This window comes from Streptomyces sp. NPDC059917, from assembly GCF_042730635.1.
GTDB lineage: Bacteria > Actinomycetota > Actinomycetes > Streptomycetales > Streptomycetaceae > Streptomyces.
In genome coordinates, this window is record NZ_JBHWLC010000059.1 from 1 (window position 1) to 54,853 (window position 54,853).

Genomic DNA, 54,853 nt, shown 5'->3' on the forward strand with positions numbered 1-54,853 from the left:
GCCCCCCTGGGGGGGCCGGGCCCTTCGCCGTGCTCCGCGTCGGCTACCCCTTGTCGGGGTCGTTGCGGTCCTTCCCGTCCTGCTTGCCCTGGCCGTCCTGTCGCTCCTGCTCCTCGCGCAGCGACTTCAAGAACTCCGGGTTGTCGTCCGGCGCGACCCACTGGGTCCGGCGCGCCCGACCGCCGCCGAAGCCGCCGCCGACCGCGGAGCGCTTCTTCCCGGCGAACAGCCACACGACGGGGCCGACGATCGAGAAGAGCAGGATGATGATCACCCAGACCACCTTCGGGAGGTGCTTGACCTCTTCCTCGGGCGTGTTCAGGCAGTCGATGAAGGCGTAGATGGTCAGCGCGATGATCAGCAGGAACGGCAGATAGCGCAGCACGGTGAGAGCCAGACCCCCAAGACGGTGGCGGGGCCGCGTCGGGCCCCGGTGACTCCCCCAGGGTAGTCCGTGGCCGATACTGGGTCGCATGGCTTACGACGATCTCCGCTCGCTGCTCCGGGCTCTGGAGCGGGAGGGCGACCTCAAGCGCATCAAGGCCGAAGTGGACCCGTACCTGGAGGTCGGGGAGATCGTCGACAGAGTGAACAAGGCGGGCGGGCCCGCGCTGCTCTTCGAGAACGTCAAGGGTTCGGCGATGCCGCTGGCCATGAACGTCTTCGGCACCGACCGCCGCCTCCTCAAGGCGCTGGGCCTGAAGTCCTACGCCGAGATCAGCGAGAAGATCGGCGGCCTGCTCAAGCCCGAGCTGCCGCAGGGCTTCATCGGGGTCCGCGAGGCCTTCGGCAAGCTCGGCTCGATGGTGCACGTACCGCCGAAGAAGGTGAAGGGCGATTCCGCGCCCGTCCAGGAGGTCGTCCTGACCGGGGACGACGTGGACCTGGACCAGCTGCCGGCCCTCTTCACCTGGCCCAAGGACGGCGGCTCCTTCTTCAACCTGGGGCTGACCCACACCAAGCACCCCGAGACGGGCGTGCGCAACCTCGGGCTCTACCGCCTCCAGCGCCACGACAAGCGCGCCATCGGCATGCACTGGCAGATCCACAAGGACAGCCGCAACCACTACGCCGTCGCCGCCAAGCGGGGCGAGCGGCTCCCGGTCGCGATCGCCTTCGGCTGCCCGCCGGCCGTCACGTACGCGTCCACCGCGCCGCTGCCGGGCGACATCGACGAGTACCTCTTCGCCGGGTTCGTCGCGGGCAAGCGGATCGAGATGGTGGACTGCAAGACCGTCCCGCTCCAGGTCCCGGCCAACGCCGAGGTCGTCATCGAGGGCTGGCTGGAGCCGGGCGAGACGCTCCCCGAGGGCCCCTTCGGCGACCACACCGGTTTCTACACCCCGCAGGAGCCCTTCCCGGCCCTGACGATCGACTGCGTGACGATGCGCAAGCGTCCGCTGATCCAGTCGATCGTCGTCGGCCGCCCGCCGACCGAGGACGGGCCGCTGGGCCGCGCGACGGAGCGGTTCTTCCTGCCGCTGCTCAAGATCATCGTGCCGGACATCGTGGACTACCACCTGCCGGAGTCGGGCGGCTTCCACAACTGCGCGATCGTCTCGATCGACAAGAAGTACCCGAAGCACGCGCAGAAGGTCATGCACGCCATCTGGGGCGCGCACATGATGTCGCTGACCAAGCTGATCATCGTGGTGGACTCCGACTGCGACGTGCACGACCTGCACGAGGTCTCCTGGCGGGCGCTGGGCAACACGGACTACGCCCGCGACCTCACCGTCGTCGAAGGCCCGGTGGACCACCTGGACCACGCCTCCTACCAGCAGTTCTGGGGCGGCAAGGCGGGCATCGACGCCACGAAGAAACTGCCCGAAGAGGGCTACACGCGGGACGGCGGCTGGCCCGACATGGTCGAGTCCGACCCCGCGACCGCCGCCCTCGTCGACCGCCGCTGGAAGGAATACGGACTGTGAGCCCGATCGGAGTGAGCGGACCGGAACTGTTCATCGGCACCGACGCCGCCTACGTGGCCCTGGCCCGGCCGCAGATCGACCCGACGCTGCCGGAGGTCGTGCTCGCGGCCGAGGAGGCCGGGGTGACGCCCGAGGAGTTCGCGGGCCCCGGCACCATCTGGGCGCTGATGCTCGACGTGGACGGCGAGGGCGACGGCTTCGAGCTGCCCGGCGCGCGCGACGCGGAGGCGGACGACTTCGCGGAGCAGCTCCAGCGGTACCTGGCGGCCGCCGAACCCTTCGTCGTCGAGGCGGGCGGCTTCCTGTCCCTCGACGCCCGCCCGGCCGACGGCGCCGCCTGGCGGCTGACCGCCCGGGTCACCCCGCCCGAGGGCCACGACCAGGGTCCCCGGACCCTGGAACTCGGCCCGCTCCCCACCGCGGAGCTCCTGGCCGACCTCGAAGACTTCCGGAGAAGCCTCGCATGATGACGACCGCCGACGGAGTGGTCGGCCCCGGCCCCGCGCCGCAGCCCACCGGCAAGGTGAAGGCGTTCCTGCGGCTGGTGATGATCGAGCACTCGGTCTTCGCGCTGCCCTTCGCCTACATCGCGGCCCTCACCGCCATGTTCCAGCTGGACCGCGAGGTCCACTGGATCAAGCTGCTGCTGGTCACCGTCGCCATGGTGGGCCTGCGCACCTTCGCGATGGCCGCCAACCGGATCATCGACCGCGAGATCGACGCCCGTAACCCGCGCACCGCGGGCCGCGAGCTGGTGACCGGCGCGGTCTCGGTGCGCTCCGCCTGGACCGGTGCGGGCATCGCGCTCGTGGTGTTCCTGGGGGCCGCGGCGCTGCTGAACCCGCTGTGCCTGGCGCTCGCGCCCATCGCGGTGATCCCGATGGTGGTGTACCCGTACGGCAAGCGCTTCACGAACTTCCCGCACGCGATCCTGGGCCTCGCGCAGGCGATGGGTCCGGTCGGGGCCTGGCTGGCGATCACCGGCGAGTGGTCCTGGGACGCGGTCGTCCTCGGGCTCGCGGTCGGCGTGTGGATCGGCGGCTTCGACCTGATCTTCGGCTGCCAGGACGTGATGGCCGACCGTGCGGAGGGGGTCAAGTCCGTCCCCGCCCGCTTCGGTGTCCCGGCGGCCCTTTGGGGCGCGCGAGTCTGTCATGTCGTGACCACCGGACTGCTGGTCTGGTACGCGCTCGCCACCGACGCGGGGGCCTTCTTCTGGGCCGGGATGATCGTCGTGGTGGCTGCCTTCGGCTACGAGCACTCGATCGTGACGCCCAAGGACCTGTCCCGGCTGAACCGGGCCTTCTTCACCGTCAACGGCTTCATCGGCATCGCGCTCTTCGTCTGCGCCCTGGGGGACCTGATGGTCCGGGGGCTGACGCCGTAAGTCCCGGATAGGCTCGGACGCATGAGTGAGGGCAAGCGCACCCCCTGGGTGGTCGGGGTTTCGGGGGCGTCCGGGACGCCGTACGCGGCGTCCGTGCTGCGGGGGCTGCTCGCGGCGGGGGAGAGCGTCGACCTGGTGGTCAGCCGGTCCGCGCGGCTCACGCTGCTCGACGAGACGGGGATCGCCTTCCGGGACGCGCACTGGCGCGCGGACCTGGAGCAGTGGCTGGAGCGGGGGGCCGACGGGAAACCGGGCACCTTCGCGGGCTTCGACCTGGACGCGGTGCGCTACTGGAACGCCGGGGACCTGGCGGCCGGGCCGTCGTCGGGCTCGTACCCGGTCAAGGGGATGCTGATCGTGCCCGCGTCCACGGCGTGCGTGGCGGGGGTGGCGCTGGGGCTGTCGAAGGACCTGCTCCAGCGGGTGGCGAGCGTCACGCTCAAGGAGCGGCGCCGGCTGGTGGTCGTGGTGCGCGAGACGCCGCTGAGCGGTCAGACGCTCAAGGCGCTGGTGACGCTGGACGAGGCGGGCGCAGTGGTGCTGCCCGCCTCTCCGGCGTTCTACGCGGGTGCGACGCACATCCAGGATCTGGCTGACTTCGTCGCGGGGCGGGTGCTGGACGCGGCAGAGGTGCCGCACCGGCTGTACCGCCGTTGGGACGGGGAGCTGGGCGCTGCCCGTGCTCCCCGTGCTGGTGAGGACCAGCCCGGATGAACCGGTACTAGCGCTTCTTGGCGCCGAACGACTTGCGGGCCTTGTCGACACGCAGGGCTGCGGCGGGCTGGTGGGCACGGGATCGGTTGGCCAGCTCCTGGAGCTGTCGCATCTGCGCGTAGGCCATCTCGATCGTGTACACGGTGAACCACTCCTGAAGATCGTCAGATCATCGTTGATCTGTTGAAAGATTCACAGGGCGTCGACCCTGTGTGCCTTAGATTCTATACGTAAACTTGCGGGAACGCCGAATAATGGAAGGCTCCAGGTATATGGACACCGTGGACAGGCAGCTCATCCAGGCCCTCCGGGAGAACGGCCGTGCTTCCTACGCGGAGCTGGGCCGGCTCGTGGGCCTCTCCGGCCCCAGCGTCACCGACCGGATCAACCGGCTGGAGACGGCCGGTGTGATCACCGGCTACCGCGCGACCGTGGACGCGGCCTCGCTCGGCCTCGGCGTCACCGCGCTGATCGGCATCTCCCTCTCCGACGCCGCGGACCACGAGGACGTGGCCCGGCGACTGCGCGACCTCGCGGAGATCGAGGACTGCTGGTTCATCGCGGGCGACGACTCCTTCATGCTCAAGGTGCGCGCGAACGACGTGGACGGCCTGGAGAAGATCATCCGCAGGCTGTCCGGCACCAAGGGCGTCTCCCGGACCCGCACCACCATCGTGCTCTCCACCAAGTGGGAGAACCGGGTCGGGGAACTTCCGGAAGAGCACTGAGAGTACGGTGGGTCGGGGTTCCGCAGGACAGGTACGCACGTACGCAGGACAGACACAGGAGGCGACCGGCACATGGACGCTGGGCTCAAGCGCGAGCTGGAGGAGAAGGTCCGCTCCGGCGAGCGGCTGACGCGTGAGGACGGCATCGCCCTCTACGAGTCGGACGATCTGGCCTGGCTCGGTGGCCTCGCCCACGAGGTGCGCACCCGCAAGAACGGTGACGTGGTCCACTTCAACGTCAACCGCCACCTCAACATGACCAACGTGTGCACCGCCTCCTGCGCGTACTGCTCGTTCCAGCGCAAGCCGGGCGAGAAGGACGCGTACACGATGCGCATCGAGGAAGCCGTTCGCCTGGCCAAGACCATGGAGAACGAGAACCTCACCGAGCTGCACATCGTCAACGGCCTGCACCCCAACCTGCCGTGGCGCTACTACCCGCGCTCGCTGAGCGAGCTGAAGAAGGCGCTGCCGAACGTCTCGCTGAAGGCGTTCACGGCGACGGAGATCCACCACTTCGAGACGATCTCCGGTCTCTCGGCGTCCGAGATCCTGGACGAGCTGATCGAGGCCGGCCTGGAGTCGCTCACCGGCGGCGGCGCGGAGATCTTCGACTGGGAGGTCCGCCAGCACATCGTCGACCACCGCACCCACTGGGAGGACTGGTCGCGCATCCACCGCCTCGCGCACGAGAAGGGTCTCAAGACCCCGTGCACGATGCTGTACGGGCACATCGAGGAGCCGCGCCACCGCGTGGACCACGTGCTCCGGCTGCGCGAGCTGCAGGACGAGACCGGCGGCTTCCAGGTCTTCATCCCGCTGCGCTACCAGCACGACTTCGTGGACATGCAGGACGGCAAGGTCCGCAACAAGCTCCAGGCGCGGACCACGATGGCGACCGGCGCCGAGGCGCTGAAGACCTTCGCGGTCTCGCGACTGCTCTTCGACAACGTCCCGCACGTGAAGGTCTTCTGGGTGATGCACGGCGTGCAGACCGCCCAGCTGGCGCTCCAGCACGGTGCGGACGACATGGACGGCTCGGTCGTCGAGTACAAGATCACGCACGACGCGGACAACTACGGCACGCCGAACAAGCTGGGCCGTGACGACCTGCTGGAGCTGATCCGGGACGCGGGCTTCCGTCCGGTCGAGCGCAACACGCGCTACGAGATCATCCGGGAGTACCCGGGTCCGGACGCGGGTCTGCGCGACGAGCCGCAGGCGATGCGCCTCTGACGTTCCCTCCGGGGTCCTCGGCCCCGGTGGTCCACCGTCGACGAGGAAGCCCCGACTCCCGGGATGTGCCCCGGGGGTCGGGGCTTCGTCGTTGCCGAATGTCAGTGGTAATGGTTAGTCTGCGAGTATGACCATTACGGCCCCCCTTCCGCTTCCGCTCACCTTCAGCGTCGACCCGGTCGTCGACCCGGCCCTGCACGCGCAGGTCCTCGACCTGTGGGTCGAGGTCAGCAACGCCGGTGGCGCCGTCGGCTTCGTGCCGCCCGTCAGTCACGAGGTCGTCCGCCCCGAGCTGCTCAAACACCTCGTCGCGATGGCCGAGGGGCGGACCCGGCTGGTCGTCGGGCGCGACGGGGACGGCCGGGTCGTGGCGACCGCCTTCCTCGCCGCCAACGCGCACGGGCTCATGAAGCACTGGCTCTGGGCGTACACGGTGATGGTCGCGCCCGGCCTCCAGGGGCGGGGCGTCGGACGCGACCTGATGGCGGCCGTCGCCGACGCGGCCCGCGCCATCGAGGGCATCGACGCGATCCGGCTGGGCTGCCGCGGCGGGCTCGGCCTGGAGCGCTTCTACGCCTCCTGCGGATACCATGAGGTGGGGCGCGTGCCGGGTGCGATCCGGGTCGCCCCGGGCGACGACCGCGACGACGTCACCATGCTGCTGCGACTGCGCTGAGTCGGGGACGGGCCCCGGGCGGCGCCCGTCGGGTGGGGCCCCGGCGGGCGGCGCGGGGGGCCCGGCATGCTTCACTGGTCGGGCACTTCCGGGCGTACCCGACGCCCCCAGCCGACGCAGACAGAGAGAAGGGGTCACCGTGTCCCTCAAGCCGAGCGCAACGATCCGCTACACCGCGATGCGGCTGGCCATCTTCGTGGGCTGCTTCGTCGTCGTCCTGGGCCTGGTCAAGGCCGGTCTCGTGCCGTCCTCCCTCGGCGACGCCAACCTCGCCTGGGTCGTGCTGCTCGCGCTGGTGCTCTCCGCGCCGCTCTCCTTCGTGCTGCTGCGCAAGCAGCGCGACGTGATGTCCGAGCAGATCTCCGGACGCATCGCGGGTGCGAAGGGTCGGCTCGCCGACAACCAGGCGCAGGAGGACGCGGCGGACGACGCCGCCCGCGCCCACTGACCTCGACGTATTGCCCAAGCGCCCCTGCGGCGGGATCCCTCCCGCGGCAGGGGCGCTTCGGCGTTCGCGGGGTCGGCCGAGCCTGTCCGGAGAATGGATGCTCAAAGCAGTTCTTTGAGATTCTCAAAGGATAAGTGTTAGCGTGTTCAACATGTTGACGTCAGCTGCGCCCTTCGAAGCCATGAGCACCCTGCTCGTGGCGCGCCTGCACGTCGACCTCTGCCGCCGCGCGTCCGCGGCCTGTTGCTGCTGTCGCTGATCCAGCCCACGCAACGCATGCAGCAGCGGTCCCGGCCGGCCACCTCCGGCTGCCGTACCGCATCACCACCACCTTCCGGAGAGTGTTCGTGTCCGCGACCCCCGAGGCCCCCGCCAAGGCCTCTTTCAAGTTCCCCTTCTGGGCCCAGATCGTCACCGGTCTCGTGCTCGGCGTGCTGTTCGGCTGGCTCTCGCGCAGCCAGGACATCAGCTGGCTGGCCACCACCCTGGAGAAGGTCGGCGACATATTCGTCCAGCTCCTCAAGCTGGCCGTCGCCCCGCTCGTCTTCTTCGCGATCCTGGTGTCCGTCACCAACCTGCGGAAGGTGAACAACGCCGCCCGCCTCGCCTCGCGCACGCTGCTCTGGTTCATGATCACGTCGCTGATCGCGGTCGGCATCGGCCTCGCGATCGGCCTGCTGACCAACCCGGGCTCGGGCACCGGCCTCACCGCCGCCGACGGCAAGGAGCCCAAGCGGCACGGCTCGTGGATCGACTTCCTGACCGGCATCGTGCCGAACGACATCGTCACGCCGTTCACCGAGCTGAACGTCCTCCAGATCGTCTTCCTGGCCGCCGTCGCCGGTATCGCCGCCCTCCAGCTCGGCTCGAAGGCGCAGCCCGTGCTGACGCTCGCCGAGTCCGTCCTGGAACTCCTGCAGAAGGCCCTGTGGTGGGTCATCCGGCTCGCCCCGATCGGTACGGTCGGCCTCATCGGCACCGCCATCGCCAGCTACGGCTGGGACCTGATCGGCAAGTACGCCGTCTTCACCGCTGACGTGTACATCGGTTGCGCGCTCGTGCTCTTCGGTGTCTACCCGCTGCTGCTGGCGACCGTCGCCAAGGTCAACCCGATCCAGTTCTTCAAGGGCGCCTGGCCCGCGATCCAGCTGGCCTTCGTCTCGCGCTCCTCGGTCGGCACCATGCCGGTCACCCAGAAGGTCACCGAGCGCCTCGGCGTCCCGAAGAACTACGCGAGCTTCGCCGTTCCCTTCGGTGCCACCACGAAGATGGACGGCTGCGCCGCCATCTACCCGGCGCTCGCCGCGATCTTCATCGCGCAGATCTTCGACGTGCAGCTCGGCGTCGGTGACTACCTGCTCATCGCCTTCGTCTCCGTGGTCGGCTCCGCCGCCACCGCCGGTCTGACCGGCGCGACCGTGATGCTGACCCTGACCCTGTCCACGCTGGGCCTGCCGCTGGCCGGTGTCGGTCTGCTGATGGCGATCGACCCGATCCTCGACATGATGCGCACCGCCACCAACGTGGCCGGTCAGGCCCTGGTCCCGGTCATCGTCGCCGCCCGCGAGGGCATCTTGGACCGCACGGCCTACGCCGCCGCCTCGTCCTCCCCGCTGGACGAGCTCCCGGCCGAGACCGAGTCGGCCGAGGCCGCCGAGGTCGCCGCCGAGGAGAAGGTCCCGGTCGCCGTCTGACCGCACCACCGCACGGCCCCGAGCCGGCACGCACGCTCATCGCAGCCTCCGCCCCCGTCCGGGCGGGGGCTGTGGTGCGTTCGGCGGCGGCAGGCGCGTGCCGGTACTCCGGGCGCGGGGTGACCGGGTCCCGTGTCTCCGCGACCCGGTGCGCTCGGACGTCTAAAGACAAAGGACCGGAGAAACCAACCAACCAACCAAACCCCTCCGGCTCCCCGGGGCGCGGGGCGTAGGGCGCTGGGCGCAGGCGGCTGAGCAGGCGGCTGGGCGCTGGGCGCGCGGCCGTCACGGGGTCGGGGGCGTCCAGTCGGCGGGGAGGCCGGACTGGGCGAGGACGGCGTTGAGGCTGTAGAAGTCCTGGTCGTGGGCGATCCGCGGGCCGTCGAGGTCGAGCAGGGTCGCCAGCGGCACGGCGAAGGGCTTGGGCGCGCCCTTGAGGTGCCCGGAGTAAACGGCCTCGATGGTGATGTGGTCGCCGTCCCGGTGCGCGGCGCGCACGCTGACGCGGACGTTCTCGATGAGCGCGTCGGTGCGGGCCTTCCAGCCGGATATCTCCTGACGGCCCGTGAACGTGACGCCTATGGCCTGGTCGGTGTAGGTCCCGCCGCGGGTGAACAGGGCGCCGAGCGCGCCGGGGTCCGTGCCGTTCCAGGCGGTCTGCCATGCGGCGACGACCTTCGGCAGGTGCCGGTCGGCGGGCGGCGAGGCGTAGGAGGCGGTGCCGAGGGCGACCGTGGCGGCCGCGGCGCAGGCGAAGGCGGTCAGGGTGCGTGCGGGGCGGAGCTTCATGGCGTGCGTCCTTTGTCGAGGTCTTCGGGTGGGTGGATGCGTGGGTGGGTGCTTGGGTGCTTGGGTGCTTGGGTGCTTGGGTGCTTGGGTGCGCGGGTGGGTGGCCGGGTGGCTGGGTGGCTGGGCAGGGCTCGGTGTCAGGGAGGTAGGGGGCAGGGGGGTCAGGGGGTGAGGACGACCTTGCCGGTGACGGTGCCGGACTCCGCCAGGGCGAGGGCCTCGGCGGCCTTGGCGAGCGGCAGTTGGGCGGCGATGCGGGCGGTGATCTCGCCGCGCTGGAGGGCGGCGAAGACCTCGGTGAGGTCGCTCCGCAGCCGGGCGCGGAAGCGGTCCTGGTTCAGCGCGCGACCGGCCCAGATGTTGTAGAAGTGCGCGCGGCGCCCGTTGGGCAGGGCGTTCCAGAGCCAGGTGCGGGCGAGGATCTTCAGCACCGGCAGCTGCTTGGAGCCGCTGTCGTCGCGGGTGGAGGCGCTGCCGTAGGAGACGAGGGTGCCGCCGGGGGCGAGCAGGTGCCAGGAGTCGATGACGCTGCGGCCACCGACGTGGTCGAAGACCGCGTCCACTCCGCCGGGGGCCAGCTCCCGGGTCCTGGCGGCGACATTCCCCACGCGGTAGTCGATCGGGGTGACGCCCAGCTCGCGCAGTGCTTCGTGGTGGCGGGCGGAGGCCGTGCCGATCACCTTCACGCCGGCCGCGCGGGCCAGCTGGACCAGGACGGAGCCCACTCCGCCGCTGGCGCCGTGCACCAGGACGGTCTGCCCGGCGCGCACGCGGGCCGTGCGGTGGAGCATCTGCCAGGCGGTGATGCCGTTGACCACGACCGTCTCGGCCTGCGCCGCGCTCAGGCCCTCCGGCACCTCGACGGCGTCCTTCGCGTCGACGAGCACGTGGCTGGCCCAGCCGCCGACCTTGACCAGCGCGGCCACCCTCCGCCCGGCCAGGTCCGGGGCGACTCCGGGGCCGGTCGACACCACGCGGCCCACCAGGTCGTATCCGGGCACGAAGGGGAACGGCGGCTGGTCGTAGTACCGCCCGCGGCGCATCTGCTGCTCGGCGAAGGAGACGCCGGTCGCCTCCATGGCGATCACCAGCTGGCCCGGGCCGGGCTCCGGCACGGCGGTCCGCATGACCTGCAGGCCCTCCGGGGCGACGACGCCCGGCAGGACGACCTGGGTGGCCTGGAGGGTCTGGCTGGCCTGGAAGGTCTGGGTGGTCTGGGTGGTCTGGGTGAGGTGGTCGGTGTTCATGTCGCTCACTCTTTTCGTCGGGGTTTTCGGAGTGGGTTTCTCGTTCGTTAGAAGTTGTAACCCGTTTGGGTCGCGATAGTCAAGAGCTTTCGTGATACCTTCTAACCAACAGGCTGGCGAGAGACGAGAGAGAGTGGAGGCAGGCCATGAGCGAGTCGGACGCGAGGACCCCTCGGGAGCGGTACCGCACCCAGGTGCGGGAGGAGGTCAAGCAGCACGCGTGGGAGCAGATCGCCACGGCCGGGGCCTCCGCCCTGTCCCTCAATGCCATCGCCAAGCAGATCGGCATGAGCGGACCGGCCCTCTACCGGTACTTCGCCAACCGTGACGAGCTGATCAGCGAGCTCATCCGCGACGCCTACCGCAGCCTTGCCGACGCCTTCCGCGCCCGCGCCGAGGCCGGCACCGACCTCGGCGACCTGGCGGACACCCTGCGCGCGTGGGCCCTGGCCGACCCCCAGCGGTACCTGCTCGTCTACGGCACCCCCGTGCCCGGCTACGAGGCGCCCGAGGACACCACCCGGATCACCGGCGAGATCATGGCCGTCCTCCTCGACGCCAGCGCCGCCGAGGAGCCCGCCGCCAGACCCCCGTCACCGGTGGAGGCGCATCTGGAGGCGCACCTGGCGGAGCACCGGATATGGGCCGCCGAGCATCCGGGTCCGCCGTCGACCCTGCACCGCGCGCTCACCTTCTGGACCCGGCTGCACGGCACGCTCTCGCTCGAACTCTCCGGCCACTTCACGGGCATGGGATTCGATCCGGCGCTGCTCTACACCGCGGAGGCGGAGGCCCTCACCGGCCGCTGACGGCGGCCGCGCGCCGCCGCGTCACATCGGAAGGGGCTTGGTAACTCGCATGGGTGAACTGTTCCAACTCGGCTGGATTTACGGGGGGTTGCCGGGCATATGCTCGCCGCACACCATCCGGACATGAGACGGCCCCCGCCGGGACTGGCATCCCGCACGAGGGCCTGACCAACTAGGAAGTAGACGCTTCCCAATGGCTCCTGTGCACCCTAGCGCGGCCCTGCGCGCACCGTCCCGCCTTCCCGCCGGGACCCCCCGATCCGGTGTCTTCCACGTCAACGTGCGGCACACCTCCCGGTTCGTGGTCGTGGGCAACCACCTCGCCCAGCACTGCGCCCTGTCGCTGGTCGCGATCGGCCTCGCCACCCACATCCAGTCGCTGCCCGCCGGTACGCGCGTCGGCATCAAGCGGCTCGCCGAGCGGTTCCCCGAGGGGGAGGTGCGGATCGCCTCGGCCATGCGGGAGTTGGAGACGTACGGGTACCTGAAGCGGGTGCGCGTGCGGTTGGCGACGGGGCAGGTCATCACCCGTACGGTGTCCTACAACCATCCGGGTGCGGCGTACTCCGAAGGGGTGGCGGAGCACGTACCGCCCCCGGCCGAGGGCGCCGAGCCGGAGCCGCGGGGGGCCGTGCCGGGGCCGCGGGGGGCCGTGCCGGAGCTGGAGCCGGGGTCGGAGTTGGAGCCCGAGCCCGAGCCGGGGCCGGAGCCCGCGTTGGAGTCCGAGTTGGAGTTGGCGTCCGTGCCGGACGCCGGGTCCGAGCCGGATTCCGAGCCGGATCCCGATTCCGACCCCGATTTCGACCCCGACCCCGATTTCGACCCCGATCCCGAGCCGCAGGGGCCCGCGCCGGAGCCAGGGGGGCGGTCGGCGTCCAGGCCTGCGTCCCGGTCGGCGTCCAGGTCGGCGTCCCGGGGGTCGTCGCTGGGGCCGTTGCCCGGGGCGGGGGTCGGGGTGGGGTCCGGGCCCGTGGGCCGGTCCGGGGGCGGGTGTGGCGTGGTCGGTCCGGTGGGCGCGGGCGGGGATCCCGTCCGGCGGGTCCGGCAGGAGGCTTTCGACCTGCTCGCGGAGTTGCGGCTGCGCGATCCCCGGCTGTTGCTTCCGGAGCGGGCGGTGCGGCAGTTGGCGCCGGAGGTGTCGGGGTGGCTCGACCTCGGCGTCGAGCCCGAGGCCGTGGCGCACCTGCTCGCCGGGAACCTGCCCGCGGAGCTCGGCAATCCGGCAGCCCTGATCGGGTACCGCCTGAGGGCCCAGGTCCCGCCCCGACTCCCGGCGCCCCGGGCTGCCCCGCCGACCGCGCGGCCGGATCCCTTCCAGACGTGCGACGGCTGTGAACGGGCCTTCCGGGCCCCGGTGCCGGGCCGGTGCAGGGACTGCCCTCCCGAGTGGTCGTCCGTGGCCGTGGCCGGGGTGGCCTGAGCGCCACCCCCGGCGCTAGACGAAGCCGGGTCGGCCCGACTCGTTGAAGCGGTGGACCGAGCGGCGCAGGAGGTCGAGGAATTCCGCGAGGCCGTCCGTGATGCGGTCGAACTCGCCCTCCTCGGAAGCGGTCCGGGAGCGCCAGACGCCGCCGTCCGGGCCGACGGCGTACAGGATTCCACCGCCGTCGGAGCCGATGAGTACGGCGGGAACGGTCGCGTCCGTGCCGGGGTCGGGGAGGTCGACGCGTTCGAGGAGGGCTCGGGCTCCGGAGTGCAGGAAGTAGCCGTTGCCGACGTCGCTCATGCCCACGGCGCCGATCTCGCCGTAGAAGACGGCCAGATCCGCGAAGGCCGGGGATTCGGCGGCGAGGCGCCGCGCGGCGGCCCGGTCGTCCGGTTCCGGCGGGCGGACCGCGTTCTCGCCCGGGGTGTAGCCGTACTTCTCCTCGAAGCCGTGGGTCACGGCGGACAGGGCCGCCGAGACCTCCGCGCGCCACACGGCGAGGGAGGCGGCGGTGAGGGGCGCGGGGGAGCGGGGATCGGACACGTCCCCATCCTCACATTCCGGGCCCCGGCCCCGCCGCAGCGCGCGGAGGGGTCCGCGGCCGCCGGTCAGGCGGCGGTGGATCCGTCGTCGCGGTGCCGTGCGCGCCGGACGCCCACGAAGAGGACGCCGCCCAGGGTGAGGGCGACCCCGGCGCCGCTGAGGGCCCAGGCGGTGGCCGCGTCCGTACCGGTGCTGGCGAGGGGGCCGGTGCCGCCGGGCGGGGCCTGGTCGTTCGGGCCCACCGGTCCTCCCACCCCGGGGCCGCTGCTGGTACCCGGTTCGGGCGCGGGCCGGGGGGTCTGCCCGGGGTCCGGGGTCGGCTTCGGCTTCGGATCCGGCTCGGGGGTCGGGTCCGAGGTCGGCTTCGGGTCAGGTGACGGGTCAGGGTCCGGGTCCGGAGAGGGCGTGGGGTCGCCGCCGCCGGTGGGCGGGGCCACGACCCGGGTGACGACGGGTTCGGCCGGCCCCACGGGGTCGGGGGTGTGGCTCAAGGCCGGGGAGAGGACGAACTCCTGCAGTTCTGCCTCCGCGCGGAACCGCATGCGGACGGTCACCTCGGACCGACCCGTGGGGTGGATCCGTTCCGGGGGGAGCAGGGCGTAGTCCGTGCCCCATTCGTTCGAGTAGCCGACTTCGGCTTTCCGCCAGGTGCCCCCGTCGAGCACCTCGATCACGTAGTCGTCGCTCTTGAGGTTGCCGGGGCCATGGGCCGTCACGTCCAAGTCGAGGGCCCGGCCCTCGACCGGCTCGTCCCCCTTGACGTCGATGACCACGGTGAACGTCCCCCAGTCGCCGCCCGCGACGAACTCCGGGGGTACGGAGGCCAGGCCGAGCGCGATGTCCTTGCCCGCCGCCGCGCGCGTTCTGATCGGGGTGACCGTGGCGGCTGTGGCGGTGGCCGTGGGCTCAGGGGGGTCGGTCGGGGTCGCCTGGGCCGGGACGGCGACGAGGAGGGTCGGGCCGAAGAGGGCTATGACGAGTGAGGTGCGGGGGAGTTGCACGAGGGGTTCCGTTCTGTGCCGGGGGTCTCCCTTTTGATCTTGGTTCTGTAGGAGTGGCGTGAGTACCCGTGTCGGCTCGATGCACCCATAAGCCTCCTTTTGGGGTCACTGGGCCGCTCCCGCGGCCGGAAAAAGGGGGCCGGGGGGTGGTCGGGGTCTGTTACTGCTGGGTAAATTACCGGCGGTAACACCCGAGCCGGGCCGAGGAGCGTGCACCGTGGAAGCCGAGCAGCAGCAGCCCCCGCAGCTGGTGGAGCCCGTCAAGACCGTGATCGACGGCGTGGTCCGGGAGGTCGTCGTCCCCGCCCTCGTCGGGGTCTCCCCGCACACCACCCTCGGGGACATCCCCTTCGACAACGCCCTCCAGGCGCCGCACGAGCCCGTGCTCGCCCGCAAGGACCGCGACGGGGTCTGGCACGACGTGAGCGCCGCGACCTTCGCCGCCGAGGTGCTCGCCGTCGCCAAGGGACTGATCGCCGAGGGCCTGCGGCCCGGCGACCGGCTCGCCATCATGGCCCGCACCACCTACGAGTGGACCCTGCTCGACTTCGCCGGTTGGGCCGCCGGGCTGGTCACCGTGCCCATCTACCCGACCTCCTCCGCCCACCAGGCCCGCTGGATCATCGAGGACTCCGGCGCCGTCGCCTGCGCCGTCGAGGACACCGCGCAGGCCCGCGTGATCAGCGGCGAGCGCGTCGCGCTGCCCGGCCTCGCGCACTTGTGGGAGTTCGACACCGGCGCCCTCGCCCGGCTGGTCAAGGCGGGGGAGCGGATCCCGGACGCGCTCGTGCACGAGCGGCGCGAGCGCTGCGCGCCCGACTCCGTCGCCACCCTCATCTACACCTCGGGCACCACCGGTCGCCCCAAGGGGTGCGTGCTCACGCACGGCAACTTCCTCGCCGAGGCGGACAATTCGGTCGCCCTGCTGCATCCCGTCTTCAAGTCGGTCAGCCAGGAACCGGCCTCGACGCTGCTCTTCCTCCCGCTCTCCCACGTCTTCGGGCGGACCGTGGCCATCGGCTGCCTGCGCGCCCGCGTCAAGCTCGGCCACGCCCCGAGCATCCAGACCGACGACCTCCTCGCCGACCTGGCCGGATTCCGCCCGACCTTCCTCCTCGCCATCCCCTACGTGCTGGAGAAGGTCTACAACACGGCCCGCGCCACCGCCGAGAAGATGGGCCGCGCCTCCTCCTTCGACCGGGCCGCGCGGATCGCCCGCAGCTACGGCGAGCTGGTCGAGGGCAAGTCGCCGGGACTCGGCCTGCGCGCCGCCCGGGCGCTCTACGACCCGCTGGTCTACCGGCGGATCCGGGCGGCCCTCGGCGGGCGGGTGCGCTACGTGCTGAGCGGCGGCTCCCCGCTCGGCCGCCGCCTCGCCGCCTTCTACACGGGGGCCGGCATCGAGGTCTTCGAGGGGTACGGGCTGACGGAGACGACCGGGGCCAGCACGGTCACGCCCCCGCTGCGACCCCGCCTCGGCACGGTCGGCTGGCCGCTGCCCGGCACCGCCGTGCGGATCGCGGACGACGGCGAGGTGCTGCTGCGCGGCCGGCACGTCTTCGCCGGGTACTGGAACAGCGGCGCGGGCCTGCCCCAGGGCAGCTGGTTCGCCACCGGGGACATCGGCGAGCTCGACGCCGACGGGTACCTGAGCATCACCGGCCGCAAGAAGGACATCATCATCACCTCGGGCGGCAAGAACGTGGCCCCCGCGCCGCTGGAGGACTGGCTCCGCGCCCACCCGCTCGTCGGCCAGTGCATGGTCGTCGGCGACAACCGTCCGTACGTCACGGCGCTGATCACCCTGGAGCCCGACGGGTTGGTGCACTGGCGGCAGATGCACAAGAAGCAGCGGATGCCGCTCGCGGAGCTGGTGCACGACGAGGAGCTGCGCGCGGAGTTGCAGAAGGCGGTGGACGAGGCGAACAAGCTGGTCTCGCGCGCCGAATCGATCCGTCGCTTCGCGGTGCTGCCCGCCGACTTCACGGAGGAGCGCGGCCACCTCACCCCCTCGATGAAGCTCAAGCGCTCCGCGGTCGCCCGCGACCACGAGCGGGAGATCGAGGAGCTCTACCGCCGCTGAGCCGTGGCCGCACCGGGGCGGTACGAACACTGCTCCGGGGCGGTACCAGGGCCGTACCGAGGCCGTACGGGGGCCGTTCCGCGTGGGCGGGCGGGAGGCGGGCGGCCCGCTTATGGTGGTCCGGGGGCAGCCGCCGAGGAGGGCGCCGTGCACCGGTTCCGTTCCCGCCGTACCGCCGTCGTGTGCGCCGCCGCCGTGGTGGCGCTGACCTCGCTCGGCGCGAGTCCGGCCCCCGACCCCGCCGCCCCCGATGCCGCCGCCCCCGATCCCGCCCCCCTCGCCCGGTTCTACGAGCAGCACGTGCGCTGGGGCGGCTGTCCGGACCAGCCCGGCGCTCCCGCCGCCATGCGCTGCGGCACCCTCACCGTGCCCCTCGACCACGCCGACCCCGCCAAGGGCACGATCGAGCTGGCCCTGGCCAAGATCCCGGCGGGCGGCCGCAAGCGGCTCGGCTCGCTGCTGCTGAACTTCGGCGGGCCCGGCGCCCCCGGCGTCGAGGGGCTGGCCGCCGACCCCAAGGGCTTCGCCGACCTCGGCGAGTCCTACGACCTGGTCGCCTTCGACCCGCGCGGGGTCGGCCACAGCGCACCGGTCAGCTGCGGCGGCGCCCTCGACGCGGACCACGGGTCCGGCGGCGCGGACCGGGGGACCGGCGACGACGACCCCGCCGCGCAGCTCGCCGCCCTGCGCGCGGTGGCCGAGCGCTGCGCCGAGCGCTCCGGGCCCGTGCTGCCGTACATAGGCACCGTCCACGCGGCGCGGGACCTGGACGTGATGCGCCAGGTGCTCGGCGACCGGAAGCTGAACTACCTCGGCTTCTCCTACGGCACCCGGCTGGGCGCCGCCTACGCCGCGCTCTTCCCGCACCGCGTCGGGCGGATGGTCCTGGACGGGGTGGACACGCTGACCGAACCGCTGGTCGAGCAGGCGCTCGTATCGGCCCAGGGGCAGCAGCAGGCGCTGGAGAACTTCCTGCGCTGGTGCACCCGGCAGAGCGGCTGCGCCCTCGGGACCAACACCCGCAGCGCCAAGGAGAACCTGACCGATCTCGTCGCCCACCTCGACCGGCACCCGCTGGTCGGCGAGGACGGCTCGCACTTCACCGGGCAGGACGTCGTCCAGGCCATCGGCGGCGCGCTCTACTCCGAGAAGAGCTGGCCCGGGCTCGCCGAGGGCCTGGCGATGGCCGACCGCGAGGGCGACGCCACCGGGCTGCTGCAACTGGGCGGACCGACCGGGCCGCCGCCCCCGCAGGAGAGCCCGGCGCCCGGCGCGACACCGGTGCCCGCGGACAACATGCAGGCCGCGCTGATCGCGGTGAACTGCGCCGACGACCCCGACCGGGGCGACGCGAAGGCCGCACCGGCCGTGATCGAGAAGGAGATCGACGCCCGGGCGGCCGAGTTCCGCGCCGCCTCACCGCTCTTCGGGCCGCACCAGCTGATGACGGTCCTGTCCTGCTACGGGCGCCCCGCCGGCAGCGACTTCCTGCGCCGGATCGACCGGCCGGGCGCCCCGCCGCTGCTGCTGGTCGGCACGCGCGGCGACCCGGCGACCCCGTACCGCTGGACCGAGGAGACCGCGGCGCGGCTCGGCTCGGCGGTGGTGCTGGACTACAAGGGCGACGGGCACGCCGCCTACATCCACTCCGGATGCGTGCGCGAGCGGGTCAACGCCTTCCTCGTCGAGGGGGAGCTGGCCCGGGGTACGCGCGCGTGCCCCGCCGGGGAGTGACCGGCGGGGCCGCCCGGCAGGGCTCGCGGCGCGCTCAGCAGTTGCCGGCCGCCGGACGTCCGGCGAAGCGGTCCGCGAGCCAGTTGCCGGCCCCGAGGAACTGGCTGATCGCGCCGGTGACGTGGCCGCCGACCCAGATCGTGTTCCAGTCGACGTCCGCGCCCTTCGCGCACCAGTCGGCGCGCAGCTGCTTGCCGACGGCGTACGGGATGAGCTCGTCGCCGAGCGCGTGGTACTGGTACACCGGCGCGGCCGGTGCGCTCCCGCCGAGCTTGGACTGGTTCAGGCGGGCCTGCCAGTCGGGTCGGGACAGCGGGTTCGTCGTCGTCATGTCGGCGATCCGCTTGAAGGAGCCGGTGACCGCCCCGGCGGCGACGCAGGTGGTCTTGAGTTGGTCGACCAGGGTCCTGCCCGCCGGGTTGAGGTAGGAGTCCAGCTCCAGCTCCGGGAAGGCCGCGTCCTGGCCCGCCGCGGCCATGAAGACGAGACCGGAGCCGTAGGAACCGTCGTTGGCGGCCGCGACCTTGAGCAGGTCCGCCGGCACCCCGCCCGTCGCGGTGCCCTTCACCTGGAGTTCGGGTGCGTAGGAGCCCTGCAGCTCGGCCGCCCAGCTGGAGGCCTGGCCGCCCTGCGAGTAGCCCATGATGCCGACCGGGCCCGAGGCCGACAGACCGGCCTCCGGCAGCCGTTGGGCGGCGCGCGCCGCGTCGAGGACGGCGTGTCCGGCCGAGCGACCGACGGTGTAGGTGTGCAGGCCGGGGGTGCCGAGGCCCTCGTAGTCGGTGACGACCACCGCCCAGCCGCGCTGGGTGAGTTGCTGGATGAGGTTGGCCTCCGCGCTGGTGCCCTTGGGGAGGTTGTTGCTGGGGGCGCAGGAGTCGTCGAGGCCGACCGTGCCGACGGCGTAGGTGATCAGGGGGCGGGGGCCGCTGCGGCCGTCCTGCGGGACGATCACGGTGCCGGAGACGACGTTGGGGGTGCCGTCGGCGGTGCTCGAGCGGTAATGCACCTTCCAGGCCCGGGTGTTGGTCGGCTGGTCCGGCAGCGGGTGGAAGGCCGAGGGGGCGACGGCGACCACGTCGCCGGGCCGACCGGTGGGCTCAGCGGTCGGCTGGGCGGTGGCGGTGGCGGTGGCGGGGATCGCGCCGGCCAGGGCCAGGGCGGCGACGGCGGCGAGCGCGGTGCTTCGGATGCGCATGGGGCGGCTCTCCCGAGGGGTCCGGTGGGGGGTGTGGTGAGGAGACCGTAGTGACCGACCGGTAGGAAGGTCGCTGACCGGGCAGCTCACCTTTGCTGACCCGAGCCCTCACGTCCGCCACCGCCACCGCCACCGCCGCTGACGGCGCCGGGCCCGGCGGTCGCGCAGTTGCCGTCCGAGGGGCGTCCGGCGAAGCGGTCGGCGAGCCAGTCGGTCGCCGGAGGCGCGCCGTTGGCCCCTCCGGTGATGTGGCCGCGGTTCGAGATCGCGCGCCAGTGGACGTCCGCGCCCTTGGCGCACCAGTCGGCGCGCAGCTGCTGGGCGACGGCGTACGGGATGAACTCGTCGCTGATCGCGTGGTACTGGTACACCGGCGCGGCGGGCGCGCTCCCGCCGAGCCTTGACTGGTTCAGGCGAGCCTGCCAGTCGGGCAGGGTCAGCGGGTCGGTCGTGGTCAGGTCGGCCATCCGCTTGAAGGCGCCGACGGTGGTGTCGATCGCGGCGCAGTGGGTCCTGACGTAGTCGACCAGGTCCTTGCCCGCGGGCTTGAGGGAGGAGTCCAGCTTCAGCTCCGGGAAGGCCGCGTCCTGGCCCGCGGCGAGCATGAGGACGAGGCCGGACCCGGCCCGGCCGTCGTTGGCGGCCGCGACCTTGCGCAGGTCGGCGGGGACGCCGCCGGTCGCCACCCCCTTGACCTGGAGTTCGGGGGCGTACGCGCGCTGCTGCTCGGCCGCCCAGCCGGTGGCCTGGCCGCCCTGCGAGTACCCGAGGAGGCCGACCGGGCCGGAGGTCGACAGACCGGCCTCGGGCAGCTGTTGGGCGGCGCGCGCCGCGTCGAGGACGGCGTGACCGGCCGAGGGGCCGACGCTGTAGGTGTGCGGGCCCGGCGTCCCGAGGCCCTCGTAGTCGGTGACGGCCACCGCCCAACCGCGCTGGAGCAGCCGCTGGATGATGCCGCCCTCCGCGGAGGTGCCCTTGGGCAGGTGGGCGCTGGGGGCGCAGGAGTCGTCGAGGCCGACCGTGCCGACGGCGTAGCCGACCAGGGGGCGGGGGCCGCTGCGGCCGTCCTGCGGGACGATCACGGTGCCGGAGACGACGTTCGGGGCGCCGTCGGCGCTGGTCGAGCGGTAACTGATCTTCCAGGCGCGGGTGTTGGTGGACTGGGTCGGTGTGGGGCGGAAGGCCGAGGGGGCGGCGGAGAGCAGGTCGCCGGGCCGGGCGGCGCGGTCGCCCGCCCCGACCGGGGCGCGGGCGGCGCTCGCGGGGGTCGGGGCGAGGGCGGGCAGGGCCAGGGCCAGGGTCAGGGTCAGGGCGGTCGCGGTCGCGAGGGCGGGTGCGGTGCTGCGGATGCGCATGGGCGGTACTCCCGAGGGGCCGGGTGGGGCGTGCGGGTGCGGTGTGCGGGGGACCGTCGCGACCGACCGGTAGGAAGGTCACTGACCGGGTGCCCCACCCTTGCCCACCCGACCCCCCGATCCCGGCCCACCCGGTGGCGGGCACGCCGGTGACTTCACCCGAAAGAGGGACCGGGCGGCTCGCCCATCGGGACCTCGAGGGGCGTCGGGCGCGCGCGGTAGGCGCCCGGGGTGGTGCCCGTCCAACGGCGGAACGCCCGGTGGAAGGCGGTGTCCTCGGAGAACCCCAGCCGCGCCGCCAACTCCGCGATCGGCTCCCCGCCCTCGGCCAGCCCGGCGATCGCCGCGTCCCGTCGTACGTGGTCCTTGAGCTGCTGGAACGAGGTCCCCTCCGCGTGCAGCCGTCGCCGCAGCGTCGCCGGTGACACCGCGAGCCGCCCCGCCACCTCCGCGACCTCCGGCAGGCGCGGGGACGTGCGCAGCTGCCGGGCCAGCGCCCGGCGCACCTGCTCGGCGACCGTGGTCCCGTACTCCGGGCGCGACAGCAGGTCGAAGGGGGCGCGGCGCAGCATCGCGTCCAGCGCGGCCTCGTCCCGTACGAGCGGTGCGCCGAGCCAGCGCGCGTCGAAGGCGGCCCCGGTGCGGGCCTGCCCGAAGCGCACCGGGCAGTCGAACAGCAGGGCGTACTCGTCCTCGTGGGGCGGCGCGGGATAGCCGAAGGAGGCGTGGGCGAGCGGGATGCGCCGCCCGATCAGCCAGCTGCACAGCCGGTGGAAGATCGCGAGCAGGCACTCGGTGAGGAAGCGGTCCTCGTCCCGCCCGAAGTCGTTGTGGACCCCGAACCAGGCCAGCCCGTCCGCGGCTTCGAGGGTCAGTTCCGGGCCGCCGGGGAAGAGCCGGTAGAAGGCGGCCCCGCGCTCGATCGCCGCGCCCAGGTCCCGGCAGCCCAGCGAGGCGCGGCACATCATGGCGAAGGTGCCGGGGCGGCTCGGGGCCGTGCCGAGAGCGAGGAACTCGTCCTGCGTGACCCGGTACAGGGCGCGGAAGAGCCGGGCGAACTGCGCGGGCGTGACGCGCGCGCGGTCGTCCCCCAGCAGCAGCGGTGGAATCTGCGCCTCCTGGAGCAGCGGCACGACGTCGACTCCGGTGGTGCGCGCGCCCGCGAGCACGGCGCGCACCTGGTGCACGGTGACCGTCCGCCTCCCCATGCCCGCGACGGTAGCCGCAATGAGCGCTGGGGTCAGCCGGGGTGACGTTTCCGGTCATGTCCCCGGGGGCGATCGGCTGCCTAGCGTCGTCCGTACGTACCCCCGTACCCGCTGGTAGCCCTGGAGGCGATACCGATGGATGCTGTGCGACCGGACACGCTGGCGGTGTTCACCCGCTGGACGGCACGGCGGTACGGGCCGGAGCCGGCCCAGCGCTTCCGGCGCGCGGGCGGCTGGCGGACCCGGACGTACGCCGAACTGGACGCCCTGGTCGGGGAGGCGGGGCGGGCGCTGCTGGCCCTCGGGGTGGCGCCGGGCGAGCGGGTCGCCGTGCTCGCCGAGACCCGGCCGGAGTGGACCTGCACCCACTTCGGGGTGCTCGCGACGGGGGCGGTCATCGTGCCGGTGTACCCGACGGCGGGCGCGGAGGAACTGGCCTGGGTGCTCTCCGACTCGGGGTCGGTGGTCGTCGTCTGCGACGACGAGGCGCAGGCGGCGCGGGTGACGGCCCTGCGGGAGCGGCTGCCGGCCCTGCGCGAGGTGGTCCTGATGGACCGGGCGGACGCGGCGGACGTGGCGGATGCGGCGGACGCGGTGGACGCGGTGGATCCGTCGCGGGTCCGCACCCCGTTCCTGTCCTCCTTCGCACCCGCGGGCGCGACCGCGGAGGAGCTCGACGCCCGCGCGGCGGCGGTCGGCGCGGACGACGACGCCTCCATCGTCTACACCTCGGGCACCACCGGCCTCCCCAAGGGCTGTCGCCTCACGCACGGCAACCTCGGCGCCATCCAGGACGCCACCCTCCCGCTGATCAAGGGCGGCCCGGGCGACTCGACGTACCTCTACCTGCCGCTCGCCCACCTGCTGGCGCAGCTGATCCAGTTCACCACCCTGCTGGAGGGCGGGGAGCTGGCGTACTTCGGGGGCCGGATCGAGGACGTCATCTCGGAGCTGGCCGAGGCCCGGCCGACGCACCTCCCGTCCGTGCCGCGGCTGTTCGAGAAGCTGCACTCGGTGGTGCTCTCGCTCGCCGAAGCGCAGGAGGGTGGCCGGGAGCGCTTCGAGGAGGCGGTCCGCCTCGGGGTGGCGGCGGCGGACGGCGCGCTGCCGGCCGCCTCGCGGGACGCGTACGAGGCGGCCGAGAAGTCCCTCTACTCCCTGGTGCGGGGAGCGCTCGGCGGGCGGTTGCAGTGGGCGCTGACGGGCGGCGCGCCCATCGCGCCCGCGACCCTGGACTTCCTGCGGGCCTGCGGGATCGCGGTCTTCGAGGGGTACGGGATGACCGAGTCCGCCGGGGTGATCAGCCTCAACCACCCGGCGGCCGTGCGGTACGGGACGGTCGGGCGGCCCATAGCGGGCTGCGAGGTGCGGATCGCGGACGACGGGGAGGTGCTGGCCCGGGGCCCCATGGTCTTCCCGGGCTACCACGCGAACGCCGGGGCCACGGCCGAGACGGTGGACGGCGAGGGCTGGCTGCACACGGGGGACCTGGGGGCGCTGGACGAGGACGGGTTCCTGCGCATCACCGGCCGCAAGAAGGAACTGATCATCACCTCATCGGGCAAGAACATCACCCCGACGGAAGTGGAGTTCGCCATCCAGCGCTCCCGCTTCGTCTCGCGCGCGGTGATGGTCGGCGACCACCGACCCCACCCGGTCGCCCTGATCGCCCTGGACACGGAGGAGGTCGCGGCCTGGGCGGCCCGCGAGGGCCTCGACCTGGCGGGTGCGCCGTCCGCGCACCCGGCGGTCCGCGCGCTGGTGGAGGCCGCGGTGAGCGAGGCCAACGCCTCGGTCTCGCGACCCGCCCGGATCCGCGCCTTCCACGTCCTGGACGGGGAGTTCACCGTGGAGTCGGGCGCCCTGACCCCGACGCTGAAGCTGCGCCGCAAGGCGGTGACCGAGCGCTACGCGGCCGAGATAGACGCCCTGTACGGAGGGTGAACTGGCCGGGTGGGAGCCCGCCTCCATAGGGTGTGTACATGACGAACCGACTCCCTGAAGTGCAGTCTCCCGAGATGCGTGTCTCCGACGCCGAGCGCGAGGAGGTGGCGGAGGCGCTGCGCGAGGCCGTCGCGGAGGGCCGCCTGGACATGGAGGAGTTCGACGAGCGCCTCGGCGCGGCCCTGAAGGCGCGCACCCGCGGCGACCTGGCGACCCTGACCCGGGACCTGCCCTCGGTCGCCGGCTCCGCCGCCGTCCCGGCCCGGGCCGCGAACGCCTGGGTCGAACGCACGGGCGGCCGGGCGACGTCCTCCGGCGCCTTCGCCGTCTGGGGCGGCTTCGCGCGGCGCGGCCACTGGACGGTGGGTCGGACCTTCACCGCCTTCACCCTCTGGGGCGGCGGGGTCATCGACCTGCGCGAGGCGCACTTCGAGGGGGCCGAGGCGAACATCCGCTGCTTCGCGCTCTTCGGCGGCATGTCCGTGGTCGTCCCCCCGGACCTGGAGTGCGAGGTCAAGGGCATCGGCATCCTGGGCGGCTTCGGCGACCGCGCGAGCGGCCCCGGCACCCCCGGCTCCCCCCGCGTCACCGTCACGGGCCTGGCCCTCTTCGGCGGCATCGGCGCCGAACGCAAGGAACGCAAGGCGGTCAAGGCAGCCGCGAAGGCCGCCCGCAAGTCCCTGGCGTAGCAACCGGGGCGGGCGGTAGCGATGGGGCCCATGCAGACACTGCGCTTCGAAAGCCCGCACACCGAGACGACCCTCGAGCACTGGCGGTACGTCCACAACGCGATCATCCCCACGGCCCCGCTCTCCCTGGAGGAGCTGCGGGAGCGGCGCGAGCGGTACCGCCTGGAGGTGGCGTACCTCGACGACGTCCCGGTCGGCTGCTCGACGGTGCGCCCGCCGGACGAGGAGACGCCGAATACGACCGTGATCGCCCGCATCCTCCCGGCCCACCGGGGCCAGGGCCTCGGCCGCAAGCTGTACGACCGCTGCCTCGAAGTGGCGGCCACCCTGGGCGGAGCCGGCACGGAAACGGTCGTTTTGGCGAGCAACACGGAGGGCCTGGCCTTCGCCCGCAGCCTGGGCTTCGAGGAGATCGAGACCTACCTCCTACCGGGCGACACGATCCCGTTCATATCGCTGGCCCTACCTGCGCCGCACTGAGCCGGGTGGCTGGGCGGGGGTGGGCGCGGCTTCGCCGCGTTTGCCTGCGGCTTCGCGGGGGCAGCCCCCGGACCCTCCCCGACCCCGGATACGCGAAGCCGCCGGCCAATCGCGGCGAAGCCGCGCCCGCCGCCCGCCGCTCTCCTCAGGCCGTCAGGTCTGCTGCTACCAGGCTCAGCCAGGCGCCGTAGGAGAAGGGTTCCGGGACGCCTACTTCCATGCCCAGTTCGGCCACGGCCACGGCGTAGTCGCTCTCCTCCAGGGGGAGTGCGACCAGTTCGTTCAGTTCGCCGACCAGGCGGGCCACCAGGTGGGGGTGGGTGGTCGCGGCGTAGTCCGCGATGGCCGCGTCGTGGTCGTCGAACTGGTCCACGATGTCCTGGGAGAACCAGCCGCCCAGCAGCTGGCCCGTCTCCGGGAAGCGGGCGTGCCACTCCCAGTGGGTCCGCGGCGTCGCGGGCTCGGGCACCTCGCCGTTCTCGACGCTCGCCTTGAGGTGGTCGGCGAGGACGAGCAGCCACGCGCCGACGGCGGACTCCGGCATGCCGGTGTCGGGGACCGCGTAGTACTCCCCGAGGCTCAGGCGCAGCCGGCCCGGGGGCGTACGGGCGTACTCGCGCAGCTGGCGTTCCGCCTCGGCGATCGCCCAGGGGCGGGTGTGCCAGGTGTGGCGGAGGTAGGCGTCGAGGGCGGTGCTGCGCCGTTCGGGCGTGTCATCCGCGGGCTGGCCGAGGTAGGCGCGCATGACCTGGTCCAGCTCGCCGTAGCGCCGGTCGTGTTCGAGGGGCTTCATGGACACGGGGACGGGCCTCTACAGGTAGATCGGGACGGTGGTCAGTACGACGAACCCGTGCGGGCCGGCCGGCTCGCGTCGCAGCACGATGCGGGCCGCGCGGACGTCGACCGGGTCGCGCCCGGCGAGCAGCATCGCTTCGAGCAGCACCCGCCCGACGGGCTCCTCCCGCGAGGGCCAGGCGGCCTCGAGGGTGAGCCGCTGGCGGGTGCCCTGGGCCAGCCAGCGGTGGATGGCCTGCTCGTTGGCGGTCACGACGCGCTGGGTGGCCCACTGGGCGGTTTCCCGGTCGGGGTAGCTGGCGGATCTGGTGAGCATGGGGTCATTGTCTCCCGATGGCGGATTCCGGCCGGTTCACTGCGCGTTGAAGGACCAGAAGACGCCCACCTCGGCCGCGGTCACCACGACCAGGCCCAGCTCTTCGAGGTAGTCGGTCCAGCGGGCCCCGCCACCGGTCAGGCGCTCCCGCAGGAAGTCGGGGTGGGCGCTCGTACGGGCGGACGGCGAGGTGGTCCAGTAGGCGGGGGATCCCGCCCCGCCCCCGTCGAAGCGCCGCAGCAGGGTGCGGGCGTCCTCCCGCACCGCCTCCAGCGCCGCGGCCGTGCGTCCGTACAGGGGGGCCGTCTCGAAGGTCCACTCCTGGGTGAACGAGGCGAGCAGGTCCGTCGCGGCGGCGCGCTCCAGCGGGTACAGCGTCGCGGGCAGGGCGGCGGCGGCGAGGTCCGCGCGGAAGGGGAAGGAGGGGCCGGCCGCGGCCCGCTCCTCGCCGTCCCGGTCCCAGTCGAGGCCGATCCAGCCCCGCGGGTCGGCCTGCTCGCGGCGCAGCACGGCGAGGACGTCCTCGGCCCAGTCGGGGCGCAGTCGCGGCCCGACCGAGGCGAAGACGTACGGGTCGTCGAGCAGCCGCAGCGCGGCGCCCTCCCAGGCGGCGGCGGGCCCACCGGGGGCATCGGGCGTATGGGGCGTGTCGGGCGTGGTCATCGCGGGTCCAGGCGGCTGGTCGGGTCCGGTCACGGCGCGGGCATCGAGGTGTAGATGATGTACGGCGGATCGAGGCGGGAGTCGTATTTGAGCACCGTTTTGACGTTCTTCACGTCGACGGCCTTGGCGTTCAGGCCGTTGTCCTTGTAGCCGGACCCGGGGTGGGCGGGGTCGGGCTGCTTGGAGACGTAGCGTCCGCTGTTCTCGCCGTTCGGCGCGGCACTGGTGAAGTCCTTGTTGGTGCCCTCGGCGGGCGGCGGCGGTCCGGTGAGCCAGGCCTGGATCTCGGAGCGGCGGTTCTTGAGGTTGTACTCCGTCAGCGACTGGGCGTGCGCGTAGTCGGTGAAGGTCGAGGAGCCGCCGATCTTCGGCTTGTTGTGCGGCCAGGCGGCGGTCGGCGGGTCGGACTGGTCGCGCAGGCGCTGGGCGAGCTGCTCGTCGGTCTTGCCGACGTGCTTGTCGAGGGTGTGGCCGCCCCCCAGGTACTCGTTGCCGGCCAGGTCGAAGGCCTGGTTGCCGTCCTTGTCCTGGACCGTCCACTTCTGCTCGTGCTTGAACTCGTTGAGCGCGCGCGCACCGAAGCCGTGCGCGCGGGCGACGCCCGCTTCGAACTTGGGCGCGCTGAGGAAGGCCTCGTCCAGGGCGGGCAGCTTGTTGTCCACGCGGGTGGTGAGCCCGTTCAGGGTGTGCGTGTAGGTGTCGACGATCCGGTTGATGGCGGCCGTGTCCAGCTTGAGGACGAGCTGGACGTCGAAGTCCAGCAGCATCTTGCCGGCCTTGCCGAGGCCCTTGGCCAGGCCCTTGATGTCCTTCATGCCGAAGCCGTCCTTGAGGTCCACGTCCTCCAGGACCTCCTTGGCCGCCTGCTTGGCGGCCTTCACGAACTCTTCCCAGATCTCGTGGTTCAGCTTGACGGCCGCCTCCGCGTACTCGCGCAGGATGTTGCTGATCTCCATGGCGGTGTCGAAGAGGACGGTCATCACGGGCTGGCTGCCGGTCGGCGCGGCGCTCGGGCCGTGGCCGGAGCTGTGGGCCCACTGGTAGCCGGCGGTGGTCTTCCCCCAGGCTGAGGTGCCCCACACCGCGCTGCAGAACGTCTTCATGGCGTTCTCCCAGTCCGCCTGCTGCGGATTGGTGATGGTGGAGACCTCGGCCGTCAGCGTGCCGGAGACCTGGCCCAGGCACATCGTGGTGTTCGACCAGGTCTGGGAGAGCGAGTTGAGGTAGTGCTGCTGCGGCTCGGGGAAGACGTCGGCGAGGCGGCCGATGCGCAGGGCCTTCTTCAGCACCGGCTGGAGGATGCCGCGTACGGTTTCGGGGATCATCTCCAGCACGCTGCGGATGAAGTCGTCGCCGCCGTCGTGGTCCCCCCACTTGAGGTCGGGGACCTTGCCGTAGTCCGGGGTCCTGTCCGTGACGGCGGGCACCGGTCGCGTCTCGGCGGCCTGGCCGGGCTTGGGGTGGGCGGCGGCGTCGGCCCGGGAGTAGGCGTTGGCGGTCTCGGTGAAGCCGACGGCGGCGCCGCCTATGCTCAGGACGCCCTTGCCCCAGACCTCCAGCCAGCGGTTGCCGGTCTTCATGTAGGCCTGGGAGAAACGGGCCGCGTCCGTGCCCGCGCCGCCCGCGTCCGGGTACTTCTGCAGGCCCGTGATCAGGTTCTTGGCCCCGGTGTGCATCACGCCCTGCTGCTGCGCGATGTGGCCCGACACCCGCCACAGGTCACTGGGCTTGACGTCGATGGAGCCCGGGCCGCCGGGCGGCTGCGCGGGACCGGCGGGAGCGCCGGCGGCGTTCGGTCCGGCCATCAGGCGCCACCGCCCCAGCCGCGGAGCACGGAGCGGTTGGCCGCGTCGTAGTTGAGGTGCCCCTTGACGACCACCTCGTGCAGCCACGCCTGGGCCGCGACGAGGTCCTGGGCGGAGCGGTCCCACTTGTCCAGCTCGTCGACGAAGGCGTCGCGGGCCTCGCCGTCCCAGCTCAGCACCACCTTGGTGGTGCGCTCGTACAGGCCGTCGAGCTTCTCGTTGAGCGTCTTGAGGATGCTTTCGAGCTCGCCCGACAGCCTGCGCAGCGTCGCGAAGTCGACGGTGATGCGGTCGTCGTCCGTCATGGTGTTGCTGATCCCCCGTGGTTCACATGTCCAGGATCCGGCTCTGGGGACGCGCGGGCGGCGCGGCCGGGGCCGGGTCGGGCGACTCCAGGGCGCGGGCCGCCGCGGGGACGTCCTCGCCGTCCTGCATCTTCTTGAGCCGTGACAGGGTCTCCAGCTCCTGCTCGGTGAAACCGTCCCGGCTGGCCCGGGTGGCCGCTTCGAGCAGGACGAGGACCTGGCGGATGCGGACGGCGTCCTCGGCCACGCCCCGGTGGAGACTGCGGTAGGCGGTGGCGGTGGGGCCCTGCCAGCCCGCCGCGACGGCGTCGACGACCCCGTCCATGCGGCGCGTCTGCTCCTCCAGGTACGACTGCATCGCGTCGAGGTCGTCGGCGAGTCGGCCGAGGTCGTCCTGAGACACGTCGAGATCGGAGTTCTGCATCCCGGCCCGGCCCCCGTCCGTCGCGTGTGCGGGCCGTTTCCCGCCCGTGGCTGATTTCCGACGGGAAGTCTAGGTGCGCGGGTCAAGAGGGCCGGGGCCGGGGGTCGTTCGGGGTGTGACCGACGCGCATCAGAGGTACTGGGCGTACTCGTCCAGTGTCCGCATGACCTCGGACTCGTCCGCGGACGGCAGTTGCAGGACGACCTCGTCGAGGCCGAGGGCGGCGTAGTGGGCCAGCTTCCCGGGGGTGGGCCGGACGGCGTACGGAACCACCTGGAGGGACTTCGGGTCCCGCCCCGCCGCCTCCCACACCGCGCGCAGCGCGGGCAGGGACTCGGTCAGCCCGCCGCCGCCGATGGGCATCCACCCGTCGGCGTGGTCGGCGATCGCGGCGAAGAGCTTGGGCCCGGCCTGGCCGCCGATCAGGGTGCGGGGGCCGTGCAGCGGGACGCCGGGGGCGAGTTCGCGGGCGGCCTGGACCGGCTTGGGGAAGGCCGAGCTGGCCCGGACCCCGGAGAACCGGCCCGCGTACGCCGTCGGTTCCGGCGCCCACAGCGCGCGCATCAGGGCCATCCGGTCCCGCACCAGCTCGCGCCGCTCCCGCCACCGCACCCCGTGGTCGGCGGCCTCCTCGACGTTCCAGCCGTAGCCGAGGCCGAGGGTGAAGCGGCCGCCGGAGAGGTGGTCGAGGGTGGCGATCTGCTTGGCCAGCCCGATCGGATCGTGCTGGGCGACCAGGGTGATCCCGGTGCCCAGGTGCAGCCGTTCGGTGACGGCGGAGGCCTGCCCGAGGGCCACGAACGGGTCGACGGTGCGCCCGTACTCCTCGGGCAGCGCGCCGCCCATCGGGGCCGGGGTGTCGCGGCTGACGGGGATGTGGGTGTGCTCGGGCAGGTAGAGCCCGGAGAACCCCCGCTCCTCCAGGGCGCGGGCGAGCGGCACGGGCGCGACGGTCCGGTCGGTGAGGAAGATGGTGGTGGCGATCCGCGGGTTCGGTGTGCTCGGCATGTGTACAGAGACCTCCGTGACGTGGGTGGGGTCACGGTACGGGCTCACGCGCGAGGTGGGCAGGGCGCGGCGACGTCCAACTCGGAGAGGTAGCGGTCGTGTTCGGTCTTGCTCAGCGGGTCGGACACGACCCCGCAGAGGATCCGCCGCCAGGACGCGACGTCGATGTCGCGGCGGACGAGGGAGCCGTCGCCGCCGAAGGTCAGGATCCGGCCGGAGGGGTCGTTGAAGACGGAGCGGTCGGCGTCCGCCGCCAGGGTCTGGCCGTCGAGCGCCCAGGTGCCGCGGGCCTCGCCGGTCTCGGAGTCCCAGAACTGGAGGGAGGAGTCGTTGCCCTTCGGGACCACCTGGACGAGCAGCCGGCCGTCGGGGCTGAAGGCGAGGGCTCCGGCGTCCCCCGGGACGACGGTGGTGCTCTCGGCGGCACGGCCCGAAGCGATGTCGAGGAGGTGGACGCGTCCGTCCGCGTCCGTGGCGGCGGCCCTGGCGCCGTCCTGGCTGAGCGCCACGGAGCCCATCCGGGAGGCGACCAACTCGTGCGGCTGCTTGACCAGCTTCCCCTTCGACCAGCGCCAGATGGTCGCGGCGTCGGCGTCGGGCACGCCGATGGTGGTGCGGTCGCCGCTGATGCCGATGCGAGCGTTCGGATCCGCGACGTGCGGGACGCGTTGGACGCTCTCCCAGCTCCGGGTGTCGACCAGGGACACGTCCCTCTCCCACTGGACCAGGGCGTGGACGTCGTCCGGGAGGAAGGTCAGGAACCGGGGGTTGCCGTCCTCGACCGCCATCTCGGCGCCGATCCGCTTGCCGGTGCGCAGGTCCCACAGGGACATCTTGGCCGCCTGGGAGACCGCGGCCTCGGCGCCGTCGGCGGTGACGACCACGGAATCCGTGGAGCCGGGCTTCCGACTGATGGCGACGGGCAGGTGCCCCAGCCGCTGGAGGGCGTCCGTGCCCGCGGCGCCGACCCGCCAGACGTCCGTGCCCCCGTCGGCGTCGTGCAGCACGAGCCCGCGGTCGTCGGTGAACTCCTCGCGCTTCAACCGCTGCGGGTTCGCGAGGGGGGTGCCCGTCCGGGCTCGCCCGATGACCGGGCCGTTCACGGTCACCGCCCGCCCCAGGGCCTGTGCGGCTTCGCCCGTGGGCTCGACCTCGTCGGCGTAGAGGGCGAACCGGGCCGCCTTGCGGGGATCGGAGCCCGCCATCTCCAGGGAGCGGGCGGCCAGGGCCAGCGAGGCGGAGGTGCGGGCGCGGGCCAGGGCGGTCTCGCGCTGCTGCCAGGCGAAGGCGCCGGCGACCAGTGCGGCCACCAGGAGCAGGGCGAGGGTGACGACGGCGGTGCGCAGGACGCGGGTCGCGAGGCGGTGACGGAAGTCTTCGCCGTCGAGCGCGTCCTTGGTGCGCCCGTGGAGCGGGGCGGCCAGGGTGGCGACGGCATCGCGGAACTCGGGTCGTCGCAGGGAGAATTCACCGCTCTCCCGGATGCCCGCGAGGTTCACCCACAGGGGCTCGGTGGTGAAGCGGCCGCGCAGGACGTCCGGAAAGACGTCCGTCCTCTCCCAGTCGAAGTCGCGGGCACCGGGGTCCCAGGTGATGGTTCCGTGGCTGACCGCGATGAGGAAGCGTTCCATGGAGCGGTGGGTGATCCAGAACTCGACCTCTTCGCGGACCCAGCGGGACTCGGCGGCCGCCGGAGACGCCAGGTAGATGAAGTAGCGGGAGTTCGCCAGCTCCCTCTTGATGGATCCGCCGAGGTCGCTGGTGGCGGCGAGGCTGGTCGTGTCGCGGAAGACGCTGATGGTTCGGCGGCGCGTCCAGGGCCGGGCGAGGTGGTGCAGTCCCCGCTGGAGCCCCTGTGCGAGCGCGGCGTCCTGCTTGTGGCTGTACGAGATGAACGCGTCGCGCTGCACGACCGGTCGCCGGTGGGGGTGGTCAGGCTCGGGGGTAGCGGGTCAGCCAGCTCGGGGAGGGGGTCGTGGGGCCGTGGAGGGCGGGGCCCTGGGTCATCTCCAGGGCGAAGTCGTCGGCGAGTTCCAGCAGGGTGGGACGGCCCTCCAGGTCGGCCAGCCAGGCGGCCGGGAGGGCGGTCTCGCCGTGCAGGGCGCCCAGCAGGGCTCCGCAGAGGGCGCCGGTCGCGGTGGAGTCCCCGCCGTGGTTGACCGCGAGGCGCAGGCCGTGGCGGACGTCCTCGGCGACGAGGGCGCAGTACACGGCCACGGCGAGGGCGTCCTCGGCGCCGCGGCCGTCGCCGGGCGAGAGCGACGCGATGATCTCGGGTGACGGAACGCCGCGGGTCACGGCGGCCGTGGCCCGCTGGAGGGCGTCGGTCACGGGCTGCTGTCCGGCCCGGGAGCCGAGCAGGCCCAGGGCCCGCTGGACGGCCGCGTCGAGGCTCTCGCCGCGGGTGAGGCCGTGGACGATCACCGCGAGCGCGCCCGCCGACAGGTAGGCGGTGGGGTGGCCGTGGCTCTGCGTGGCGCACTCGACGGCCAGTTGGAGGACCAGGGCCGGTTCCCAGCCGACGAGCAGCCCGAAGGGGGCGGAGCGGGCCAGCGCGCCGGCGTCCCGGGCGGTGGGGTTCTTGGGCTGCTCCAGGGTGCCGAGGATCTCGTCGCCGAAACCGGTCATGCAGGCGCGGTCGGGGTCGCGGCGGGCGTAGAGCCACTCCTCGTGGGCGAGCCAGCCGTTCTCCTTGCGCCGCTCGTCCGGGCCCCAGTCGTGCTGGGTGGCGGCCCACCGCAGGTAGGCGCGGTGGACGTCGGTGGGCGGGTGCCAGGCGCCGGTGTCCCGGCGCACGTGGGCCCGTATCAGGCCGTCGACGGTGAAGAGGGTGAGCTGGGTGGCGGCGGTGACGGCGCCGCGCCGGCCGTGGGCGGGGGCGGGTTCGGTCAGGCCTTGCGGGCCGTGGGCCTCGCGGATCCCGTCGAGGGAGAGCCCGGCGATCGGCGCGCCGAGGGCGTCGCCGATGGCGGAGCCGAGCAGGGCGCCGCGCACCCGGCTGCGGAAGTCCTGCTGTTCGACCCGGCCCCACAGGGCCGTGGTCACGCTCCCGGTGGTCACGCTTCCCGTCGTCACGTCTGGCGCCGCCATGTCCATCGACACATCCCCCCGCTGGCTCTGGCGGGCACTGTAGTGGACCGGCCCGTTCGATTTCGGAGAGATGCTTTCAAGCGGCCCGTAAGTGTGCGGAGAAAGGCCGGAATAGGGGTACTTCCGGCTCCGCATGCCATCTGATCGGCCAAGTGGCACGTTTTGCCACTTGCCTTCGGAGTGGCTGTTTCCGGCCATGCTTCGTTCACGCGACGTTCGCGCCGGGCCCACAGATTCGACGGCATGAAGAAGGCACTCCTCGCCGCGACCGCCGTCGCCGCCGCGCTCACCCTCACCGCCCTCGTCGCCCCGGCCGCCAGCGCCCACGGGAGCCACGGGGACCACGACGGGCGCGGCCGCTCGGCCGTTCCGTTCACCGCCGCCACCGTCACGGCCGGCGCCGACGGCTCGTTCACCGTGAAGTGGGACGCGGGCCGGGCCAAGGGCTTCCAGGGCGTCAAGCGGGTCGAGATCAAGGCGGGCGGCAAGGTCGTCGCGAAGGGCGGCGCCGCCGGCCAGGTCGTGGTCAAGGGCCTGCCCGCCGCCGACCGCCAGTGGTTCGACCTCGTACCGGACCGCGGCCAGGGCCTGCGCCTCGCCGACCGCCTGATCAAGCTGGACGGCACGACCAACTTCCGTGACGCGGGCGGTTACCGCACCACCACCGGCCAGTGGGTCAAGATGGGCGAGATCTACCGCTCGGACGCCCTCGACAAGCTCACCGAGGGCGACCGGGCCAAGCTCGCGCGGCTGCACGTCAAGACCGTCTTCGACCTGCGCATGGAGGACGAGCGCGGCAAGGCCCCCGACAAGGTCCCGGCGGGCGCCGGCTACGTCGTCGCCGACGTCTTCGCGGGCTCCGGCTCCTTCCAGACCCTGCCCAAGACCCCCGACGAGGCCGTCAAGGCGATGACCGAGGCCGAGAAGGCGATGGTCAGCGGCGCCGGCGGCAAGAAGGCGTACGCGCAGGTCTTCGAAGGCATCGGCAACGACCGCTCCCGCGCCGTCCTCTTCCACTGCACCGCGGGCAAGGACCGCACGGGCTGGGCGAACGCCTCCCTGCTGACCGCGCTCGGCGTGCCGGCCGACACCGTCATGGCCGACTACCTCGCCAGCAACGACTACCGCAAGGCCGCCAACGACGCGGTCCTCGCGCACCTGCCGGCCCAGCAGGCCGCCGTCTACAAGCCGATGCTCGACGTCCGCCCCGAGTACCTGAACGCCGGCTACGCCGAGGTCGAGGCGCAGTACGGCTCCTTCGACCGCTACCTCGACAAGGGCCTCGGCATCGACGCGCGCGAACTGAGGGAGCTGAGGCGCGACCTGCTCGTCGGCTGACCCGGCCCGCGGCCGAGCGGCCCCTCGGGCCGCTCGGCGAACCCCGCCTACTCCAGGACCGGCAGCAGCTCGGGCAGGTGCCCGTCCGAGGCGTGCGCCGCGCGCAGGCGCTCCTCGGGCACCTCGCCGTACAGGGTCGTACGGGCCCGGGCCGGCCGCCCGGCGGCCTCCGCGATCGCGACCAGGTCCCGGATCGACTTGTACGAGCCGTAGCCCGAGCCCGCCATCCGGGAGATGGTCTCCTCCATCAGGGTCCCGCCCAGGTCGTTCGCCCCCGAGCGCAGCATCTCGGCGGCGCCCGCCGCACCGAGCTTGACCCAGCTGGTCTGGATGTTGGTGATGTGCGGGTGGAGCAGCAGCCGGGCCATCGCGATCACCGCCCGGTTGTCGCGGTCCGTCGGCCCGGGCCGGGCGATGCCCGCCAGGTAGACGGGCGCGTTGGTGTGGATGAAGGGCAGCGTCACGAACTCCGTGAAACCGCCGGTTTGCTGCTGGATCCGGGCCAGGGTGCGCAGGTGGCCGAGCCAGTGCCGCGGCTGGTCCACGTGCCCGTACATCATGGTCGACGAGGAGCGGATGCCCAGCTCGTGCGCGGTGGTGACGACGTCGATCCAGTCGGCGGTGGGCAGCTTGCCCTTGGTGAGCACCCAGCGGACCTCGTCGTCCAGGATCTCCGCCGCCGTCCCCGGGATCGAGTCCAGCCCGGCCTCCTTGGCCGCCGTCAGCCAGTCGCGGACCGACATCCCGGTGCGGGTCGCGCCGTTGACGACCTCCATCGGGGAGAAGGCGTGCACGTGCATGCCGGGGACGCGCGCCTTCACCGCGCGCGCGATGTCGAAGTACGCGGTCCCGGGCAGGTCCGGGTGGATGCCGCCCTGCATGCACACCTCGACCGCGCCCACGTCCCACGCCTGCGCGGCCCGGTCGGCGACCTGGTCGAGGGAGAGGGTGTAGGCGTCGGCGTCGGTGCGGCGCTGGGCGAAGGCGCAGAAGCGGCAGCCGGTGTAACAGACGTTGGTGAAGTTGATGTTGCGCGTGACGATGTACGTCACCTCGTCGCCCACCACGGATTTGCGCAGGTCGTCGGCGATCCGGCAGAGCGCGTCCAGGGCCGGGCCGTCCGCGTGCAGCAGGGCGAGGGCCTGGTCGTCGCTGAGCCGCGTCGGGTCGTCGGCGGCCTGCGCGAGGGCCGCGCGGACCTCGGTGTCCAGCCGCTCGGGGTCGCCGCTGCCCGGGTCCGCGGCCATGCCGGGGGCCGCGGCCTCGCGCAGCGCCTCCCAGTCGCCGTAGACGTGGTCGAAGTCGTCCCGCCGGTCGGAGGTGCGGCCCTCGGTGTCGATGGTGGCGTGCAGATCGGTGCGGCCGGTGCCGGTGAACCCCTCGTCGGGCTCCTGCCACGGCCGCCCCTCGACCCGCGCGTGCTCGTCCGCGAGCCCGGTCTCCCCGTCGGCCAGCGCGCGCACGTGCGGCAGCAGCCGGGGGTCCAGCCAGGGCTCGCCGCGCCGGAGGAACTCCGGGTAGATGGTCAGGCGTTCGCGCAGCTCGAAGCCGGCGGCGGCGGTCCGCGCGGCCAGCTCCTCGACGTGCGGCCAGGGCCGTTCCGGGTTCACGTGGTCGGGGGTGAGCGGGGAGACCCCGCCCCAGTCGTCGATGCCGGCGCCGATGATCAGGGCGTACTCGGCGTCCACCAGGTTCGGCGGGGCCTGGATCCGGGCGGCCGGGCCCAGGACGTGCCGGGCCACCGCGACGGCGGCGGCCAGCTCCTCCAGCTCCGCGTCGGGCATCGCGCGCATCGCGGTGTCCGGCTTGGCGCGGAAGTTCTGGACGATGACCTCCTGGATGCCGTGGTAGGCCCGCTGGATCCGGCGCAGCTCGAAGAACGCGTCCGCGCGCTCCTCGTACGACTCGCCGATGCCGATCAGCACCCCGGTGGTGAAGGGGACGTTGGAGCGGCCCGCGTCCTCCAGGACGCGCAGCCGCACGGCCGGCTCCTTGTCGGGGGAGCCGTGGTGCGGGCCGCCCGGCTCCGACCACAGCCGGATCGCGGTGGTCTCCAGCATCATGCCCATCGAGGGCGCGACGGGCTTGAGGCGCTGGAGGTCGGACCAGGTCAGCACGCCGGGGTTGAGGTGCGGGAGCAGGCCCGTCTCCTCCAGCACCCGGATCGCCATCGCCCGGACGTAGGCGAGCGTGTCGTCGTAGCCGTGCGCGTCGAGCCACTCGCGGGCCTCCGGCCAGCGGTCCTCGGGTCGGTCGCCGAGCGTGAAGAGCGCCTCCTTGCACCCCATCGCGGCGCCCTCGCGGGCGATGTCGAGCACCTCGTCGGGGGAGAGGTACAGGCCGTGGCCCGCGCGGCGCAGCTTGCCGGGGACCGTGACGAAGGTGCAGTAGTGGCACTTGTCGCGGCAGAGCCGGGTGAGGGGGATGAAGACCTTGCGGGAGTACGTGATGACCCCGGGGCGGCCCGCGGCGGCGAGCCCGGCGTCCCGGACCCGGGCGGCGGAGGCGGCGAGGTCCCTCAGGGCCTCGCCGCGGGCCTGGAGCAGAACGGCCGCCTCGGCCGCGTCCAGCGCGACGCCGTCGCGCGCCCGCTTGAGGGCGCGGCGCATGGAGTTGTCGGTCGGAGCGGTGCTCGGAGTGCTCATGGCGTGAGCATACGATCCGAGGAACCGGGTGCGAGGGCTGCTGTGACGGGCCTCATCGCATCAGCTCACCGGCGTTGACCAGCAGCGACTGGCCGGTTATCGCCCGGGCGCGGTCGGAGGCGAGGAAGGCCACGGCGTCCGCGACGTCGCCGTCGGTGGCCAGTTCGGGCAGCGCCATCCGCTGGGTGAGGCGCGCCAGCACCTCCTCCTCCGGAACGTTCTCGGAATGCGCGCTGAAGGTCACGAAGGCCTGCACGGGCGGGCCCCACATCCAGCCCGGCAGGACGGTGTTGACCCGGATCCGGTCCGGGCCGAGCTCGCGGGCCATCGAGTACATGGCGGAGGTCAGCGCGCCCTTGGAGGCGGCGTACGCGGCCTGCTGGACCTCGGAGGGGGCGGCCACGGCGGACTGCGTGCCGATGATGACGACGGCCCCGCCGTTGGCCTTGAGCGCGGGCAGGCAGGCGCGGGTCATCCGCAGGGTGCCGAGGAGGTTGACGTCGAGGATCTGCTGCCAGGTGCCGAAGTCGGCGTCCTGGAGGCCGCCGAAGTAGGAGTCCCAGGCGGCGACGTGCACGACCGCGTCGATCCGGCCGAAACGGTCCTGTGCGAGGGCGGCGAGGGCGGCGCACTGCGCCTCGTCGGTGATGTCGGTGGGGAGGTGGGCGGTGTGCGTGCCGTCGGGGTCGATCTCGGCGGCGGACTTGGCCAGGTTGGCCTCGGTACGGGCGCCGAGGACGGCGTTGCCGCCGTCGCGCACGACGGTGGCGGCGACCTGGTGGCCCAGTCCGGCGCCGACGCCGGAGACGATGACGGTCTTGCCTTGCAGCAGCATGCGGGCTCCTGGCGGGGCGAGGGCTCGTGGATCTGACGGGGCGTCAGGCTACGGGGGTGGGGGCGGAGTGTGAAGCCCTTGGGTCCGGCCGGGTCGTCCGCCCTCCGGGGGCGCCTCGAACGCCGACGGGGTTCGAGGTGGGGCCGCGAGGGGGTCCGGTCAGGACAGGGCGGTCGACAAGCGGGTCAGGCCTTCGGCTATCTCGGCGGGGGTGTGGGTCGTGAACGACAGGCGCAGGGTGCGCGGGTCCGCAGGGCCGGTGAAGAAGGCGGCCCCCGGCACGTACGCCACGTCGTGCTCCACCGCGACCTTCAGCAGCGCCCCCGCGTCGTACCCCTGCGGCAGCCGCGCCCAGACGAACATGCCGCCCTCCGGCCGGTTCCATCGCGACCCCGCGGGCAGCGCGCCCGGCAGCCCCGCGAGCAGTGCGTCCCGCCGCTCGCGGTAGGCCCGCCGGACCGCGCCCACGTGCGCGTCCAGGTCGTTGGCGGCGAGGTAGTGCGCCGCCGCCAGCTGGTCCACCGTCGAGGTGTGCAGGTCGCTGGCCTGCTTCGCCACCACCGCGGCCCGCCGCAGCGCGGCCGGGGCCCGGAGCCAGCCGAGCCGCAGCCCGGGCGCCATGACCTTGGAGAAGCTGCCGAGCAGCGCCGTACGGTCCCGCGCCCGCGGATGCGCGGCCAGCCAGGGGATCTCCGCCCCCTCGTAGCGGAGTTCGCCGTACGGGTCGTCCTCGACCAGCCACGTCCCGAGCCGCTCGGCGATCTCGGCCACGGCGGCCCGGCGGGCGGCGGGCAGGGTGCGGCCGGTCGGGTTCTGGAAGGTGGGCACGGTGTACAGCAGCTTCGGCCGCTCCCGCCGCACGGCCTCCTCCAGCGCCTCCGGCACGATCCCGTCCGCGTCGCAGGTCACGGCCACCACGCGGGCCCCGGCCAGCTGGAAGCACTGGAGGGCCGCCAGGTAGGTCGGGTTCTCGACCAGGACCGTGTCCCCCGGCTCCACCAGCGCGGCCGTGACGAGCGCGAGGGCCTGCTGGGAGCCGGTGGTGACCAGCACGTCGTCCGGCCCGGTCGGGAGCCCGCGCGCGCTCGCCCGGGCGGCGACGGCGGCGCGCAGTTCGGGGGCGCCCTCGGTGGTCGAGTACTGCAGGGCCCGGGCGGCCGAGGTGGTGAAGGCGGCGTCGTAGGCGGCCCGCAGGCCCTCGGTGTCGAAGAGCTCCGGCGCCGGCAGCCCGCCCGCGAAGTTGATCACGCCGGGCCGCTCGGTGAGGGCGAGGATCTCGCGCACGGGCGAGCCCGCGGTCGAGACGGCCCGTGCGGCGAAGGGGGGCGGGGATGCGGGCACGGAGGACTCCTTCGGGAGGCGGATGGGCGCAGCGTAGCGGCGGAAGATGCATATGACACCCACCTGTCCACGGGCTGAACTCCCTCCCACCACTCCACATCTGATGAATCATCAGCTAGACCGGTGCCATGACGACAGAAGACACCCGCCCCGACGACTACGCCGCGCTCGCGTCGGTCGGCCCCTACGGCGTCCACCCGGGCCACGCGCTCATCACCATGGTCGAGCCGCACCCGGGCCACGAGTTCGCGTACAACCGCTGGTACGAGGACGACCACTACTACGCGGGGGCCATGGCCATGCCGTGGATGTTCGCCGGGCGCCGCTGGGTGGCCACCCGCGAACTCCAGGAGCTGCGCTACCCGGAGAAGTCGGCCGTCGCCCAGCCGGTGACCGCGGGCTGCTACCTCTCGACGTACTGGGTGACCGAGGGCCGCTACGACGAGCACATGAAGTGGACCGTCGGCATCAACAAGCGGCTGAACCGGGACGGGCGCGTCTACCAGGACCGCACGCACGTCTTCACCGCCTTCCAGGACCACGAGGCGACCGTCTACCGCGACGGGGCCGCCGGGCCCCGGGACTACCACGCGATGGACCACCCGTACGCCGGGCTCGTCCTCCAGGTCGTCGACGCGGAGGGCCCGGAGCAGCGGGCGCGGCTGCTGGAGTGGCTGCGCTCGCGGCACCTGCCGCAACGGCTGCACGGCTCGCCCGCCGCGATGGTGACGGTCTTCCGGCCGACCCCCCTGCCGGGCGACCGGATGACGTACGTCAAGCAGGTCGAGGGGGTCGACACCCGGCTGACGCTGCTGTGGTTCCTGGAGGCCGATCCGCGCACCTGCTGGGACCGCTTCCAGGGGCTGGACGCGGAGGTCGCGGCGGCGGGGCTGGGCGGGAAGGTGGAGCTGGTGGCGCCGTTCGTCCCGACCGTGCCGGGGACGGACCGGTACGTCGACCAGCTCCGCTAGGGGGCGGTGTCGTGGTCGTGGCCCCCGCCCCGGCCGTCCGCGCCGCCGGGGCCGGGGGTGCGGGCATGGCCGAGCCCCCTCGGCCGGGACGGCGGGCCAGTCGAGAGGGCTCCAGTCAGTACTGCGGGTCCTGCGGGTCTTGCCGGTCCTGCTGCCGGTGGTGCGGGCAGGTCGGTCGGGGAGCTCGTCGCGATGCTCAGACGAGCTGTCCCAGCCGGCCTTCGTTGACCTCGTTGACGAACGAGGTCCAGGAACCCGGCGCGAAGGCGATGGACGGACCGTCCTGCACCTTCGAGTCGCGGACCGCGATGGCCTCGGTGACGGGGGACTTGACTTCGACGCACGCACCGTTGCCGCCGGAGTACGAGGACTTCGTCCAGTTTTCCGTGGCGCCCAGTCGAATAGCCATGTTTTTCTCCGGTTCAGCGAGTCGTTCCGAATTGACGCCAGCCAATTTCCTGTTCCTGGCTGACGTGATCGACGCTACCGGCACCGCCCGACGGGTGAAGGGGCCATTCACCCGTCCGGATGGCATATTCAGGCCAGGTCTTCCGTGGCCGGGTGGTGACGGTGTACCGTACCGGCGCCCAGCGCCACCTGCCCGGTTTGCTCCACTTTTACCGATGCTTGCCCGCGTGGTCGTTGATGATGTCGGAGATGAACTCCCGCGTCTGGTCCACATTCAGTGCCTGGGCGCGCAAGTGCTCGTACATCACGCTGTACTTCTGGACGTCATTCGCCTTCTCCAGGTACAAATCGCTCGTGACGCCCTCGATGTACACGACCGTCGAGTCGGAGGCGTCGGGGAATTCCAGAATGGCGTACTGGCCGTTCACGCCGGGGTGCGCGCCCATGGAGAAGGGCATCACCTGGACGGTGACGTACGGCTGTTCCGACTGCTCTATCAAGTACTCCAGCTGCCGGACCATCAATTGCCCGTCGCCCACGCGCCGGCGCAGGGCGGCCTCGTCGATGACCGCCCACAGGCGCAGCGGACCGACGTCGACGTTGCTGTTGTCGGTCTCCGAGAGCCGCTTCTGGCGGTGCATCCGCACCTGTACGCGCTTCTCGATGTCGACCGGCGCGGTCTCCGGCAGCGCGCCGCGGATCAACGCCTGGGCGTACTCCGGCGTCTGGAGCAGCCCCGGGACCACCTGGGGCTCGTAGGTCCGCAGGCTGGCCGCGTCCGTCTCCAGGCCGATGTAGACGCTGTAGGGGATGTCGCCGAAGGCGTGCCACCAGCCCTGTTGGCGGGAGTCCTTGGCCATCTGCATCAGGGAGTCGACGAGCCGGCGGTCCTCGACCTCGTAGACGTCGCACAGGTCGCGGACGTCGCGCTGGCTGATGGAGCGACGGCCGTTCTCGAGCCGACTGATCTTGGACTGGGAAACGAGCAGGCGTTCGGCGACCTGTTCGGCCGTCATGCCCTTGTCCTCACGGAGCTTGCGCAGCTCCATGCCCAATCGGCGGCGTCGGACGGTGGGGTTGACATTGGACGCCACGATTACGGCACCTCCGCTTGCTTGCTGTTTGCTTACTGTCTCTCTGCGTGTCTGATGATGAGCAGACTGCCATCGAAGGGCGCGGCCTCGCTGGGGAACGGGCCGGAACGGTTCCGCGGGACCCGGGGCGCGGTACGCCTGGTGGTGCAGCGGCGCCGGGCGGGGCCGGTGGGCCCGGTGGTGCCCGGGGGCCCTGTGGTGCCCGGGAACGCAGGCGCGCGGGGTGGCGGGGCCGGTGGACCGGCCTCGCCACCCCGCGCGCTGGCGGTGTCCGCACCGGGTCCTTGGGGGATGCCGGTGGCGGCCGTGGCGTTCGTCGTGCGTCGCGCGCCGTCCGGTGGGGTGTACCGGTGACGCGTTCGTGCGTGCTGCGTTGGTGCGGTCGTTCTGGTGGCGCGGTGGATCAGTGCGCGGCGGCGCGGGCCATCGCGCCCGTGCGGCGCGGTTGCAGCGGAACGCTGGTCGCCACCCCGCGCGCGGTCGGCTGCGAAGCCGGTGCCGGAGCACGGTCGCGGCGCGGCTGTGCGGCCACACCGTTCTGAACGTCCATCACGGCGTGTGCCACGAGGCCGCCCATGGGGTCGTGTCGAATCAGGTCCCGCAGGCGGGACCTGGACGAACGCCCCTCATTGCCGGGGTAGAGGTGCTTGCCGAGTCCGACCGCGTGGGCCAGCGCGGCGAGCGCCGCGGTCCGCGGGTCCGGCGGTACACCGGTGCGGATCGCACTGTCCAGCCGGGCACGGATCTCCCGGCTGATTGCCGTGTCGGTCGCTTGGTAGCGAGTCGTCGGCAGAACTCCGCACATCTGGCCCGCGACGGCATGCACCATGCCGCAACGCTCCAGGTGAGCGAGGTACACCTGGCGGAGCCCCAGTCGGGGTCCGCCGATCCAGTGGACAGCCCGAACCGGACTGCCGCGACGGCGCAGCAGTTCCAGTGCGGAGTCCAAGGTCGGATCTCCTGTCGGCCGTGGCATCACCACGGCGATACGATCCCCGTCTGGGGCTATCCGTCCTGCCAGAGCCAGCTCCACTAGCTGTGCCCCGGCCAGGCCGAGGTCGAGCGACTGCGGCTGCGCCGTGGTGCCCGTTGCCGGGTCCAAAGCGAGCAGCAGAAGCTCCTCCGGAATTGTTCTGCGGCTCCTGCCCATCCATGCCTCCCCGCGTGGATGAGTGACAGGGTGACCCCTCTCACATTCATCTGTCGAGAGTGCCTGGTCGCTTTGTGGGGGAACCGGCAAGTATGTCGTACTCGTCTAGCACGGGGGCGATGCCCCCTAGACGGGACACTGTTAGACGGTTCGGACAGCGGTCCGGGTAGCGGCCGGACGTCGATCGAGGAGGAACTGGTGGCGGGCGAGTCCCCCGACAAGTCGGTAAAGCAAGGCGCGGGGGCGGCGGAATCCGACCCTCGCCTGTCGGTGTTCCGCCCCCGGGATCCGGAGGCCGCTCCCGAAGGGAAGGACGATCCCCTGCGCGCCGCGGTTGCGGCATGGGTGGCCACATCCGACGAACCGGCTGCGGATGGCGACGCGGTCGACGCGGACGCGGATGCGGATGCGGACGGGGGCGCGCCGGAAGCGGTCGAGGCCGAGGCGCCCGAGGTCGCCCGTACGGACTCCCCTTCGGCCCGCGCCGAGGACCCGGCACCGGAAGCCGACGAGGACCCGGAACCGGACGCCGATCAGGATTCCGCTTCGGCGTCGGCGGACGCGCCTGACGAGGCTCCGGCCGCGTCGGAGCCGACCCCGGCCAAGGGCGCCGAGCGGGCTGCTCCCGAGGATTCCGCTTCCTCGGACGAAGCCGCTGACCCCGAGCGCACCTCGGTGTTCCGGATGCCCGTCAAGGATTCCGAGAAGGCCGCTGCTCCGGCTCCCGCGGAGGAGGCGCCGCCGGTGTTCGAGGCCTTCCGCCGTAATCCCGGCATCGGTGGAAACTCCCCGAAGAAGGATTCCGCTTCCCGCCCGGACCCCCGCCTCCCGTCGCCTTCCGCCGCCGAGCCGACCGCGAAGGCTCCGGCCGCCGCCGCCGACAGCGAGCGCACGGCCGTCTTCCGTGCGGTCCGCCCGGATGCGAAGCCGGATGCGAAGTCCGACGCGAAGCCGGATGCCGAGCCGGAGGCGAAGCCCGAGGCGAAGGCTCCCGCGAAGCCGGACGCCGCCGAGCCGACCGAGAAGCCGACCGCGAAGGCTCCCGCTACCGCCGACAGCGAGCGCACGGCCGTCTTCCGTGCCGTCCGCCCGGACGCGAAGCCGGATGCTAAGCCGGAGGCGAAGCCCGAGGCGAAGGCTCCCGCGAAGCCGGACGTCGCCGAGCCGACCGAGAAGCCGACCGCGAAGGCTCCGGCTGCCGCCGCCGACAGCGAGCGCACGGCCGTCTTCCGTGCCGTCCGCCCGGATGCGAAGCCGGACGCGAAGTCCGACGCGAAGCCGGATGCCAAGTCGCAGGCCAAGCCGCAGGCGAAGCCCGAGCCCGAGGCTCCGAGCGACAGCGAGCGCACGGCCGTCTTCCGCGCCGTCCGCCCGGACGCGGCCCCGGCCGACGCCACGGGCCGGACCACCGGCACCGGCCCGTCGACCACCAAGTCCGGCGCCGGAGACAAGGGCAGCGACAAGGCGGGCGACAAGCCCGGCCAGCGGCCCAGCACCTTCGTGCCGCTGCGCGGCGAGGGCGCGCCCAAGGCGGAGCCCAAGGCGCCGGTCAAGGCGACCCCGCCCCCGGCGCCGAAGCCGCCCGCGGGGCCCGCGGCCGCCACGGCCCCCAAGCCGCCCGTCACCCACACCGGCTCCGAGCGGACGACGCAGCAGCCGCTCCCGCCCCGGCCGCCGCTCGACCTGCTCGCCGAGCTGACGAACAACCCGCCCCCGCCGCCCAGCCCGATGCGCACCACCGTGCGCCGGGTCAAGATCTACGCCCCGCTGCTCGTCCTGCTGCTGGTCGTCCTCGGCATCGTCCAGCTGGTGCGCCCGCTGCCCGCCCCGGCGCTGAAGATGACGGCGAAGACCTCGTACGCCTTCGAGGGCGGCAAGCCCGACCTGCCCTGGCCCACCGACGGGCAGGCCTACATGGCCGCCGCGGGTCTCGGCACGCTCGGCTCGTCCGGCGAGATGAAGCCCGTACCGATCGCGAGCGTCACCAAGTCGATGACGGCGTACATCATCATGCGCGACCACCCCTTCAAGAAGGGGGAAAAGGGTCAGATGATCGACATCGACAAGACGGCCGAGACCGAGGGCAAGAAGAACAACTCCACGGACAACGAGTCGACCCTCGACACGGTCCAGGAGGGTCAGAAGATCTCGGAGTACGACGCGATCGCGGCCCTGATGATCCCCTCGGCCAACAACATCGCGCGGCTCCTGGCCCGCTGGGACTCGGGCAGCCAGGAGGCGTTCGTCGCGAAGATGAACGCCACCGCCAAGGAACTCGGCATGACCAACACGACGTACACGGACCCCTCGGGTCTGGACGCGACCACGGTCAGCACCGCCGAGGACCAGGTCAAGCTGGGTCTCAAGCTCGTCGAGATGGACGCGCTGCTCGACATCACGAAGAAGCCGAGCTGGGTCGACCCCTCCGGCAAGACGTGGCCCAACTGGAACCGGCTGGTTCCCTACAACGACTCGCTCGGCATCAAGACCGGTACGACGACCAAGGCGGGCGGAAACCTGCTCTTCGCCGCGCAGAAGAAGGTCGGCAACACCAACCAGCTGATCGTCGGGGCCGTCCTCGGCCAGCACAAGCCGCCGATCATCGACACGGTGGTCGACGCCAGCCGGAAGCTGCTGATCGGGACCCAGAAGTCGCTCCAGGGAGCGACGGTCGTGAAGAAGGGCGATGTCGTCGGGTACGTCGACGACGGGCTCGGCGGTCGGACGCCGGTCGTCGCGACCGCGGACGTCCAGGCCGTCGGGTGGTCGGGACTCACGGTCACCGTCAAGCTGGGTGACGGCGGTACGAAGCTGCCGGAGACGGCGAAGGCGGGCACCCAGGTGGGCGTGCTGACCGTCGGCGAGGGCGCGAGCCAGGTCAAGGTGCCGGTGGCGCTCCAGCGCGAGCTGGCCGCGCCGGGCCTCGGCAGCAAGCTGACGCGCGTCGGCTGACAGCAGGTGCGCGACGGGCCGACGGCGCTCCGGGCAACCCCGGGGCGCCGGGTCGCGTCTTGGCACCGGGACGGATGTTGGGGAGTACGGCAGTGACCACCGCTGAGCAGGGCCGCGAGCCGCGGACGCGGGACGGCGACCGCCACCGGGACGACGGTGGCGCCGCGGGCGACCCCGGGGAGCCCGGGATACCGGGCGGCCCGGGTCCGGAGCGGGACCCGGGCCGACCCGGGCTCCGGCGTCGGCTCGGGATCCGCTGCCGCGCCGCGGTCGCCTTCGGCCACCGGCACCCGATCGGCGTGACGACCGCCCTCGCGGCCCTCGTCCACGTCGCCTGGTTCTTCAGCTTCGCGAACAGCGGCGGCGACCTCGCCGCCCAGGACGCCTGGGCCGAGTTCGTCGGCCGCCACCCGGACTCCGCGTACAACCTCGCCTGGTACGGCGGCATGCACCCGGTGTCCTACAGCGTGGTCTCGCCGTACCTCATGCACGTCCTCGGCGTCCGCACCACGATGATGATCGCCGGGACCGTCTCCGCCGGTCTCCTCGCGCTGGTCCTGACCCGCTGCCGGGGCGCCGTGCGGCATCCGTTGTGGCCCGCGCTCGCCGGGCTGTTCGGGCTGTTCTGCAACGCGGTCTCCGGCCGGGTGACCTTCGGGCTCGGGGTCCTCTTCGCGCTCGGCGCGGTCGCCGCGGCCTTCTGCTGGCCGCGCAAATGGGCCGAGCGGCGCTGGGCCAAGGCGTCCGTCGCCGCGGTGCTGGCGGCCCTCGCGACCGCGTCCAGCCCGGTGGCGGGGCTCTTCCTCGGGGTGATCGCGGCCGCCCTGTTCCTGAGCGGGCGGCGCCCGGGCGCGTACGCCATCGGGCTGCCCCCGGTGGCCGTCGTCGGGCTCTCCGCGTGGCTTTTCCCCTTCTCCGGGACGCAGCCGATGGGGTTCGGATCGGCCTGGCTGCCGTTCCTGTTCGGGGTGCTGGCGGCGGTCCTCGTACCGAAGGAGTGGACGACGGTGCGGATCGCCGCGGCCGTCTACGCCTTCGGGGTCTTCCTCACCTGGGCCATCGATTCCCAGATCGGCTCGAACGTCACCCGGCTCGCCATGCTCTTCGCCGGAGCCGTCCTGGTCGCGGCGATCCCGCACGCCCTCCCGCGCTCGCGCCGCTGGTGCGCGCTGGTGCTGGCCGTCGTCGGGGTGAGCGTCTGGATCGGCACGAACAGCGTGATGGACATCGTCCGCACCACGCCCGTGGCCTCCTGGAACCGCGAGCTGGCCCCGCTGATCGACCAGCTGCAGAAGGCGGGCGCGGACCGCGGCCGGGTCGAGGTGGTCCCGGTCAGCAGCCACCGTGAGTCCTCGGCGATCCCCTCGTACGTGAACCTCGCCCGCGGCTGGAACCGGCAGGCCGACCTGGAGCGCAACCCGGTCTTCTACGACGACACGCTCACCGCCGACACGTACCGGACCTGGCTGGAGCGCTGGGCCGTGCACTACGTGGTGCTGCCCGCCGACAAGCCCGACAACGGCGGCGAGGCCGAGGCGAAGCTGGTGCGCGCGGGCCTGCCCTACCTCCAGCAGGTGTGGGGCGACGCGAACTGGCAGCTCTTCAAGGTCGACGCGCCGACCGCGCTGGTCTCCGGCCCGGCGACGGTGGTCCGCGCGGGCGCGGACCAGCTGGTCGTCGACGTGCGCCAGCCCGGCCGGGTGCTGGTACGGATCCCCCACTCGCCCTGGCTGGGCCTGGTCGACGCCGCCGGCAAGCCGGTCGAGCCGCCGCAGGAGACCGATGCCTCGAAGGCGCGGGGCGCGGCGACCGCCAAGGGCGCGGTGAAGGCGCCGAGGGAGTACGCGAACACCTCCGGCTGCCTCTTCAAGGCGGAGCCGGACGACGCGGGCGACGTGTGGACCGAGCTGCTGGTCCCGGCGCCGGGGGAGTACCGGGTGGCGGCGAAGTACCAGCTGCCGCGCGGCACGCCCTGCCCGGAGGAGCTGGTCCGCACGGTCGTCGGGACGCCCGAGCTGCCGTAGTCGGCCGCCGGCCGTGCGGGGCCGTCGCCCGGGTGCGTTCATCCTCATATCTGCATACGATCCCCATAGGTCCGATTGGCCGGTAGGTCGATGGAATGCCCCCCGAGGGAGTTGACGGCGGGATGAGCGAAGAGCAGAAGCAGGATTACCGTGCGGCGGTCGCCAAGGCGCTGGAGATGTCCCGGGCGCCGAAGGGGCCGGGGCACGGCTACGAAGGTGAACTGCGGAGCAAGGTGAAGGGCGGAGCGCACACGAAGGCGGCCCTGAAGAGGTCGGGAACCCCGCAGGGCGACCGCATCGGAGAGCGCAGCCGGGGCCTCAGCTGACGGAGGGACCGTGATCGCGCTCGGAAGTCCTCCCGGCCGTCGGTCGGGGGGACTTTCTCGTCCTCAAGGGCTAGGCGGGGGCCGGTTCAGCAGTCCTCGGGAATGACCCGCCGCGGGCCTTAACGCCTTCGCGGTCACGCGTCCGGCGAACTGTTACCTTGCCGAGGGATTACCAAAACATGACCCTCGTAACGTCTCTCGTGTCGCCAGGAGATCCGGCGGACCGCGACACCGCGGGACCGTGAGACCACGGGCGACGCCGACGAGGGGAACCACTCATGCGCGCCACCTTCCGTACCGCCGCCGTCGCCGCCGGTGCCCTGACCGCCCTGGCCCTCCCGGTGGGCGCCGCCCTCGCCGCCGAGGCCCCGGCCCCCACGGGACCCGCCGCCCCGGCCCCGCAGCCCACGGTCACGACGACGCTCACGCCGAAGGCGCCGAAGGGTCCGGTACGGGCCGGGGCCGAGGGCGTCGGCGTGGCGAGCAGCAGCACCACGCTGATCGCCGGCAGCGCGGGCACGGCCGCCGTCGGCGCCGCGGGCCTCGGCTTCGCGATGCTCCGCCGCGGCCGCTCCAGCCGCTGACCCCGCCCCCCGTACCGCCCGTACCCCCCGTACCGCCCCGTCCTTGTCCCCGCCCGGAGTACCCCGATGACCCCCACGCACGCCCACGCCCACACCCGCTCCCGCAGCCGCTCCCGCTCCCGCAGCCGCCGGGTCGTCCTCACCACCGCCGTGGCGTTCGCCGCCACGGGGGCGCTGGCGGCCTGCGGGGCCGGGACCGGCGCCCGGCCGGCCCCGGACCCGAAGGTCGGCAGCACGGCGGCCGCCGCCGTCGAGCCCGCCTCGAACGCGGCGCACGCACTGCCGAGGTCCCGACCCACCGGGATGAAGATCGACGCGGCCGGGGTGGACGCGAAGAAGATGGTGGACCTCGCGGTGGACGCGTCGGGCGAGCTGGGCGTTCCCGACGCCGGGACCGAGGCCGATGTGCCCGGGTGGTGGGCGGCCGGGGCGACCCCGGGCGAGCGGGGCGTCTCCGTGCTCGTCGCGCACTTCGACACGAAGTACGGCCCGGCGCTGATGAAGGACGTCAAGAAGATCAAGCTCGGCGACCTGATCGAGGTGCCGCGCGAGGACGGGAAGACCGCGAAGTTCAAGATCCGCGAGATCGAGGACGTCGACAAGAAGGACTTCCCGACGGACAAGGTCTACGGCGACACGACCCGCCCCGAGCTGCGCCTGCTGACCTGCGGCGGCGAGATCGAGGACGGCCACCGCACCAACAACGTCATCTTCTACGGCGACCTCGTGGCGTGAGCACGACCGCCGGGGACCCGGCCGCCCCGACCCCCCGCCGTATCCCGCGCCCCCGGCGCGCGGCCGCCGCGCTCGCCCTCCTCGCCCTGCCCGTCACGGCCCTGGCCCCGGTCCTGGCGGGCTGCGGCACGGCGCAGGACGTGGTGGGCGAGCGCGGGCGGCCCGCGGCGCGTGCGCAGGGTCCGTACCGGCTGTGGCCCGAGCGCCCGCCCGCCGAGCCGGACGCGGACGCGGCGGACGCGGGCGACCGCCCGGTCGGCGTCGCCGTGCCCGGCTTCGCGGACGGCGAGGGGGGCATGCACGCGGTGGACCCGATGGAGCTGGTCACGGCCGACCTGCTGTCCGAACCGGGCCGCCGCGGGGACCCGGCCGAGCGCGACCGCCTCCTCGAGGAGCTGGGCGACTGCGAGCAGCCGGGGGCTGCCGGGTGTCCGCTGCACTCGGCGCACTACCGTGATCTGACGGGGAACGGCGAGGACGAGCTGATCCTCGGCCTCGGGGTGTCGCCGGACGTCCTGAACATCCGCATCTACGCCTGCCGGGACGGCCGGGTCCTGAGGATCATGAACACCTACGAGCGCGCCGTCAGCATCGAGCTGGCCGAACGGGACGTGATCGTCCGTACCCACGAGGGCGCGCCGGGCACGGAGAAGCGCGAGGTGTGGAGCTGGTGCCCGAGCCGGCAGGCCCTGCTGCCGCGCCTGACGGAGATCATCCGCCCGGACCGGGAGTCCCGCCGATGAGGCACCGGATCCGCCTCCCGGCCTGGACGGCGACGCTGACCTGGAAGGCGGCGGTCTTCATCACCCTCATGTGCTGCGGCCTCGCCGCCCTCCTCGGCGGGCTCGTCCACAGCGCCATGACCAACCAGACCATCGGCGCCGCCCGCGAGAAGGCCCTGGACCGGCTCGACCGGATCACGCAGGGGTACGAGGCCGGCACACGCACCCCGCGCGGCGAGGGCATCGACCCGAAGGCCCTGCCCGCGGAGCTGCGCGCGTACGCGGCGACCGGGCGGCGCGGCACCCGCGTCGGCGAACTGCGCAACAAGCGGGTCATGTGGGCGGCCGGACCCGCCGACCGGGACGGCGTGATCGCCGCCGCCGTCGACTACAGCGCCAGCGAACAGACCATCGCCGACCTGGACCGGGCCATCCTCGGCTCGTCGGTCCTCGCCATCGGCGGCACCCTCCTCATCGGCGCCGTCGGCGTCACCCGCATCACCCGACGGCTCCACCAGACCGCCCAGGTCGCCCGCCGGATCAGCGCGGGCGACCTGGACGCCCGGGTCGACGATTCGGCGCGGGCCCGGGACGAGGTGGCCGCCGTGTCCGACGCGCTGGACATCATGGCGGCGTCCCTCCAGCGCAAGCTCGAAGCGGAACGCCGCTTCACCGCCGATGTCGCGCACGAACTGCGCACCCCGCTGACCGGGCTCAACGCCGCCGCCGAACTCCTGCCGCCGGGCCGTCCCGCCGAGCTCGTGCGGGACCGGGTGCAGGCCATGCGCGCCCTGACCGAGGACCTGCTGGAGATATCGCGGTTGGACACCCGCAGCGAACGCCCCGAGCTGGACTCCTACGACCTCGCCGAGCTGGCGGCCCGTACGATCCGGGCCTCGGGCACCGACACGCGGCTGACCGTGCTGTCCTCCCGCGTGGTCGAGACGGACCACCGCCGGGTGGAACGCATCCTGGGCAACCTGATCGCCAACGCCCACAAACACGGGGCGGCCCCGGTGACGGTCACGGTGGACGCCGCCACGGTGACGGTGACGGACGCGGGGCCCGGCTTCCCGGACTACCTGCTGACGAGCGGACCGCAGCGGTTCCGCACGGAGGGCATGAACAAGGGCCACGGCCTGGGCCTGACCATCGCCGAGGGCCAGGCCCGCGCCCTGTCCGCCGCCCTGACCTTCACGAACCGCCCCGAAGGCGGCGCCGAGGCCCGCTTCACCCTGACCCCGCCACCCTCATCGCCGCCGAACCCCTGACACGACGAAGACCCCCCGACCGCGGTCGGGGGGTCTTCGTCCTACGTGTCTCGCGTGCCCTCGGCAGGATTCGAACCTGCGACACCGGCTTTAGGAGAGCCGTGCTCTATCCCCTGAGCTACGAAGGCAGGGGCCCGTCGGCGACAGCCTAGCGGATCGTGCTGGGAGTGTTCGCACGGATTGCTGCCGTGCCCGGGCCGGGGGGAAGGCGCCCCCGCGGGCGGTCGGCCGGAAGTGGCGAAGTCGTGGGGGAAGGCGGGCATCCGCTCGCGCGATCGGGGGAGTTGTCGGAAAGTGGGGGGCGACCTGGCCCTTCCCGTGGCCGCGGGCCGCCGACCGCGGAGGCAGAGCGGAGATCGAGCATGCTGGACATCGCCGACGAGCTGCACCGGTGGGTCGGGCAGGGGCGCGATTTCGCCGTCGCCACGGTCGTGGCGGTCGGCGGCAGCGCGCCCCGGCAGCCCGGGGCGGCCCTTGCCGTCGACAGCGGGGGCACCGCGATCGGTTCGGTCTCCGGCGGGTGCGTGGAGGGCGCGGTGTACGAGCTGTGCCGGCAGGCGCTCGAAGACGGCGAAACCGTCCGGGAACGCTTCGGGTACAGCGACGACGACGCCTTCGCCGTGGGTCTGACCTGCGGCGGAACCATCGACATCCTGGTCACCCCGGTCCTCGTGGACTCCCCGGCCCGCGCCGTCTTCGAGGCCGCGCTCGCCGTGGCCGCGCGGGGTGGGGCGGCGGCCGTCGCCCGGATCGCCGAGGGGCCCGCCGAGCTGCTGGGCCGCCCGTTGCTCGTGCACGCGGACGGTGCGTACGAGGGGACGCTCGGCGGCCATCCGGGGCTGGACGCGACCGCGGCGGCCGAGGCCCGGGCGATGCTCGACGGGGGTCGGACCGGTGCCGTGGAGATCGGCGCGGAGGGGGCCCGCTGCGGACGGCCGGTGCGGCTGCTGGTGGAGTCGAGCGTGCCGCCGCCGCGGATGATCGTCTTCGGTGCCATCGACTTCGCCGCCGCGCTGGTGAGGGTGGGCAAGTTCCTCGGGTACGAGGTGACGGTGTGCGACGCGCGGCCCGTGTTCGCGACGAAGAATCGTTTCCCTGAGGCCGACGAGATCGTGGTCGACTGGCCGCACCGGTACTTGGCGGACACCTCGGTGGACGCCCGTACCGTCCTGTGCGTGCTGACGCACGACGCCAAGTTCGACGTCCCGCTGCTCGAACTGGCCCTGAGGCTCCCGGTGGCCTACGTCGGCGCGATGGGATCGCGGCGCACGCACGAGGACCGCAACGCCCGGCTGCGCGAGGTCGGCGTCACCGAGCTGGAGCTGGCGCGGCTGCGCTCGCCCATCGGCCTCGACCTGGGCGCCCGTTCCCCCGAGGAGACGGCCCTGTCCATCGCCGCCGAGATCGTCGCCAGCCGACGCGGCGGCAGCGGGCGTTCGCTGACGGGCGCGCACACCCCGATCCACCACGACGCCGCCGCGACCGCCCCGGTGGCCCGGATCGCCTGAAGCGGGCCGGGAAGGGAACGGGCCGGGGCGATCGGGCCGGGGGACCGGGCCGGGAACGGACTACCCGGCTCCGGGGGACGGGAAGACGATCAGCGGCTTGATGATCCCGTCCGCGCGCCCGGCGAGCAGTTCGTAGGCCCGCCCGACCCGGTCGAAGGAGAAGGCGTGCGTGGTCATCGCGGTCGGTTCGATCCGCCCGCTCTCGATCAGCCGCAGGATCCGACCGGTACGGGCGCCCTCGGACCCGGTGTCCGCCGCGCAGCCGGCGTGCACGACCCGGCCGCCCCGGGACACGATCCGCCGGGCCGTGTCCGCCGCGCCGGGGCGGGCGTCCGCCCCGACCGCCTCGATCGCGACGTCCACACCGGTCCCGCCGGTCAGCTCCATGATCCGCCGGGCCGTGTCCTCGTAGGCGGGGTCCACGACCACGTCCGCACCGAAGCGCAGGGCCAGCTTCTGCCGCCGGATCCCGGACTCCACCGCGATGATCGGGCCCGCGCCGCGCAGCCGTGCGGCGATGGTCGTGCTGAGTCCCACCGCGCCCTGGCCGAGCACCGCCACCGGACGCCCCCGGCGCAGCTCCGCGCGCTCGGCGGCCGCGAAGCCGCCGGAGAGGGGGCCCGTCGCGTAGAGGGCCTGGTGGTCGCTGACCGCGTCCGGGACCGGGGTGAGGGTCTCCCGGGCCGGTGTGGCCTGCGGGGGCTGCGGGGTGCCGGGAGTGCCCGGGGCGTTCGGGGCGTTCGGGTGGCCCGCCGGGCACGGGACCAGGACGTATTCGGCGAGGCTGCCGTCGCTCACGGAATGCGGGCCGCCGCCGCCGACGGCGACGCGCTGGCCGACGTACAGCCCGGTGGCCCCGGGCCCGAGGGCGTGCACGACGCCGACGGCCTCGTGGCCCAGCGTCGTGTCGGGTCCGGCGGGCAGGCCGCGGCGCGCGCCGCGCACGTCCGAGGCGCACAGGAGGGCCGCCGTGATCCGTACGACCGCCTCCCGGGGCCCCGGCTCCGGAACGCTCTTGGCGATGACCGCCACCTCGCCCGTCCGGCGCAGCACGAAGGCCTTCATCCGGCTCCCTCCCTCTCGTTCGCTCCCGTCCTCCTCCCGCGCTTCCACTGTCGCCGCGCGCCGGAGACCGGAGAGGGGGCCGGAGGTCGGGAGGGGCCGGGCCGAGGGGCCGGACCGTGTTCCGCGGGGCGCGGCCCGGTCGGGAGGAGGTCCCGACC

The 54,853-nt window shown here is 72.9% G+C and carries 52 protein-coding genes and 1 tRNA gene; 27 read left to right on the top strand and 26 right to left on the bottom strand.

Annotated features, from left to right (window positions below; all coding sequences use genetic code 11):
• Nucleotides 1-43: 43 nt before the first annotated feature.
• Nucleotides 44-385, bottom strand: a complete 342-nt coding sequence (locus ACFWAR_RS28485) for a PLD nuclease N-terminal domain-containing protein (protein ID WP_385782947.1) — start codon at nt 383-385, stop codon at nt 44-46.
• 88 nt (nt 386-473) lie between these two features.
• On the opposite strand from ACFWAR_RS28485, the gene ACFWAR_RS28490 reads away from it, so the two are divergent.
• The 4 genes from ACFWAR_RS28490 to ACFWAR_RS28505 are packed head-to-tail and all read left to right on the top strand — an operon-like array spanning nt 474 to nt 4,032.
• Nucleotides 474-1,931 (top strand): menaquinone biosynthesis decarboxylase, encoded by a 1,458-nt coding sequence (locus tag ACFWAR_RS28490; RefSeq protein WP_385782950.1) that lies wholly within the window; start codon nt 474-476, stop codon nt 1,929-1,931.
• Entirely contained in the window at nt 1,928-2,398 is a 471-nt protein-coding gene (locus ACFWAR_RS28495; RefSeq protein ID WP_385782953.1) for a hypothetical protein, read from the top strand. Before ACFWAR_RS28490 ends, ACFWAR_RS28495 begins: the two co-directional genes overlap by 4 nt.
• Nucleotides 2,395-3,318 carry a menaquinone biosynthesis prenyltransferase MqnP gene (gene mqnP, locus ACFWAR_RS28500; RefSeq protein ID WP_385782955.1) on the top strand — a complete coding sequence of 308 codons (924 nt, stop codon included), beginning with the start codon at nt 2,395-2,397 and terminating at the stop codon, nt 3,316-3,318. Before ACFWAR_RS28495 ends, mqnP begins: the two co-directional genes overlap by 4 nt.
• 21 nt (nt 3,319-3,339) lie before the next feature.
• Complete coding sequence (locus ACFWAR_RS28505) at nt 3,340-4,032, top strand: UbiX family flavin prenyltransferase (protein ID WP_385782957.1); 693 nt, start codon at nt 3,340-3,342, stop codon at nt 4,030-4,032.
• A gap of 7 nt (nt 4,033-4,039) precedes the next feature.
• Here the strand turns inward: ACFWAR_RS28505 and ACFWAR_RS28510 are convergent, their stop codons facing one another.
• Nucleotides 4,040-4,174: a hypothetical protein gene (locus ACFWAR_RS28510; RefSeq protein WP_385783075.1), complete on the bottom strand. Its 135-nt coding sequence runs from the start codon at nt 4,172-4,174 to the stop codon at nt 4,040-4,042.
• 130 nt (nt 4,175-4,304) lie between these two features.
• Between ACFWAR_RS28510 and ACFWAR_RS28515 the strand changes: the two genes are divergently transcribed.
• The 6 genes from ACFWAR_RS28515 (at nt 4,305) to ACFWAR_RS28540 (ending at nt 8,814) form a co-directional block, all read left to right on the top strand.
• Nucleotides 4,305-4,760, top strand: a complete 456-nt coding sequence (locus ACFWAR_RS28515; protein ID WP_330331057.1) for an Lrp/AsnC family transcriptional regulator — start codon at nt 4,305-4,307, stop codon at nt 4,758-4,760.
• A 72-nt stretch (nt 4,761-4,832) separates the two neighbouring features.
• Nucleotides 4,833-5,996 (top strand): aminofutalosine synthase MqnE, encoded by a 1,164-nt coding sequence (gene mqnE / locus ACFWAR_RS28520; RefSeq protein ID WP_354380388.1) that lies wholly within the window; start codon nt 4,833-4,835, stop codon nt 5,994-5,996.
• Between the two features lie 127 nt (nt 5,997-6,123).
• Nucleotides 6,124-6,672, top strand: a complete 549-nt coding sequence (locus tag ACFWAR_RS28525; RefSeq protein ID WP_385782960.1) for a GNAT family N-acetyltransferase — start codon at nt 6,124-6,126, stop codon at nt 6,670-6,672.
• Nucleotides 6,673-6,811: 139 nt separating this feature from the next.
• Complete coding sequence (locus ACFWAR_RS28530; RefSeq protein ID WP_385782962.1) at nt 6,812-7,120, top strand: DUF4229 domain-containing protein; 309 nt, start codon at nt 6,812-6,814, stop codon at nt 7,118-7,120.
• 181 nt (nt 7,121-7,301) lie between these two features.
• Entirely contained in the window at nt 7,302-7,379 is a 78-nt protein-coding gene (locus ACFWAR_RS28535; RefSeq protein WP_330335068.1) for a putative leader peptide, read from the top strand.
• Between the two features lie 88 nt (nt 7,380-7,467).
• Nucleotides 7,468-8,814 (top strand): dicarboxylate/amino acid:cation symporter, encoded by a 1,347-nt coding sequence (locus ACFWAR_RS28540; RefSeq protein WP_385782964.1) that lies wholly within the window; start codon nt 7,468-7,470, stop codon nt 8,812-8,814.
• Nucleotides 8,815-9,099: 285 nt separating this feature from the next.
• Here the strand turns inward: ACFWAR_RS28540 and ACFWAR_RS28545 are convergent, their stop codons facing one another.
• Entirely contained in the window at nt 9,100-9,603 is a 504-nt protein-coding gene (locus tag ACFWAR_RS28545) for a nuclear transport factor 2 family protein (protein WP_385782967.1), read from the bottom strand.
• Nucleotides 9,604-9,764: 161 nt separating this feature from the next.
• Entirely contained in the window at nt 9,765-10,850 is a 1,086-nt protein-coding gene (locus tag ACFWAR_RS28550) for a medium chain dehydrogenase/reductase family protein (protein WP_385782969.1), read from the bottom strand.
• 146 nt (nt 10,851-10,996) lie between these two features.
• Between ACFWAR_RS28550 and ACFWAR_RS28555 the strand changes: the two genes are divergently transcribed.
• The gene (locus ACFWAR_RS28555) at nt 10,997-11,659 is read left to right on the top strand and encodes a TetR/AcrR family transcriptional regulator (protein WP_385782971.1); all 663 of its coding nucleotides are present in this window, start codon (nt 10,997-10,999) and stop codon (nt 11,657-11,659) included.
• 280 nt (nt 11,660-11,939) lie between these two features.
• Complete coding sequence (locus tag ACFWAR_RS28560) at nt 11,940-13,079, top strand: helix-turn-helix domain-containing protein (protein WP_385782973.1); 1,140 nt, start codon at nt 11,940-11,942, stop codon at nt 13,077-13,079.
• 15 nt (nt 13,080-13,094) lie between these two features.
• Here ACFWAR_RS28560 and ACFWAR_RS28565 read toward each other — a convergent pair whose 3' ends face one another.
• Together ACFWAR_RS28565 and ACFWAR_RS28570 are read right to left on the bottom strand one after the other, a co-directional pair.
• Nucleotides 13,095-13,628, bottom strand: coding sequence for an SMI1/KNR4 family protein (locus ACFWAR_RS28565; RefSeq protein WP_385782976.1), 534 nt, complete (start codon nt 13,626-13,628; stop codon nt 13,095-13,097).
• 65 nt (nt 13,629-13,693) lie between these two features.
• Nucleotides 13,694-14,629, bottom strand: a complete 936-nt coding sequence (locus ACFWAR_RS28570) for a hypothetical protein (RefSeq protein ID WP_385782979.1) — start codon at nt 14,627-14,629, stop codon at nt 13,694-13,696.
• Between the two features lie 217 nt (nt 14,630-14,846).
• Between ACFWAR_RS28570 and ACFWAR_RS28575 the strand changes: the two genes are divergently transcribed.
• Nucleotides 14,847-16,712 carry an AMP-dependent synthetase/ligase gene (locus ACFWAR_RS28575; RefSeq protein WP_385782982.1) on the top strand — a complete coding sequence of 622 codons (1,866 nt, stop codon included), beginning with the start codon at nt 14,847-14,849 and terminating at the stop codon, nt 16,710-16,712.
• A 147-nt stretch (nt 16,713-16,859) separates the two neighbouring features.
• Nucleotides 16,860-18,446 carry an alpha/beta hydrolase gene (locus ACFWAR_RS28580; protein ID WP_385782985.1) on the top strand — a complete coding sequence of 529 codons (1,587 nt, stop codon included), beginning with the start codon at nt 16,860-16,862 and terminating at the stop codon, nt 18,444-18,446.
• 34 nt (nt 18,447-18,480) lie between these two features.
• On the opposite strand, the gene ACFWAR_RS28585 is transcribed toward ACFWAR_RS28580, so the two are convergent.
• From ACFWAR_RS28585 to ACFWAR_RS28595, 3 genes are all read right to left on the bottom strand, one after another.
• Complete coding sequence (locus ACFWAR_RS28585) at nt 18,481-19,644, bottom strand: lipase family protein (RefSeq protein WP_385782988.1); 1,164 nt, start codon at nt 19,642-19,644, stop codon at nt 18,481-18,483.
• Nucleotides 19,645-19,730: 86 nt separating this feature from the next.
• The gene (locus tag ACFWAR_RS28590) at nt 19,731-20,999 is read right to left on the bottom strand and encodes a lipase family protein (RefSeq protein ID WP_385782990.1); all 1,269 of its coding nucleotides are present in this window, start codon (nt 20,997-20,999) and stop codon (nt 19,731-19,733) included.
• Nucleotides 21,000-21,154: 155 nt separating this feature from the next.
• A complete protein-coding gene (locus ACFWAR_RS28595) occupies nt 21,155-22,207 on the bottom strand; it encodes an AraC family transcriptional regulator (protein ID WP_385782993.1) in 1,053 nt (350 codons plus the stop codon).
• A 135-nt stretch (nt 22,208-22,342) separates the two neighbouring features.
• Between ACFWAR_RS28595 and ACFWAR_RS28600 the strand changes: the two genes are divergently transcribed.
• The 3 genes from ACFWAR_RS28600 to ACFWAR_RS28610 all read left to right on the top strand — a co-directional run bounded on the left by ACFWAR_RS28600 (nt 22,343) and on the right by ACFWAR_RS28610 (nt 25,320).
• Nucleotides 22,343-24,151: an AMP-dependent synthetase/ligase gene (locus ACFWAR_RS28600; protein WP_385782996.1), complete on the top strand. Its 1,809-nt coding sequence runs from the start codon at nt 22,343-22,345 to the stop codon at nt 24,149-24,151.
• Nucleotides 24,152-24,225: 74 nt separating this feature from the next.
• The gene (locus ACFWAR_RS28605; protein ID WP_385782999.1) at nt 24,226-24,840 is read left to right on the top strand and encodes a DUF1707 domain-containing protein; all 615 of its coding nucleotides are present in this window, start codon (nt 24,226-24,228) and stop codon (nt 24,838-24,840) included.
• Nucleotides 24,841-24,870: 30 nt separating this feature from the next.
• On the top strand, nt 24,871-25,320 hold the full coding sequence (locus tag ACFWAR_RS28610; RefSeq protein WP_385783001.1) for a GNAT family N-acetyltransferase: 450 nt from the start codon (nt 24,871-24,873) through the stop codon (nt 25,318-25,320).
• Nucleotides 25,321-25,465: 145 nt separating this feature from the next.
• Here ACFWAR_RS28610 and ACFWAR_RS28615 read toward each other — a convergent pair whose 3' ends face one another.
• From ACFWAR_RS28615 to ACFWAR_RS28655, 9 genes are all read right to left on the bottom strand, one after another.
• A complete protein-coding gene (locus tag ACFWAR_RS28615; protein ID WP_385783004.1) occupies nt 25,466-26,119 on the bottom strand; it encodes a contact-dependent growth inhibition system immunity protein in 654 nt (217 codons plus the stop codon).
• A 12-nt stretch (nt 26,120-26,131) separates the two neighbouring features.
• A complete protein-coding gene (locus ACFWAR_RS28620) occupies nt 26,132-26,431 on the bottom strand; it encodes an RNase A-like domain-containing protein (protein ID WP_385783007.1) in 300 nt (99 codons plus the stop codon).
• A 36-nt stretch (nt 26,432-26,467) separates the two neighbouring features.
• Nucleotides 26,468-27,094 (bottom strand): hypothetical protein, encoded by a 627-nt coding sequence (locus ACFWAR_RS28625; protein ID WP_385783010.1) that lies wholly within the window; start codon nt 27,092-27,094, stop codon nt 26,468-26,470.
• Nucleotides 27,095-27,123: 29 nt separating this feature from the next.
• Complete coding sequence (locus ACFWAR_RS28630; protein WP_385783013.1) at nt 27,124-28,899, bottom strand: RNase A-like domain-containing protein; 1,776 nt, start codon at nt 28,897-28,899, stop codon at nt 27,124-27,126.
• Nucleotides 28,899-29,204, bottom strand: coding sequence for a WXG100 family type VII secretion target (locus tag ACFWAR_RS28635; RefSeq protein ID WP_385783015.1), 306 nt, complete (start codon nt 29,202-29,204; stop codon nt 28,899-28,901). Before ACFWAR_RS28635 ends, ACFWAR_RS28630 begins: the two co-directional genes overlap by 1 nt.
• Nucleotides 29,205-29,226: 22 nt before the next feature.
• Nucleotides 29,227-29,607, bottom strand: a complete 381-nt coding sequence (locus ACFWAR_RS28640) for a WXG100 family type VII secretion target (RefSeq protein WP_385783018.1) — start codon at nt 29,605-29,607, stop codon at nt 29,227-29,229.
• 150 nt (nt 29,608-29,757) lie between these two features.
• The gene (locus tag ACFWAR_RS28645; RefSeq protein WP_385783021.1) at nt 29,758-30,636 is read right to left on the bottom strand and encodes a TIGR03619 family F420-dependent LLM class oxidoreductase; all 879 of its coding nucleotides are present in this window, start codon (nt 30,634-30,636) and stop codon (nt 29,758-29,760) included.
• A gap of 44 nt (nt 30,637-30,680) precedes the next feature.
• Complete coding sequence (locus tag ACFWAR_RS28650) at nt 30,681-32,546, bottom strand: toll/interleukin-1 receptor domain-containing protein (RefSeq protein ID WP_385783023.1); 1,866 nt, start codon at nt 32,544-32,546, stop codon at nt 30,681-30,683.
• A 22-nt stretch (nt 32,547-32,568) separates the two neighbouring features.
• Nucleotides 32,569-33,696, bottom strand: a complete 1,128-nt coding sequence (locus ACFWAR_RS28655) for an ADP-ribosylglycohydrolase family protein (RefSeq protein WP_385783026.1) — start codon at nt 33,694-33,696, stop codon at nt 32,569-32,571.
• A gap of 273 nt (nt 33,697-33,969) precedes the next feature.
• On the opposite strand from ACFWAR_RS28655, the gene ACFWAR_RS28660 reads away from it, so the two are divergent.
• Nucleotides 33,970-35,064: a tyrosine-protein phosphatase gene (locus ACFWAR_RS28660; RefSeq protein WP_385783028.1), complete on the top strand. Its 1,095-nt coding sequence runs from the start codon at nt 33,970-33,972 to the stop codon at nt 35,062-35,064.
• A 47-nt stretch (nt 35,065-35,111) separates the two neighbouring features.
• Here the strand turns inward: ACFWAR_RS28660 and ACFWAR_RS28665 are convergent, their stop codons facing one another.
• The 3 genes from ACFWAR_RS28665 to ACFWAR_RS28675 form a co-directional block, all read right to left on the bottom strand.
• On the bottom strand, nt 35,112-37,709 hold the full coding sequence (locus ACFWAR_RS28665; protein WP_385783031.1) for a bifunctional FO biosynthesis protein CofGH: 2,598 nt from the start codon (nt 37,707-37,709) through the stop codon (nt 35,112-35,114).
• Nucleotides 37,710-37,761: 52 nt separating this feature from the next.
• Nucleotides 37,762-38,544 (bottom strand): SDR family oxidoreductase, encoded by a 783-nt coding sequence (locus tag ACFWAR_RS28670; protein WP_385783034.1) that lies wholly within the window; start codon nt 38,542-38,544, stop codon nt 37,762-37,764.
• Nucleotides 38,545-38,703: 159 nt separating this feature from the next.
• Nucleotides 38,704-39,885 carry a PLP-dependent aminotransferase family protein gene (locus ACFWAR_RS28675; RefSeq protein WP_385783037.1) on the bottom strand — a complete coding sequence of 394 codons (1,182 nt, stop codon included), beginning with the start codon at nt 39,883-39,885 and terminating at the stop codon, nt 38,704-38,706.
• A gap of 128 nt (nt 39,886-40,013) precedes the next feature.
• Here ACFWAR_RS28675 and ACFWAR_RS28680 point away from each other — a divergent pair, with 128 nt between their 5' ends.
• Complete coding sequence (locus ACFWAR_RS28680; RefSeq protein WP_385783040.1) at nt 40,014-40,856, top strand: hypothetical protein; 843 nt, start codon at nt 40,014-40,016, stop codon at nt 40,854-40,856.
• A gap of 196 nt (nt 40,857-41,052) precedes the next feature.
• On the opposite strand, the gene ACFWAR_RS28685 is transcribed toward ACFWAR_RS28680, so the two are convergent.
• The 3 genes from ACFWAR_RS28685 to ACFWAR_RS28695 all read right to left on the bottom strand — a co-directional run bounded on the left by ACFWAR_RS28685 (nt 41,053) and on the right by ACFWAR_RS28695 (nt 43,508).
• Nucleotides 41,053-41,265 carry a DUF397 domain-containing protein gene (locus ACFWAR_RS28685; protein WP_354380417.1) on the bottom strand — a complete coding sequence of 71 codons (213 nt, stop codon included), beginning with the start codon at nt 41,263-41,265 and terminating at the stop codon, nt 41,053-41,055.
• A 208-nt stretch (nt 41,266-41,473) separates the two neighbouring features.
• Entirely contained in the window at nt 41,474-42,358 is an 885-nt protein-coding gene (locus ACFWAR_RS28690; protein ID WP_385783043.1) for a helix-turn-helix domain-containing protein, read from the bottom strand.
• A gap of 403 nt (nt 42,359-42,761) precedes the next feature.
• Entirely contained in the window at nt 42,762-43,508 is a 747-nt protein-coding gene (locus ACFWAR_RS28695; RefSeq protein ID WP_385783046.1) for a GPP34 family phosphoprotein, read from the bottom strand.
• A 345-nt stretch (nt 43,509-43,853) separates the two neighbouring features.
• Here ACFWAR_RS28695 and ACFWAR_RS28700 point away from each other — a divergent pair, with 345 nt between their 5' ends.
• From ACFWAR_RS28700 to ACFWAR_RS28730, 7 genes are all read left to right on the top strand, one after another.
• Nucleotides 43,854-46,460 (top strand): hypothetical protein, encoded by a 2,607-nt coding sequence (locus ACFWAR_RS28700; protein WP_385783049.1) that lies wholly within the window; start codon nt 43,854-43,856, stop codon nt 46,458-46,460.
• Between the two features lie 74 nt (nt 46,461-46,534).
• A complete protein-coding gene (locus ACFWAR_RS28705; RefSeq protein WP_385783052.1) occupies nt 46,535-48,484 on the top strand; it encodes an MFS transporter in 1,950 nt (649 codons plus the stop codon).
• A 122-nt stretch (nt 48,485-48,606) separates the two neighbouring features.
• Entirely contained in the window at nt 48,607-48,810 is a 204-nt protein-coding gene (locus tag ACFWAR_RS28710; RefSeq protein WP_385783055.1) for a hypothetical protein, read from the top strand.
• Nucleotides 48,811-49,088: 278 nt separating this feature from the next.
• Entirely contained in the window at nt 49,089-49,394 is a 306-nt protein-coding gene (locus tag ACFWAR_RS28715; RefSeq protein WP_385783058.1) for a hypothetical protein, read from the top strand.
• A gap of 66 nt (nt 49,395-49,460) precedes the next feature.
• Nucleotides 49,461-50,129 (top strand): sortase domain-bontaining protein, encoded by a 669-nt coding sequence (locus tag ACFWAR_RS28720; RefSeq protein WP_385783061.1) that lies wholly within the window; start codon nt 49,461-49,463, stop codon nt 50,127-50,129.
• A complete protein-coding gene (locus tag ACFWAR_RS28725; RefSeq protein WP_385783063.1) occupies nt 50,126-50,872 on the top strand; it encodes a hypothetical protein in 747 nt (248 codons plus the stop codon). Before ACFWAR_RS28720 ends, ACFWAR_RS28725 begins: the two co-directional genes overlap by 4 nt.
• Nucleotides 50,869-52,122 (top strand): ATP-binding protein, encoded by a 1,254-nt coding sequence (locus ACFWAR_RS28730; protein WP_385783066.1) that lies wholly within the window; start codon nt 50,869-50,871, stop codon nt 52,120-52,122. The genes ACFWAR_RS28725 and ACFWAR_RS28730 overlap by 4 nt, the downstream gene beginning before the upstream one ends.
• A 55-nt stretch (nt 52,123-52,177) precedes the next feature.
• Here the strand turns inward: ACFWAR_RS28730 and ACFWAR_RS28735 are convergent.
• Nucleotides 52,178-52,250 (bottom strand) — tRNA-Arg (locus tag ACFWAR_RS28735).
• A 234-nt stretch (nt 52,251-52,484) separates the two neighbouring features.
• On the opposite strand from ACFWAR_RS28735, the gene ACFWAR_RS28740 reads away from it, so the two are divergent.
• Complete coding sequence (locus tag ACFWAR_RS28740) at nt 52,485-53,630, top strand: XdhC family protein (protein WP_385783069.1); 1,146 nt, start codon at nt 52,485-52,487, stop codon at nt 53,628-53,630.
• Between the two features lie 60 nt (nt 53,631-53,690).
• Here ACFWAR_RS28740 and ACFWAR_RS28745 read toward each other — a convergent pair whose 3' ends face one another.
• The gene (locus ACFWAR_RS28745; RefSeq protein WP_385783072.1) at nt 53,691-54,695 is read right to left on the bottom strand and encodes a zinc-binding dehydrogenase; all 1,005 of its coding nucleotides are present in this window, start codon (nt 54,693-54,695) and stop codon (nt 53,691-53,693) included.
• Nucleotides 54,696-54,853: the final 158 nt, after the last annotated feature.

Bases quoted from the DNA above. Each gene is read 5' to 3' on its own strand.
- ACFWAR_RS28705 (WP_385783052.1), top strand. From the start codon at position 46,535: ATGTTGGGGAGTACGGCAGTGACCACCGCTGAGCAGGGCCGCGAGCCG.
- ACFWAR_RS28550 (WP_385782969.1), bottom strand. From the start codon at position 10,850: ATGAACACCGACCACCTCACCCAGACCACCCAGACCACCCAGACCTTC.
- ACFWAR_RS28695 (WP_385783046.1), bottom strand. From the start codon at position 43,508: ATGGGCAGGAGCCGCAGAACAATTCCGGAGGAGCTTCTGCTGCTCGCT.
- ACFWAR_RS28535 (WP_330335068.1), top strand. From the start codon at position 7,302: ATGAGCACCCTGCTCGTGGCGCGCCTGCACGTCGACCTCTGCCGCCGC.
- ACFWAR_RS28590 (WP_385782990.1), bottom strand. From the start codon at position 20,999: ATGCGCATCCGCAGCACCGCACCCGCCCTCGCGACCGCGACCGCCCTG.
- mqnE (WP_354380388.1), top strand. From the start codon at position 4,833: ATGGACGCTGGGCTCAAGCGCGAGCTGGAGGAGAAGGTCCGCTCCGGC.
- ACFWAR_RS28630 (WP_385783013.1), bottom strand. From the start codon at position 28,899: ATGGCCGGACCGAACGCCGCCGGCGCTCCCGCCGGTCCCGCGCAGCCG.
- ACFWAR_RS28740 (WP_385783069.1), top strand. From the start codon at position 52,485: ATGCTGGACATCGCCGACGAGCTGCACCGGTGGGTCGGGCAGGGGCGC.
- ACFWAR_RS28505 (WP_385782957.1), top strand. From the start codon at position 3,340: ATGAGTGAGGGCAAGCGCACCCCCTGGGTGGTCGGGGTTTCGGGGGCG.
- ACFWAR_RS28670 (WP_385783034.1), bottom strand. From the start codon at position 38,544: ATGCTGCTGCAAGGCAAGACCGTCATCGTCTCCGGCGTCGGCGCCGGA.
- ACFWAR_RS28555 (WP_385782971.1), top strand. From the start codon at position 10,997: ATGAGCGAGTCGGACGCGAGGACCCCTCGGGAGCGGTACCGCACCCAG.
- ACFWAR_RS28745 (WP_385783072.1), bottom strand. From the start codon at position 54,695: ATGAAGGCCTTCGTGCTGCGCCGGACGGGCGAGGTGGCGGTCATCGCC.
- ACFWAR_RS28585 (WP_385782988.1), bottom strand. From the start codon at position 19,644: ATGCGCATCCGAAGCACCGCGCTCGCCGCCGTCGCCGCCCTGGCCCTG.
- ACFWAR_RS28710 (WP_385783055.1), top strand. From the start codon at position 48,607: ATGAGCGAAGAGCAGAAGCAGGATTACCGTGCGGCGGTCGCCAAGGCG.
- ACFWAR_RS28605 (WP_385782999.1), top strand. From the start codon at position 24,226: ATGCGTGTCTCCGACGCCGAGCGCGAGGAGGTGGCGGAGGCGCTGCGC.
- ACFWAR_RS28610 (WP_385783001.1), top strand. From the start codon at position 24,871: ATGCAGACACTGCGCTTCGAAAGCCCGCACACCGAGACGACCCTCGAG.
- ACFWAR_RS28635 (WP_385783015.1), bottom strand. From the start codon at position 29,204: ATGACGGACGACGACCGCATCACCGTCGACTTCGCGACGCTGCGCAGG.
- mqnP (WP_385782955.1), top strand. From the start codon at position 2,395: ATGATGACGACCGCCGACGGAGTGGTCGGCCCCGGCCCCGCGCCGCAG.
- ACFWAR_RS28685 (WP_354380417.1), bottom strand. From the start codon at position 41,265: ATGGCTATTCGACTGGGCGCCACGGAAAACTGGACGAAGTCCTCGTAC.
- ACFWAR_RS28490 (WP_385782950.1), top strand. From the start codon at position 474: ATGGCTTACGACGATCTCCGCTCGCTGCTCCGGGCTCTGGAGCGGGAG.
- ACFWAR_RS28660 (WP_385783028.1), top strand. From the start codon at position 33,970: ATGAAGAAGGCACTCCTCGCCGCGACCGCCGTCGCCGCCGCGCTCACC.
- ACFWAR_RS28545 (WP_385782967.1), bottom strand. From the start codon at position 9,603: ATGAAGCTCCGCCCCGCACGCACCCTGACCGCCTTCGCCTGCGCCGCG.
- ACFWAR_RS28525 (WP_385782960.1), top strand. From the start codon at position 6,124: ATGACCATTACGGCCCCCCTTCCGCTTCCGCTCACCTTCAGCGTCGAC.
- ACFWAR_RS28665 (WP_385783031.1), bottom strand. From the start codon at position 37,709: ATGAGCACTCCGAGCACCGCTCCGACCGACAACTCCATGCGCCGCGCC.
- ACFWAR_RS28595 (WP_385782993.1), bottom strand. From the start codon at position 22,207: ATGGGGAGGCGGACGGTCACCGTGCACCAGGTGCGCGCCGTGCTCGCG.
- ACFWAR_RS28720 (WP_385783061.1), top strand. From the start codon at position 49,461: ATGACCCCCACGCACGCCCACGCCCACACCCGCTCCCGCAGCCGCTCC.
- ACFWAR_RS28715 (WP_385783058.1), top strand. From the start codon at position 49,089: ATGCGCGCCACCTTCCGTACCGCCGCCGTCGCCGCCGGTGCCCTGACC.
- ACFWAR_RS28515 (WP_330331057.1), top strand. From the start codon at position 4,305: ATGGACACCGTGGACAGGCAGCTCATCCAGGCCCTCCGGGAGAACGGC.
- ACFWAR_RS28625 (WP_385783010.1), bottom strand. From the start codon at position 27,094: ATGACCACGCCCGACACGCCCCATACGCCCGATGCCCCCGGTGGGCCC.
- ACFWAR_RS28680 (WP_385783040.1), top strand. From the start codon at position 40,014: ATGACGACAGAAGACACCCGCCCCGACGACTACGCCGCGCTCGCGTCG.
- ACFWAR_RS28730 (WP_385783066.1), top strand. From the start codon at position 50,869: ATGAGGCACCGGATCCGCCTCCCGGCCTGGACGGCGACGCTGACCTGG.
- ACFWAR_RS28645 (WP_385783021.1), bottom strand. From the start codon at position 30,636: ATGCCGAGCACACCGAACCCGCGGATCGCCACCACCATCTTCCTCACC.
- ACFWAR_RS28600 (WP_385782996.1), top strand. From the start codon at position 22,343: ATGGATGCTGTGCGACCGGACACGCTGGCGGTGTTCACCCGCTGGACG.
- ACFWAR_RS28620 (WP_385783007.1), bottom strand. From the start codon at position 26,431: ATGCTCACCAGATCCGCCAGCTACCCCGACCGGGAAACCGCCCAGTGG.